This window comes from Phenylobacterium sp. (assembly GCF_030651185.1).
GTDB lineage: Bacteria > Pseudomonadota > Alphaproteobacteria > Caulobacterales > Caulobacteraceae > Phenylobacterium.
Window position 1 is genome coordinate 555,602 of record NZ_JAUSCJ010000022.1, and the last position, 53,217, is coordinate 608,818.

The 53,217-nt window shown below is 67.5% G+C and carries 58 protein-coding genes, 1 tRNA gene, 2 pseudogenes and 1 riboswitch (2 of these 62 only partly in view); of the genes and pseudogenes, 28 read left to right on the top strand and 33 right to left on the bottom strand.

What is annotated here, in order from left to right:
* A protein-coding gene (locus Q7J39_RS11660) for a PAS domain-containing sensor histidine kinase (RefSeq protein WP_304824693.1) crosses the window boundary here: on the top strand, positions 1 to 1,481 show its 3' portion. Its footprint begins 64 nt before the window's first position; 1,481 of the gene's 1,545 nt are visible here — the last part of the coding sequence; its start codon lies beyond the left edge, outside the window; the stop codon is at positions 1,479 to 1,481.
* Positions 1,482 to 1,492: 11 nt separating this feature from the next.
* Here Q7J39_RS11660 and Q7J39_RS11665 read toward each other — a convergent pair whose 3' ends face one another.
* Entirely contained in the window at positions 1,493 to 2,287 is a 795-nt protein-coding gene (locus Q7J39_RS11665) for an enoyl-CoA hydratase/isomerase family protein (protein WP_304824696.1), read from the bottom strand.
* 55 nt (positions 2,288 to 2,342) lie between these two features.
* Entirely contained in the window at positions 2,343 to 2,870 is a 528-nt protein-coding gene (locus Q7J39_RS11670) for an isochorismatase family protein (RefSeq protein ID WP_304824699.1), read from the bottom strand.
* On the opposite strand from Q7J39_RS11670, the gene Q7J39_RS11675 reads away from it, so the two are divergent.
* Positions 2,869 to 3,417 carry a GNAT family N-acetyltransferase gene (locus Q7J39_RS11675; protein ID WP_304824702.1) on the top strand — a complete coding sequence of 183 codons (549 nt, stop codon included), beginning with the start codon at positions 2,869 to 2,871 and terminating at the stop codon, positions 3,415 to 3,417. The genes Q7J39_RS11670 and Q7J39_RS11675 overlap by 2 nt on opposite strands.
* Positions 3,418 to 3,473: 56 nt before the next feature.
* Here Q7J39_RS11675 and Q7J39_RS11680 read toward each other — a convergent pair whose 3' ends face one another.
* The 4 genes and pseudogenes from Q7J39_RS11680 to Q7J39_RS11695 form a co-directional block, all read right to left on the bottom strand.
* Positions 3,474 to 4,130, bottom strand: coding sequence for a DUF2971 domain-containing protein (locus Q7J39_RS11680; RefSeq protein ID WP_304824705.1), 657 nt, complete (start codon positions 4,128 to 4,130; stop codon positions 3,474 to 3,476).
* A gap of 102 nt (positions 4,131 to 4,232) precedes the next feature.
* Positions 4,233 to 4,397, bottom strand: a pseudogene (locus Q7J39_RS11685) (OmpA family protein); the annotation flags it as partial.
* Positions 4,398 to 4,829: 432 nt separating this feature from the next.
* A complete protein-coding gene (locus tag Q7J39_RS11690; RefSeq protein ID WP_304824710.1) occupies positions 4,830 to 5,195 on the bottom strand; it encodes an endonuclease domain-containing protein in 366 nt (121 codons plus the stop codon).
* A 44-nt stretch (positions 5,196 to 5,239) separates the two neighbouring features.
* Complete coding sequence (locus tag Q7J39_RS11695; protein ID WP_304824713.1) at positions 5,240 to 6,802, bottom strand: ATP-binding protein; 1,563 nt, start codon at positions 6,800 to 6,802, stop codon at positions 5,240 to 5,242.
* 150 nt (positions 6,803 to 6,952) lie between these two features.
* On the opposite strand from Q7J39_RS11695, the gene bioF reads away from it, so the two are divergent.
* Both bioF and bioD read left to right on the top strand, forming a co-directional pair.
* Complete coding sequence (gene bioF, locus Q7J39_RS11700; protein ID WP_304824716.1) at positions 6,953 to 8,104, top strand: 8-amino-7-oxononanoate synthase; 1,152 nt, start codon at positions 6,953 to 6,955, stop codon at positions 8,102 to 8,104.
* Positions 8,101 to 8,760, top strand: coding sequence for a dethiobiotin synthase (gene bioD, locus Q7J39_RS11705; RefSeq protein WP_304824719.1), 660 nt, complete (start codon positions 8,101 to 8,103; stop codon positions 8,758 to 8,760). The genes bioF and bioD overlap by 4 nt, the downstream gene beginning before the upstream one ends.
* Here bioD and nhaA read toward each other — a convergent pair.
* Positions 8,746 to 9,933 (bottom strand): Na+/H+ antiporter NhaA, encoded by a 1,188-nt coding sequence (nhaA, locus tag Q7J39_RS11710; protein ID WP_304824722.1) that lies wholly within the window; start codon positions 9,931 to 9,933, stop codon positions 8,746 to 8,748. The two genes, bioD and nhaA, sit on opposite strands and share 15 nt — an antisense overlap.
* Before the next feature lie 82 nt (positions 9,934 to 10,015).
* Here nhaA and Q7J39_RS11715 point away from each other — a divergent pair, with 82 nt between their 5' ends.
* The gene (locus Q7J39_RS11715; RefSeq protein ID WP_304824725.1) at positions 10,016 to 11,428 is read left to right on the top strand and encodes a protein adenylyltransferase SelO; all 1,413 of its coding nucleotides are present in this window, start codon (positions 10,016 to 10,018) and stop codon (positions 11,426 to 11,428) included.
* Here the strand turns inward: Q7J39_RS11715 and Q7J39_RS11720 are convergent.
* From Q7J39_RS11720 to Q7J39_RS11730, 3 genes are all read right to left on the bottom strand, one after another.
* Positions 11,425 to 12,303, bottom strand: coding sequence for a DMT family transporter (locus Q7J39_RS11720; protein WP_304824728.1), 879 nt, complete (start codon positions 12,301 to 12,303; stop codon positions 11,425 to 11,427). The two genes, Q7J39_RS11715 and Q7J39_RS11720, sit on opposite strands and share 4 nt — an antisense overlap.
* Positions 12,300 to 13,139, bottom strand: coding sequence for a tRNA glutamyl-Q(34) synthetase GluQRS (gene gluQRS, locus Q7J39_RS11725; RefSeq protein WP_304824731.1), 840 nt, complete (start codon positions 13,137 to 13,139; stop codon positions 12,300 to 12,302). The genes Q7J39_RS11720 and gluQRS overlap by 4 nt, the downstream gene beginning before the upstream one ends.
* A 156-nt stretch (positions 13,140 to 13,295) precedes the next feature.
* Positions 13,296 to 13,925 (bottom strand): TetR/AcrR family transcriptional regulator, encoded by a 630-nt coding sequence (locus Q7J39_RS11730; RefSeq protein WP_304824734.1) that lies wholly within the window; start codon positions 13,923 to 13,925, stop codon positions 13,296 to 13,298.
* Positions 13,926 to 14,692: 767 nt separating this feature from the next.
* Between Q7J39_RS11730 and Q7J39_RS11735 the strand changes: the two genes are divergently transcribed.
* Both Q7J39_RS11735 and Q7J39_RS11740 read left to right on the top strand, forming a co-directional pair.
* Positions 14,693 to 15,253: an HNH endonuclease gene (locus tag Q7J39_RS11735; RefSeq protein WP_304824737.1), complete on the top strand. Its 561-nt coding sequence runs from the start codon at positions 14,693 to 14,695 to the stop codon at positions 15,251 to 15,253.
* 94 nt (positions 15,254 to 15,347) lie between these two features.
* Positions 15,348 to 16,043 (top strand): hypothetical protein, encoded by a 696-nt coding sequence (locus tag Q7J39_RS11740; protein WP_304824740.1) that lies wholly within the window; start codon positions 15,348 to 15,350, stop codon positions 16,041 to 16,043.
* Between the two features lie 16 nt (positions 16,044 to 16,059).
* Here Q7J39_RS11740 and Q7J39_RS11745 read toward each other — a convergent pair whose 3' ends face one another.
* A complete protein-coding gene (locus tag Q7J39_RS11745) occupies positions 16,060 to 16,710 on the bottom strand; it encodes a 2-hydroxychromene-2-carboxylate isomerase (RefSeq protein ID WP_304824743.1) in 651 nt (216 codons plus the stop codon).
* A gap of 82 nt (positions 16,711 to 16,792) precedes the next feature.
* Here Q7J39_RS11745 and Q7J39_RS11750 point away from each other — a divergent pair, with 82 nt between their 5' ends.
* A complete protein-coding gene (locus Q7J39_RS11750) occupies positions 16,793 to 17,173 on the top strand; it encodes a hypothetical protein (protein WP_304824746.1) in 381 nt (126 codons plus the stop codon).
* On the opposite strand, the gene Q7J39_RS11755 is transcribed toward Q7J39_RS11750, so the two are convergent.
* The 5 genes from Q7J39_RS11755 to Q7J39_RS11775 are packed head-to-tail and all read right to left on the bottom strand — an operon-like array spanning position 17,170 to position 20,683.
* The gene (locus tag Q7J39_RS11755) at positions 17,170 to 18,363 is read right to left on the bottom strand and encodes an MFS transporter (protein ID WP_304824749.1); all 1,194 of its coding nucleotides are present in this window, start codon (positions 18,361 to 18,363) and stop codon (positions 17,170 to 17,172) included. The two genes, Q7J39_RS11750 and Q7J39_RS11755, sit on opposite strands and share 4 nt — an antisense overlap.
* Positions 18,360 to 19,004: an N-acetyltransferase gene (locus Q7J39_RS11760; protein ID WP_304824752.1), complete on the bottom strand. Its 645-nt coding sequence runs from the start codon at positions 19,002 to 19,004 to the stop codon at positions 18,360 to 18,362. Before Q7J39_RS11760 ends, Q7J39_RS11755 begins: the two co-directional genes overlap by 4 nt.
* Complete coding sequence (locus Q7J39_RS11765) at positions 19,001 to 19,564, bottom strand: demethoxyubiquinone hydroxylase family protein (protein WP_304824754.1); 564 nt, start codon at positions 19,562 to 19,564, stop codon at positions 19,001 to 19,003. The genes Q7J39_RS11760 and Q7J39_RS11765 overlap by 4 nt, the downstream gene beginning before the upstream one ends.
* A complete protein-coding gene (locus Q7J39_RS11770; protein WP_304824757.1) occupies positions 19,561 to 20,076 on the bottom strand; it encodes a disulfide bond formation protein B in 516 nt (171 codons plus the stop codon). Before Q7J39_RS11770 ends, Q7J39_RS11765 begins: the two co-directional genes overlap by 4 nt.
* Positions 20,077 to 20,104: 28 nt before the next feature.
* Positions 20,105 to 20,683: a YqaA family protein gene (locus tag Q7J39_RS11775; protein ID WP_304824760.1), complete on the bottom strand. Its 579-nt coding sequence runs from the start codon at positions 20,681 to 20,683 to the stop codon at positions 20,105 to 20,107.
* A gap of 117 nt (positions 20,684 to 20,800) precedes the next feature.
* Between Q7J39_RS11775 and hppD the strand changes: the two genes are divergently transcribed.
* From hppD to Q7J39_RS11805, 6 genes are all read left to right on the top strand, one after another.
* On the top strand, positions 20,801 to 21,895 hold the full coding sequence (gene hppD / locus Q7J39_RS11780) for a 4-hydroxyphenylpyruvate dioxygenase (RefSeq protein WP_304824763.1): 1,095 nt from the start codon (positions 20,801 to 20,803) through the stop codon (positions 21,893 to 21,895).
* On the top strand, positions 21,896 to 22,876 hold the full coding sequence (locus tag Q7J39_RS11785) for an isoaspartyl peptidase/L-asparaginase family protein (RefSeq protein ID WP_304824766.1): 981 nt from the start codon (positions 21,896 to 21,898) through the stop codon (positions 22,874 to 22,876).
* Complete coding sequence (locus Q7J39_RS11790) at positions 22,876 to 24,006, top strand: homogentisate 1,2-dioxygenase (RefSeq protein WP_304824769.1); 1,131 nt, start codon at positions 22,876 to 22,878, stop codon at positions 24,004 to 24,006. Before Q7J39_RS11785 ends, Q7J39_RS11790 begins: the two co-directional genes overlap by 1 nt.
* Positions 24,007 to 24,072: 66 nt before the next feature.
* Complete coding sequence (locus tag Q7J39_RS11795) at positions 24,073 to 24,381, top strand: hypothetical protein (protein ID WP_304824772.1); 309 nt, start codon at positions 24,073 to 24,075, stop codon at positions 24,379 to 24,381.
* The gene (locus Q7J39_RS11800; protein WP_304824775.1) at positions 24,378 to 25,385 is read left to right on the top strand and encodes a fumarylacetoacetate hydrolase family protein; all 1,008 of its coding nucleotides are present in this window, start codon (positions 24,378 to 24,380) and stop codon (positions 25,383 to 25,385) included. The genes Q7J39_RS11795 and Q7J39_RS11800 overlap by 4 nt, the downstream gene beginning before the upstream one ends.
* Positions 25,382 to 25,939, top strand: a complete 558-nt coding sequence (locus Q7J39_RS11805; protein ID WP_304824778.1) for a MarR family winged helix-turn-helix transcriptional regulator — start codon at positions 25,382 to 25,384, stop codon at positions 25,937 to 25,939. The genes Q7J39_RS11800 and Q7J39_RS11805 overlap by 4 nt, the downstream gene beginning before the upstream one ends.
* Here the strand turns inward: Q7J39_RS11805 and Q7J39_RS11810 are convergent.
* From Q7J39_RS11810 to Q7J39_RS11820, 3 genes are all read right to left on the bottom strand, one after another.
* Entirely contained in the window at positions 25,875 to 26,186 is a 312-nt protein-coding gene (locus tag Q7J39_RS11810) for a hypothetical protein (RefSeq protein WP_304824781.1), read from the bottom strand. The two genes, Q7J39_RS11805 and Q7J39_RS11810, sit on opposite strands and share 65 nt — an antisense overlap.
* 84 nt (positions 26,187 to 26,270) lie before the next feature.
* Complete coding sequence (locus tag Q7J39_RS11815; RefSeq protein ID WP_304824784.1) at positions 26,271 to 28,145, bottom strand: ferrous iron transporter B; 1,875 nt, start codon at positions 28,143 to 28,145, stop codon at positions 26,271 to 26,273.
* On the bottom strand, positions 28,142 to 28,468 hold the full coding sequence (locus Q7J39_RS11820) for a FeoA family protein (protein WP_304824787.1): 327 nt from the start codon (positions 28,466 to 28,468) through the stop codon (positions 28,142 to 28,144). Before Q7J39_RS11820 ends, Q7J39_RS11815 begins: the two co-directional genes overlap by 4 nt.
* Positions 28,469 to 28,677: 209 nt before the next feature.
* Here Q7J39_RS11820 and Q7J39_RS11825 point away from each other — a divergent pair.
* Positions 28,678 to 28,761 (top strand) — tRNA-Leu (locus Q7J39_RS11825).
* Positions 28,762 to 28,818: 57 nt separating this feature from the next.
* Here the strand turns inward: Q7J39_RS11825 and Q7J39_RS11830 are convergent.
* The 5 genes from Q7J39_RS11830 to Q7J39_RS11850 form a co-directional block, all read right to left on the bottom strand.
* Positions 28,819 to 30,522, bottom strand: coding sequence for a response regulator (locus Q7J39_RS11830; protein ID WP_304824790.1), 1,704 nt, complete (start codon positions 30,520 to 30,522; stop codon positions 28,819 to 28,821).
* Positions 30,523 to 30,664: 142 nt separating this feature from the next.
* Positions 30,665 to 30,928, bottom strand: a complete 264-nt coding sequence (locus Q7J39_RS11835) for a hypothetical protein (protein ID WP_304824793.1) — start codon at positions 30,926 to 30,928, stop codon at positions 30,665 to 30,667.
* A gap of 37 nt (positions 30,929 to 30,965) precedes the next feature.
* Positions 30,966 to 31,988: a sterol desaturase family protein gene (locus Q7J39_RS11840; protein WP_304824797.1), complete on the bottom strand. Its 1,023-nt coding sequence runs from the start codon at positions 31,986 to 31,988 to the stop codon at positions 30,966 to 30,968.
* A 108-nt stretch (positions 31,989 to 32,096) separates the two neighbouring features.
* Positions 32,097 to 32,483 (bottom strand): DUF3597 domain-containing protein, encoded by a 387-nt coding sequence (locus Q7J39_RS11845; RefSeq protein ID WP_304824799.1) that lies wholly within the window; start codon positions 32,481 to 32,483, stop codon positions 32,097 to 32,099.
* A gap of 113 nt (positions 32,484 to 32,596) precedes the next feature.
* Positions 32,597 to 34,858, bottom strand: coding sequence for a TonB-dependent receptor (locus tag Q7J39_RS11850; protein WP_304824802.1), 2,262 nt, complete (start codon positions 34,856 to 34,858; stop codon positions 32,597 to 32,599).
* A 246-nt stretch (positions 34,859 to 35,104) separates the two neighbouring features.
* Between Q7J39_RS11850 and Q7J39_RS11855 the strand changes: the two genes are divergently transcribed.
* Together Q7J39_RS11855 and Q7J39_RS11860 are read left to right on the top strand one after the other, a co-directional pair.
* Positions 35,105 to 37,108, top strand: coding sequence for an alpha-glucosidase (locus tag Q7J39_RS11855; protein WP_304824805.1), 2,004 nt, complete (start codon positions 35,105 to 35,107; stop codon positions 37,106 to 37,108).
* Positions 37,109 to 37,122: 14 nt separating this feature from the next.
* Positions 37,123 to 38,016 carry an alpha/beta hydrolase gene (locus Q7J39_RS11860; RefSeq protein WP_304824808.1) on the top strand — a complete coding sequence of 298 codons (894 nt, stop codon included), beginning with the start codon at positions 37,123 to 37,125 and terminating at the stop codon, positions 38,014 to 38,016.
* Between the two features lie 3 nt (positions 38,017 to 38,019).
* On the opposite strand, the gene Q7J39_RS11865 is transcribed toward Q7J39_RS11860, so the two are convergent.
* Positions 38,020 to 39,756, bottom strand: a complete 1,737-nt coding sequence (locus Q7J39_RS11865; protein WP_304824811.1) for an amidohydrolase family protein — start codon at positions 39,754 to 39,756, stop codon at positions 38,020 to 38,022.
* A 109-nt stretch (positions 39,757 to 39,865) separates the two neighbouring features.
* Positions 39,866 to 40,264: an SRPBCC family protein gene (locus Q7J39_RS11870; protein ID WP_304824814.1), complete on the bottom strand. Its 399-nt coding sequence runs from the start codon at positions 40,262 to 40,264 to the stop codon at positions 39,866 to 39,868.
* A gap of 155 nt (positions 40,265 to 40,419) precedes the next feature.
* Between Q7J39_RS11870 and Q7J39_RS11875 the strand changes: the two genes are divergently transcribed.
* On the top strand, positions 40,420 to 40,782 hold the full coding sequence (locus Q7J39_RS11875; protein WP_304824819.1) for a hypothetical protein: 363 nt from the start codon (positions 40,420 to 40,422) through the stop codon (positions 40,780 to 40,782).
* A gap of 4 nt (positions 40,783 to 40,786) precedes the next feature.
* Here Q7J39_RS11875 and Q7J39_RS11880 read toward each other — a convergent pair whose 3' ends face one another.
* Entirely contained in the window at positions 40,787 to 41,437 is a 651-nt protein-coding gene (locus Q7J39_RS11880) for a hemolysin III family protein (RefSeq protein ID WP_304824823.1), read from the bottom strand.
* A gap of 153 nt (positions 41,438 to 41,590) precedes the next feature.
* Between Q7J39_RS11880 and Q7J39_RS11885 the strand changes: the two genes are divergently transcribed.
* The 6 genes and pseudogenes from Q7J39_RS11885 (at position 41,591) to Q7J39_RS11910 (ending at position 45,701) form a co-directional block, all read left to right on the top strand.
* The gene (locus tag Q7J39_RS11885; RefSeq protein WP_304824826.1) at positions 41,591 to 42,589 is read left to right on the top strand and encodes a hypothetical protein; all 999 of its coding nucleotides are present in this window, start codon (positions 41,591 to 41,593) and stop codon (positions 42,587 to 42,589) included.
* Between the two features lie 18 nt (positions 42,590 to 42,607).
* A complete protein-coding gene (locus Q7J39_RS11890; RefSeq protein ID WP_304824829.1) occupies positions 42,608 to 43,510 on the top strand; it encodes a DMT family transporter in 903 nt (300 codons plus the stop codon).
* 146 nt (positions 43,511 to 43,656) lie between these two features.
* Positions 43,657 to 44,211, top strand: a complete 555-nt coding sequence (locus Q7J39_RS11895) for a hypothetical protein (RefSeq protein ID WP_304824832.1) — start codon at positions 43,657 to 43,659, stop codon at positions 44,209 to 44,211.
* 35 nt (positions 44,212 to 44,246) lie between these two features.
* A complete protein-coding gene (locus Q7J39_RS11900; protein WP_304824835.1) occupies positions 44,247 to 44,594 on the top strand; it encodes a hypothetical protein in 348 nt (115 codons plus the stop codon).
* Positions 44,595 to 44,629: 35 nt separating this feature from the next.
* Positions 44,630 to 44,773: pseudogene (locus tag Q7J39_RS11905) on the top strand (hypothetical protein); the annotation flags it as partial.
* A 76-nt stretch (positions 44,774 to 44,849) separates the two neighbouring features.
* Positions 44,850 to 45,701, top strand: a complete 852-nt coding sequence (locus Q7J39_RS11910; protein ID WP_304824839.1) for a neutral zinc metallopeptidase — start codon at positions 44,850 to 44,852, stop codon at positions 45,699 to 45,701.
* Here the strand turns inward: Q7J39_RS11910 and Q7J39_RS11915 are convergent.
* From Q7J39_RS11915 to Q7J39_RS11925, 3 genes are read right to left on the bottom strand one after another with little or no spacing between them, the layout of a single operon-like run.
* The gene (locus Q7J39_RS11915; RefSeq protein WP_304824842.1) at positions 45,690 to 46,385 is read right to left on the bottom strand and encodes an aspartate/glutamate racemase family protein; all 696 of its coding nucleotides are present in this window, start codon (positions 46,383 to 46,385) and stop codon (positions 45,690 to 45,692) included. The genes Q7J39_RS11910 and Q7J39_RS11915 overlap by 12 nt on opposite strands.
* On the bottom strand, positions 46,382 to 47,386 hold the full coding sequence (locus Q7J39_RS11920) for a D-cysteine desulfhydrase (RefSeq protein ID WP_304824845.1): 1,005 nt from the start codon (positions 47,384 to 47,386) through the stop codon (positions 46,382 to 46,384). Before Q7J39_RS11920 ends, Q7J39_RS11915 begins: the two co-directional genes overlap by 4 nt.
* 53 nt (positions 47,387 to 47,439) lie before the next feature.
* Positions 47,440 to 47,829 carry a DUF6491 family protein gene (locus Q7J39_RS11925; protein ID WP_304824848.1) on the bottom strand — a complete coding sequence of 130 codons (390 nt, stop codon included), beginning with the start codon at positions 47,827 to 47,829 and terminating at the stop codon, positions 47,440 to 47,442.
* Between the two features lie 76 nt (positions 47,830 to 47,905).
* A riboswitch (TPP riboswitch) is annotated at positions 47,906 to 47,996 on the top strand.
* 71 nt (positions 47,997 to 48,067) lie between these two features.
* Here Q7J39_RS11925 and thiC point away from each other — a divergent pair.
* Positions 48,068 to 49,891 (top strand): phosphomethylpyrimidine synthase ThiC, encoded by a 1,824-nt coding sequence (gene thiC / locus Q7J39_RS11930; RefSeq protein WP_304824851.1) that lies wholly within the window; start codon positions 48,068 to 48,070, stop codon positions 49,889 to 49,891.
* A 29-nt stretch (positions 49,892 to 49,920) separates the two neighbouring features.
* Positions 49,921 to 50,646, top strand: a complete 726-nt coding sequence (locus Q7J39_RS11935) for a pentapeptide repeat-containing protein (RefSeq protein ID WP_304824854.1) — start codon at positions 49,921 to 49,923, stop codon at positions 50,644 to 50,646.
* Here the strand turns inward: Q7J39_RS11935 and Q7J39_RS11940 are convergent.
* The 3 genes from Q7J39_RS11940 to Q7J39_RS11950 all read right to left on the bottom strand — a co-directional run bounded on the left by Q7J39_RS11940 (position 50,634) and on the right by Q7J39_RS11950 (position 51,959).
* Positions 50,634 to 50,867 (bottom strand): hypothetical protein, encoded by a 234-nt coding sequence (locus tag Q7J39_RS11940; RefSeq protein ID WP_304824857.1) that lies wholly within the window; start codon positions 50,865 to 50,867, stop codon positions 50,634 to 50,636. The two genes, Q7J39_RS11935 and Q7J39_RS11940, sit on opposite strands and share 13 nt — an antisense overlap.
* A 130-nt stretch (positions 50,868 to 50,997) precedes the next feature.
* The gene (locus Q7J39_RS11945; RefSeq protein WP_304824860.1) at positions 50,998 to 51,213 is read right to left on the bottom strand and encodes a hypothetical protein; all 216 of its coding nucleotides are present in this window, start codon (positions 51,211 to 51,213) and stop codon (positions 50,998 to 51,000) included.
* A gap of 281 nt (positions 51,214 to 51,494) precedes the next feature.
* Positions 51,495 to 51,959 (bottom strand): PAS domain-containing protein, encoded by a 465-nt coding sequence (locus tag Q7J39_RS11950; protein ID WP_304824861.1) that lies wholly within the window; start codon positions 51,957 to 51,959, stop codon positions 51,495 to 51,497.
* A gap of 252 nt (positions 51,960 to 52,211) precedes the next feature.
* Here Q7J39_RS11950 and Q7J39_RS11955 point away from each other — a divergent pair, with 252 nt between their 5' ends.
* Both Q7J39_RS11955 and Q7J39_RS11960 read left to right on the top strand, forming a co-directional pair.
* Entirely contained in the window at positions 52,212 to 52,457 is a 246-nt protein-coding gene (locus Q7J39_RS11955; RefSeq protein WP_304824863.1) for a PAS domain-containing protein, read from the top strand.
* A 156-nt stretch (positions 52,458 to 52,613) separates the two neighbouring features.
* On the top strand, positions 52,614 to 53,217 hold the 5' end (the start) of the coding sequence (locus Q7J39_RS11960) for an AMP-binding protein (RefSeq protein WP_304824866.1). 653 nt of this gene lie beyond the right edge of the window; the window shows 604 of its 1,257 coding nt (coding positions 1-604); it begins with the start codon at positions 52,614 to 52,616; its stop codon lies off the right edge, out of view.

Genomic DNA, 53,217 nt, shown 5'->3' on the forward strand with positions numbered 1-53,217 from the left:
CCGACTACGCCATCTACATGCTGGACGCCCAGGGTCGGGTGACCAGCTGGAATCCCGGCGCGCAGCGCTTCAAGGGCTATGTCGCCGCCGAGATCATCGGCCAGCACTTCTCTCGCTTCTATACCGAGGAGGACCGCGCCGCCGGCCTGCCCGACCGCGCCCTGGCCAGGGCCGTCGGAGAGGGGCGCTACGAGCAGGAGGGCTGGCGGGTCCGCAAGGACGGGACCCGGATGTGGGCCCACGTGATCATCGACCCGATCCGCGACGACGCGGGCCAGGTGATCGGTTTCGCCAAGATCACCCGCGACATCACCGAGCGCCGGGCGTCGCAGGAGGCGCTGGAGACCGCCCGCGAGGCCCTGCTGCAGTCCCAGAAGCTGGAGGCCATCGGCCAGCTGACCGGCGGCGTCGCCCACGACTTCAACAACCTGCTGATGGCGGTGCTGGGCAGTCTGGAACTGGTCCGCAAGCGCCTGCCGCACGATCCCCGCATCACCCCGCTGATCGACAACGCCATGCAGGGCGCCCAGCGCGGCGCGGCCCTGACCCAGCGCATGCTGGCCTTCGCCCGCAAGCAGGCGCTGAAGCTCGATCCGGTCGATCTGGCGGCCCTGGTGCGCGGCATGACCGGTCTGCTGCAGCGGTCCCTGGGTCCGGCCATGCGGATCGAAACCCGTTTCCCCCGCGGTCTGGCCCTGGTGCTCACCGACCCCAACCAGCTTGAGAACGCCCTGCTGAACCTGGCGGTCAACGCCCGCGACGCCATGCCGGATGGCGGAGCCATCCGCATCGAGGGGCTGCCCCAGACCCTGGCGGCCAATTCCGACGTCGGGCTTCCGGCCGGGGACTATGTGCGCCTCACCGTCTCCGACACGGGCCACGGCATGGATCCCGAGATCCTGGCCCGCGCCGCCGAGCCGTTCTTCACCACCAAGGGGATCGGCAAGGGGACGGGGCTTGGCCTCTCCATGATCCACGGCCTGGCCGAACAGTCCGGAGGCCGGATGGTGCTGCGCAGCCAGGTGGGGGAGGGGACCACCGTCGAACTCTGGCTGCCCCAGGTGGCGGACGGCGAAGAGCGCCAGGTCTTCGTCGGAACCGGCGCGGCCCAGGAGATCCACCCGATCGGACCCCTGACCGTCCTGGCCGTGGATGACGATAGCCTGGTGCTGCTGAACACCGTCGCCATGCTGGAGGACCTCGGCCATGTGGTTTTCCCGGCGATCTCGGCCCGTGACGCCCTCGCCGCCCTCAAGCGTGAGGCGATTGACCTGGTGATCACCGACTACGCCATGCCCCAGGTCACCGGCCTGCAACTGGCCGACGAGATCCGCGCCAGCCATCCGGGCGTCGCGGTGATCCTGGCCACCGGCTATGCCGAACTGCCGGTGGGCTCCGATCCCAACCTGCCGAGGCTGGCCAAGCCCTTCCTGCAGGAGGACCTCGCCCGCGCCCTGCAGGAGGTGACGGCGCGCGGCTGACCGCGCCGCGTCTAGCGCCCGGTGAACACCGGCTTGCGCTTTTCCAGGAAGGCCGCGCGGGCCTCCTTGCCGTCCTGGCTGGAAAAGGCCCGGCCGATGTTGGAGACCTCGTAGCGAAGCTGCTGCTCCATGTCGTGGCTCTCGGAGGACTTCACCATGCCGCGCTTCAAGAGCCGCAGGGTGATGGGAGACCACTCGCACAGCGAGGCGCAGTACTCCGCCAGCCGGGCGTCGAAGCCGGCGGGATCCACCACCTCGCCGGCCATCCCCCAGTCCAGGGCCTCGGCCCCGGTGACGGTGCGGTTCTCCATCATGAAGCGCATGGCCTTCTCATAGCCCATCACCTGCGGCAGGGTGATGGTCAGGCCCGCGTCCGGCGAGCCGCCGATCCGCGTGTAGCCGGCCATCAGCCGGGCGTTGGAGCTGATCAGCCGGACGTCGGTGGCCATGGCCAGGCCCAGGCCCGCGCCCACCGCCACCCCGTTGATCCCGCCCACCACCGGCTTGTCGCAGCGCTTGCGGATCGACAGAAGGAACTGGCCGACCCAGCTGATGTCGTCCAACTGGGCGGTCATCGCCGGATGCGGGGAATAGGGCGGCGCGCCCGACAGGTCCAGCCCCGCGCAGAAGGCGTCGCCGGTCCCGGTGATGGCCACGACCCAGACATTGTCGTCCTTGGCCGCCTCGTCGACGGCGGCCACCACGCCCCAGGCCAGCTCCTGGCTCAGCGCGTTCTTCTTCTCCGGCCGGTTCAGCGCGATCGTCCGCACATGCCCGTCGTCGGAAACCTTCACCAGCGCGCCCATGCCGCCCTCCCTGATCTCTGTTGTTGGGGGCAGGCTAGCACTGATTGCGGCAGGGTCAGCCCCCCGTCAGCTCGGCGGTGGAAACCACCCGCGCGCCGGCCTCGGCGAAGGCGCCGTTGTGCCGGGCGATGATCTGCGGCGCGGTCTCGCCGGCCCAGTCCCAGGTGCCGTGCGCGTCAGCCACCACGGTGACCTTCAGCCCCGCCGCCAGCGCGCCCTTCACGGTGGCGGCCACGCACTGGTCGGTCTGGGCGCCCAGCAGCACCACTTCGCCCGCGCCCTGGGCGTCGATCCAGGCGCCCAGCTGGGGATTGCTGAAGGCGTCGCCGACGCTCTTGCTGAAGGTGGGTTCGTCCTCGGCCTGGCCCAGGGCCGGCCACACCGGCCAGCCGGGCTTGCCGGGCGCCAGACCGTCACCCGGCTTGCCGTCGTGCCGCACGAAGGCCACCGGATGGCCTGCCGCCCGCGCCCAGGCCATCACCGCCCGCGTCCGCGCCACCAGGGTGTCGGCGTCATGCAGCGGCGGCTCGTTCACCCCGTCGAACATGCCGGTCTGAAGGTCGATGATGAGGATCGGGGTCATGGCCAGACCATATCGCGGCGCCCCCGGTGATCAAGCGCCACCGTCGCGTGACACCGCCCCCGGCGCCATGCACCTTCGCCTCATGACGCCCACCCTCGCCTCCGAAGATCCCCGCGCCCCGGACGTCGCGGAGATGCTCGCTGAACTCGCGGCCTATCTGGAAGACCTCTATCCCGAGGACGAGGACGACCCGCCGGCCCCCTGGACCACAGACAGCCTGGCGGCCTTCGGCGCCTTCCTTGTCGCCCGCATCGACGGCGTCCCCGCGGCCTGCGGCGGCCTGGCCCCCATGGAGGATCCGCAGACCCTGGAGATTGTCCGCATGTACGTCCGCCCCGCCCACCGCGGCCTGGGCCTCGCCGGCCAGATACTGGCGGCCCTGGAGACGGAGGCGCGCGCAAGAGGCGCCACGACGCTCCTGCTCCGCTGCGGCCCGCGGCAGCCCGCGGCGCTCAAGCTTTACGCCCGCACCGGCTACACCCAGCGCGCGGCCTTCGCGCAGCACCGGGAGCACGAGACGAACGTGTTTCTGGAGAAGGGGCTGTAGGTGGAGAAGCGAGCAACGAGAACACGGCCCGCGAGAGTGTGTGGCATACGGCTCGGCTAATCCCAGAGATCTGCCTTTCTCTGCCGGATGACATTGAACGACCTAAAGGCCAGTCTTGCCTTTTCCGTCGCCACCTCACCAGCGAGGTCTCCAAGGGCATCAGCCAAGGCGGCTCTCTTGATGGTGCATTGAGCGCCAATAATTACTTCGGTCAGCCTCATCTCGTCGTCGAATGGATGAAAATAAAGCGCCCCTTCGGTCTGTGCGACCTCAAGGTCCATGAACATCCTGATCTCGCGCTCGTAACGCCAGTGCGAATACTTCGTGGATAGCAGCTTGAGGACCGCGCCCTCTCCCATCTCAGCGCGATTGAGTGCTGGGGTGATGAGGTCTGGATGCAACTTCGCCTGGTAGGTAACTGGCATCAGAAATTTTTCGGGTATGTCGAACCCTAAGCACAACCCTGTGTGATGGTGGGCGTAGTGGCTCCACTGGACTGGATTTCGCCAGCTGGTGCTAAAGCAAAGCAGTCCGACCTTGCTCGCGATGTCCCTCCTCCATTCGCCAATTGCCCAACGCTTGTGAGCGGTACTAAGGACCATCGCCCTAAGTTCGAAGGGATCGTTGAGATCCTCAATGGTCGCGATCTTGAGCCGGCGTCGCTGTATGTTTTGAAGCCCATATCCAGCATTGACGAAGTGATAGACACGCATCGTCGCGACTCGCTCCCACCAAGCGACTGTGCATCCGATGGGACGAAGTGACGACCTCCCCCCACACGGCGGCCCGCACCCTGGCCGCCGCGCCGTCGCCCGCTAGCTGAGGTCCACGATGGCCACGCGGCGGTTCTGCGCCCGGCCTTCGGGGGTGGTGTTGTCGGCCACTGGGGTGGCTTCGCCGTCGGAGATGGTGGCCATGCGGTTCAGGGCGACGCCCTGCTGGCTCATGTAGCGCCGCACCGCCTCGGCCCGGGCTTGGCCCTGGGATCCGGGACCTGGCGCTGGACCGATTTGCTGGCCGCGCATCGGTGACAACACCGCTCACCCCGGCGACGGCCGGGACCCAGAGTCATCATGGACCTTCGATCAGAACCCCGTTCGTGTCGTTCGTGAGGTTCGTGGTTCCATTCTTCCAGCGGCGACGCCGCGGAGGCCCATGAGATTGACCACGAACCTCACGAACGACACGAACGGTGGATCAGACCTGAGCACCTGAGGTGAGTTCAGGTCCCGGTCGATCAAGTGAAATCCTTCTCCCCTTGCGGGAGAAGGTGGCCTTGCGGAGCAGGGTCGGATGAGGGGTCGATAGACCTATCGGGCTAGGACGTTTCAAAGTGAACGGAGAGGGGAGCGCGACCCCTCATCCGACCGGTCGCTGACCGGCCACCTTCTCCCGCAAGGGGAGAAGGGTATCTAGGATTCAGCCAACGGACCCGACAGGTTGGGCGGTTCGCCCAGAGCCCTGCGGATATCATCCATCGCAAGCTCCGGGTGCTCGTTGATGCGCGTGTTGTCCAATCGCAGCACGCGAAACCCCTGACGCCCCAGCCAGTCATCGCGGGCGATGTCGCGGATCGCGTCATGCAAAGGCCCGTCAGCCTCGACAATGAGCCGCCGTTCAAGGCAGACGAAATCGACGACATAGGGCCCGACCGCGACCTGTCGGCGGAACTTCTGGCCGTCCAGGCGGCGGCCTCGCAGCAGGTCCCACAGCCTGACTTCAGTGTAGAGCGCTCTTGCCCGCAGCGCCCGAGCGCGGGTGGGTTTGGAGGCTGGCATTGGACCAGCTTGCCGCAGGAGCTCACCCGCATGCAACGCCCCCGCTACCCCACCGCCTCCGCCCCGACCCGCTCGAACACCGCCTCGATGCCGTCCATCAGCAGGTGGGCGGTGATGGGTTTGGCGATGTGGTGGTCGGCGCCGGCGGCCATGGCGTCGCGGCGGTGCTGGGTCATGGCGTTGGCGCTCAGCATGATCACCGGGGTCCGCGGCCCCCCGCGCCGCCGCTCCTCGTCGCGCAGGGCCATGGTGGCGGTCAGGCCGTCCATCACCGGCATCTGCATGTCCATCAGCACCAGGTCGAAGACATCGACCTTGAAGGCGGCCAGGGCCTGGGCCCCGTCCTCCGCCACGGTGATCTGCGCCCCCAGCGGCGCGAGGATCAGCTGCACGACCTTCTGGTTGATGGGGTGGTCCTCGGCCAGCAGCACCCGCAGGGCGTCGACCCGGGCCAGGGGCGTCTCGGCGGTATCGTTGGCGGGCCGCGCGTCATAGTCGGCCAGGTCGCGGACCCGGGGCAGGGGGAAGGTCGCGCGGAACAGGCTGCCGCGCCCCGGTTCCGAGCTGGCGGAAATCTCGCCCCCCATGATCTCGACGATGGCCTTGCAGATCGACAGGCCCAGGCCCGTGCCGCCGAACCGCCGGGTGATGGTGGCGTCGGCCTGACTGAAGCGCTGGAAGAGGTTGGCGGCCGCCTGGGCGTCGAAGCCTACCCCGGTGTCGCGCACCTCGCAGGTGATCAGGGCCGGGGCGTCGCCCTCCTGAGTCAGGCTGACCCGCAACCGCACCCCGCCCTGGTCGGTGAACTTCACGGCGTTGGAGAGCAGGTTGCCCACCACCTGCTTCAGGCGTGTGGCGTCCCCCAGGAACTCGCCCCGCGCCGCCTCGTCGAAGTCGGCGTCGAAGGTCAGGCCCTTCTCATCGGCCTTCAGCCGGTTGATGTGCAGCACGCCTTCCAGCGCGTCGGCCAGGTCGAAGGGGGCGGCCTCGATCTCCAGTCGGCCGGCCTCGATCTTCGACAGGTCCAGGATGTCGGAGACCAGCCGCTCCAGGGTCAGGCCCGAGGTCTCGATCAGCCCCACCATCTCCCGCTGGCCGGGGGAGAGCTCCGATTGGGCCAGGGCGGCGGCCACCCCGATCACCCCGTTCAGCGGCGTGCGGATCTCGTGGCTCATATTGGCCAGGAAGTCGGTCTTGGCCTGGTTGGCGGCCTCGGCGGCGGCATGGGCCGCCTTCATCTCGGCTTCGGCGGTCAGCCGGTCGGTGACGTCGCGGGCCACGGCGAACACCTGGTCCCCCGACAGCCGCGCCCGCCACTCCAGCTGCCGATAGCGGCCGTCCTTGTGGCGGTAGCGGTTCACGAAGCCGACGATCGAGCCGTCCGCATTGATGGCCTGCATCAGGTCGGCCGTGGCCGCAACGTCGTCCGGGTGGATCAAGGGCAGCAGCGGCTTGCCCACCAGCTCCTCGGCGCTCCAGCCCAGCACCGCGGTCCAGGACGGGCTGACCCGCACGAAGCGGCCGGCCATGTCGCGGATGCACAGCATGTCCAGCGACACATCGAAGAAGGTCGAGAGATCGTCGGCCAGCCGGGGGACAGATGACATGGGCGGGGGACTCCGGGCGGAATACTATGCCACGACCCAATATGGGGCGACGCCGTCAATCACGAGTAAATTTTGGCGTCTGATATGTCACTATCTTGTGGGCCGATCACGCCTTCCCCGCGCCCGCCGCCCGGTGCATATCGGCGCCCCATGACCGACAGCCTCACCGCCTTCGCCGCCGAGAAGCTCGATCAGCTGGAGGGCCGCAGCCTGCGCCGGCGGCTGGTCCCCACCGACCGGATCGACGGGCTCTGGGTGGAGCGGGGCGGGCGGCGGCTACTGTCGTTTTCCTGCAACGACTATCTGAACCTGTCGCACCACCCGGCGGTGAAGGCCGCCGCCGTCGCGGCGGTCGAGCGCTACGGCGCGGGCGCCGGGGCTTCGCGGCTGGTGACCGGCGACCATCCGATCTTCGCCGAGCTCGAGGCCCGGCTGGCGGCCCTGAAGGGCAAGGCGGCCGCCTGCGTCTTCGGCTCCGGCTACCTGGCCAATACCGGCATCATCCCCACCGTCATGGGGCCAGGCGACCTGATCCTGGCCGATGAGTTGGCCCACGCCTGCATCTGGTCGGGCGCCCAGCTGTCCGGCGCCACGGTGCTGGCCTTCCGCCACAACGACATGGCCGACCTGGCGGCCCAGCTCGGCGCCCATCGCGGCGCCGCGGCCCGCTGCCTGATCGCCACCGACGGGGTGTTCTCCATGGACGGCGACCTGGCCCCGCTGGATCAGATCAGCGACCTGGCCCGCGCGCACGACGCCTGGCTGCTGGTGGACGACGCCCACGGCCTGGGCGTGGTGGGGGAGGGCGGCGCAGGCTCGGGCTCGGTCTATCCCACCGCCCACATCGATCTGGCCATGGGCACCTTCTCCAAGGCGCTGGGCGGCTACGGCGCCTATGTCTGCGCGAGCGCCCCGGTCATCGACCTGATCAAGACCCGCGCCCGGACCTTCGTCTATACGACCGGCCTGCCGCCCGCCAACGCCGCCGCCGCCCTGGCCGCCCTCGACGTGATCGCCGCCGACCCGTCGTTGGTCGGCCGTCCGCTGGCCAACGCGCGGCGCTTCACCCGCGCCCTGAACCTACCGGAGGCCACCTCCGCCGTGGTTCCCATCCTCATGGGCGAGGCCGACCGCGCGCTGGCTGCCGCCCAATCGCTTGAATCGCAAGGCTTCCTCGCCGTCGCTATCCGCCCCCCAACCGTCCCGGCCGGGACCGCCCGCCTGCGCCTGGCCTTCACCGCCGGCCACACCGCGCGGGACATCGACGGTCTGGTGTCGGCCATTGTTGGTCTGGCCGCATGAGGGCCGTCTTCATCGCCGGATCCCATACGGATGTGGGAAAAACCTGGGCCGCCTGCGCGATCCTGAAGGCCGCGCGCGTCAAGGGTTGGTCTGTCGAGGCCTTCAAGCCCGTCGTATCGGGTTATCTTCCATCCGTGGCCGTCACCAGTGATCCCGGACGCCTGCTGGCGGCCCTCGGTCGGGACCTGACCGACCAGGCCCTGGAGGCCATGTCCCCGCTGCGCTTCGAGGCCGCCCTGTCGCCCCCCATGGCCGCCCGGCTGGAGGGGGTGACCCTGACCCTGGCCGACCTCCTGGCCGTCTGCCGCCCGGTGTTGGAGCGGCAGACCGCCGACCTGCTTCTGGTGGAGGGCGCCGGCGGCGTGATGAGCCCGATGGCCGAGGACGCCACGGGCCTGGACCTGCAGCTGGCGCTTGGCCTGCCGACGATCCTGGTGGGCGGCGCCTATCTCGGCGGGGTCAGCCATACGCTTACGGCCCTGGAGGTCCTGCGGTCACGAGGCCTTGCGGTGCTTGGGATTGTGGTCAGCCAGAGCGCCGATCCCGACGCGCCGGACTTCCCCCAGACGGTGGCCGCCATCGCCCGGTTCGCGGGCGAGGTCCCGGTCTTGGCCGCCCCCCGCGACGACGAAACCTGGGCCTCAGCCTTGCTCTAGATTGCGCCGCGCCTGGGACCAGACCAGCAACCCCATGCCCAGGACCATGGACATCAGCGACCCCACGATCACCCCGAGCCGGACCTCGGTCTGGGCCGCCACGTCCCCGGGGCTGAAGGCCAGGGCGCCGATGAACAGGCTCATGGTGAAGCCCACCCCGCACAGCACCGCCACCCCATAGAGCTCGATCCACTTGGCCCCCGTTGGCCGCCGCGCCAGCTTCAGCCCCATGGCCAGGGCCGCGGCCCCGAACACGCCCACCTGCTTGCCCACGAACAGCCCCAGCGCCACCCCCAGGGCCACCGGGCTGAACAGCTCCTTCAGCGATAGCCCGCTGAAGCTGAACCCCGCCGCCGTGAAGGCGAACAGCGGCAGGATCAGGAAGGCCACATAGCCGTGCAGGCTGCCCATGAAGTAGTGCAGCACCCCGCCTTGGCCGGCGCGGCGCGGCTCGATCGGCACGGTCATGGCCGCGGCCACCCCGGCCAGCGAGGTGTTGATCCCGCTCTTCAGGGTGAAGGCCCAGATCAGCACGAAACAGCAGGCGTAGAAGAAGTAGGGCGCGGTCCTCCAGCGCCCCAGCAGGAACATCAGGGCCAGGGTCGATATCGCTCCCCCGAGCGCCAGCAGGTTGACCTTGGCGGTGAACAGCAGGGCGATCAGCAGCACGGCCGCCAGGTCGTCGGCGATGGCCAGGGTCAGCAGGAAAACCCGCAGCGAGGGCGGCAATCTCTTGCCCACGATGGCCAGCGCCGCCAGGGCGAAGGCGATGTCGGTCGCCGTCGTCGTGGGCCACCCCTGCGGTGATCCGCCGGCTCCCAGGTTCAGCGCCAGATAGACCCCCGCGGGGACCGCCAGCCCGCCGATCGCCGCCAGGACCGGCAGGGCCAGCCGCCGGGGATTGGACAGTTCGCCCCGCAGGATCTCGAACTTGATCTCCATCCCCACGACGAAGAAGAAGATGGCCATCAGGCCTTCCTTCACCCAGTCCGTCACCGAGCGGGTTTCGTCGAAGGCGCCCACCTGGATGGTGAACTCGTGGGAGATGAAGCCGAAATAGTGCTGTGACCACGGGGAGTTGGCCAGGAGCACCGCCGCCAGGGCGGCGACCGCCAGGATCATGCCCGAGGCGGCTTCGGTCTTCAGGAAATCGAGGGTGATGCGACGCGCCATGGTCGAGCGGTAGCATGGCTGGCGTGACCAGCGCATCACAACCACGCTTGCCGCCGACGGTTTTCGGCTCCATCTGGCGGTCATGCCCGTCTCGTCCGCCTACCGCCCAGACCCACGCCTGCCCGAGCTCGGCCCTGAGTTCGCCGACCCTGTCGCGGCGGCTGATTTTCCCCAGACCCTTCTCCGGTTCCGCAACGACCGGGCCGCCGCCACGGTCGGCCTGGACACCCTGAGCGACGCCGAGTGGGTGGCCCACTTCGGCCGCTTTCAACCGCTGCCCGGCAACCTCGAAACGCCACTGGCGCAGCGCTATCACGGCCACCAGTTCCGGGTTTACAACCCCGACCTCGGTGACGGTCGCGGCTTCACCTTCGCCCAACTCAGGGAGGTCGGGACCGACCGCCTGCTGGACCTGGGGACCAAGGGCTCGGGGACCACGCCCTGGTCGCGGGCCGGCGACGGCCGCCTGACCCTGAAGGGGGGCATGCGCGAGGTGCTGGCCACCGCCATGCTGGAGGCCCTGGGCGTCCCCACCTCGAAGTCCTTCTCCCTGATCGAGACCGGCGAGGCCCTGGAGCGCGGCGACGAGCCCAGCCCGACGCGGTCTGCGGTCCTGACCCGCCTGTCCCATAGCCACATCCGCTTTGGGACCTTCCAGCGACAGGCCTTCCTGGAACAACCGCGCGAGATCGTCCGCCTCGTCGACTACGTCATCGAGACCTACTACCCCGAGCTGGACAAGGCCCCCGACCGCACCTCGGCCCTGCTGACCGCGGTGGTGGAGCGGGCCGGGACACTGGCGGCTTCCTGGATGGCGGCGGGCTTTGTCCACGGGGTGCTGAACACCGACAACATGAACATCACCGGGGAGAGCTTCGACTACGGCCCCTACCGGTTCCTGCCGCACAACGACCCCAACTTCGTCGCCGCCTACTTCGACAGCCAAGGCCTCTACAGCTTCGGCCGCCAGCCTGAGGCGGTGTTCTGGAACCTGCAGAATCTGGGCGGCTGCCTCTCCATGGTGGGCGATCAGCAGCCCTTGGTGGACGCCCTGAACGGCTTTGCCGACGCCTATCGCGGCGGGTTGGCGGCGGCCATGTTGCGCCGCCTCGGCCTCAAGAGCCGGGGCCGGGAGTTGGACGCCGGCCTCGTCAACGCGGCCTTCACGGCGTTGGCGGCCGGGGGTGAGGGGCTGCGCTGGGAACCCTTCTTCTTTGACTGGTTCTGCGGCGACGTGGGCCGCGCAATGGCCAGCCCACGCGGCGACATCTACGGGGGCCAGCCCTTCGCCGACTTCCGCCGTCGGGTGGCCGAGACTGAGCCCGAGCGGCCCGGCCGTCTGCTCGATCCCTACTTCGCCAAGGCCGAACCGGAAGAACTGCTGATCGACGAGATCGAGGCCATCTGGGGTGGCATCGCCGACGACGACGACTGGACCGATTTCCACGCCAAGCTGGCGCGGATCGAGGCCGCCCGGAGGGCCTGGGATCTCTAGGCGGGCTTTGGCCGGCTGGCCCACTGGGCGAGCACGACCCCGGCCAGGGCCACCGCCGCGCCGACGGCGGGCCAGGTTCCCAGCAGTTCGTTGAACAGCATCCAGCCCAGGACGGCGGCCACCACGGGCTGAACCAAGACCACAACGGAAGCGGTGGCGGCCGGCAGGCGCCCCAGCGCCCAGGCGATGGAGCCCTGACCCGCGACGTGCATCAAGCCGAGGCCCGCGCAGGCGGCCCAGCCGCCCATCCCGGCGGGAATGACCTGCTCGCCCAAGCCCAGGGCCGCCAGCAGCATCAGCGGCGCCCCCACCAGGGTCGACCAGAACATGATCCGGGTCGCCGACATCGACTGCCGGGCGCTGGAAACCAAGAGGAAATAGATCGAGTACCAAACGGCGGTCGCCGCTGAGAGGGCGTCCCCCAAGGGCGGGTTCACCCCGGTCGAGCCCGCGCCCTTCGTTAAGGCCATGGTCCAGGCGCCAGCCACCGCGAAGGCCACGGCCAGGAGGAACAGGCGTCTGGGCCGCTGCTTGAGGAAGATCCAGGCGAAGGCCGTCACCAGCACCGGGGTCAGGTTGGACAGCACTGTCGCCTTGGCCACAGAGGTGTAGGCGATGCCATAGTGCCAGAAGCCGAGATCCAGGGCGAAGGCGACGCCGGCCAGGACAGCCGCCCGGGGCGCCTTGCCGATGCCGCCGCCGGCTTTCTGAGCCATGACCGCCAGCAGCGGCAGGGCGAAGACCAGACGCCAGAAGCCCGCCGCCGCTGGCCCCGTCTCCGACAGCCGAACCAGCACCGGGCCGACCCCGATGACGCAGGCGCCCATCAGCAGCATGGCCAGCGCCTTGGCCCGATCCTCTGGCTGGTCGGTCAAAATCCCATCTCCGCGCGGAGCTGCTGTGGCGTCACCTCGGCGGCCCTCAGGTCGGCGAGGGTCTGGGCGTGGTCGCGCTTGGCGTAGCGTTTGCCGTCCGGGCCGGTCAGCAGCCGATGATGGCGATAGACCGGTGTGGGAAGGCCGAGCAAGGCCTGCAGCAGGCGCTGGACGTGGGTGGCCTCGAACAGGTCCTGGCCACGGATCACGTGGGTCACCCCCTGCAGGGCGTCGTCCAGGGTGACGGCCAGGTGATAGGCGACGCCGACATCCCGCCTGGCCAGCACCACGTCGCCGCCCAGTTCCGGCCGGGCGGTGATGGCGCCGCGCTCGCCGTTCGGGCCTGAGCCCTCCTCGACAAAGGTCAGCGGACCGGCCTGGGCCAAGGCCGCCTCCAGGGACAGCCGCCAGGCGAAGGCCTCACCGGCCGCCAACCGCCGCGCCTCTTCGTCGGCGGGGAGCGGCGCGCCGCGCCAGGTCTCCATGGCGCCGTGGGGCGCGCTGGCGATGGCCTCGGCGATCTGGCGGCGGGTCCGGAAGCAGCGGTAGAGCAGGCCTCGGGCGGCCAGGGTCTCGATGGCCGCCTGGTATTCTGCGAGGTGCTCGGATTGCCGCCGCACCGGCTGCTCCCAGGTCAGGCCCAGCCAGGCCAGGTCCTTGAAGATTGCGGCCTCGAACGCCGGCCGGCAGCGGGTGGCGTCGATGTCCTCGATGCGCAGCAGGAAGGCGCCGTTCGCCGCGCGGGCGGCGTCATGAGCGGTGAGCGCAGAGAAGGCGTGTCCCCGGTGCAGCAGCCCGGTGGGGGAGGGGGCGAAGCGGGTGGTGAAGGCGGTCACGGGACAGGTCTAGAGCCCTATGATCGCCACTTCCACCTCCGCTCACCCCGGCGAAGGCCGGGGCCCAGGTCGCAGAGCGCGGCCTGGGTCGGGAATCCGGAACGCGGCGGATGTATCTGGGTCCCGGCCTTCGCCGGGACGAGCGGATTTGGGATGTTACTTGCCGTGGTCGTCGGCGAAAATCTTCATGTGCTCGAAGACGCCGCGCAGGAAGGCTTCCTCGCTGCCCAGCGCGGTCTTCAGCGTGTCGAACTGCTTGAAGGAGGCCATCTCGGCCAGGCCGTGGGCGGCGCACCAGGCGGCGGTGGTGGCGAGTTCCAGAGCGATCTCGTCGGCGGGGTCGGCGCCGGCTTCCACCAGGGTGTCGCGCACCTGACAATAGGCGCTGTCGTCCTCCATGTGGACGTGCGAGGGCAATTCCTCCTTGTTGCGCGAGCCATCGTACATGATGCGATAGAGGCTGGGGTTTTGGCGGGCGAAGACCACGTAGGCCACCCCGAGCGCGGTCAGCTTGTCCTTGACCGAATGCGCCGACTTGCGGGCCGCCGACAGCGAGTCGTTCAGCATGTCCCAGCCCTCGGTGGCCACGGCCTCCAGAAGCTCACCCTTGTCCTTGAAGTGATGATAGGGCGCGGCCGGACTGACGCCGGCCTCCCGCGCCACGGCCCGGAGCGACAGGGCCGATGGCCCCTCGGATTCCAACAGACGCCGGGCCGCGTCGATCAGGGCGCGGCTGAGGTCGCCGTGGTGATAGGGCCGGGGCTCGGCGGCTGCAGTTTCTCTCATCGCACTCACTGTAAAAGTATATCTGGACGGCGTAAAGATCATCTTGACGGCGTTCAGATCGCTGTTATCTTAGCATTGTTCAAATAACAAACGCCCCGCCTCCCCGCGGGTTCAAACTTACAAGGTGTGTGTCATGTCTCTCGCAAGCTTCGAACGCTTCTTCGACCGTATCGCCCCCGCCATCCTGCTGGTCCTGGGCCTCACCGTCGCCGCCGCCACCGCAGTGGTCGGCGCCTAGAAGACAAAGTCGATCCCTGATCGCAAGGGCCCCTCCGGGGGCCCTTTTTTATTGCGCCCTACGGCCGGCCTTACCTATGCGAAAATGCATAGCGTACACTGTAAAATGTATCTATACATTGTTCAGATGATTGCTATCTTAGCGTTGTTCACATGAACAACCCGGCCGGGGGGCTCCGGCAGATAGGAACCAAGACCATGTTTGCCGACCACGCCTTCGCCCGATTCTTCGACACCACCGTCGTCGTCGCCTTCGTCGCCCTCAGCGTGATGCTGGCCGGCGCCACCGCCATCGTCGGCGCCTAATGCTCTCCAGCGTCACCCCGCTCGTCTGACTCTTGGGTCCGAGCGGGGTGCAGGCCGCGCCGTCATGGCGATGTCTCAGAATCTCTCCTATAGTTCTCTTGCGTCGGGAATCTGGGGCCTGAAGGCTCCAACCGGTTCGCCGATAGCGCGGTTGAGAGTGAGGGCTTCGTCTTCAGTTTCCACGCGTACCCATCTGGCGCTGTAGCGCACCGGGACGACCGGCGATGAAGGTGTTGACCCACCCCCCATCCGGCTGGCCCTGCCTTGTGCTCAACGCGGACTTCAGGCCGCTCAGCTACTATCCCCTGTCGCTGTGGCCCTGGCAGGATGTGATCAAGGCGGTCTTCCTCGACCGGGTCGACGTGGTCTCGACCTACGATCAGGAAATTCACTCCCCGTCCTTCGCCATGAAGCTGCCCAGCGTCGTGTCGCTGAAGCAGTACGTGACACAGGACCGGCCGCCGGCCTTCACGCGGTTCAACCTGTTCCTGCGCGACGCCTTCACCTGCCAGTACTGCCACTCGGGCTCTGACCTGACCTTCGACCACGTGGTGCCGCGTTCGCGTGGGGGGCGCACGACGTGGGAGAACATCGTCACCGCCTGCGCCCGCTGCAACCTCACCAAGGGCGGCCGCACGCCGCAGGAGGCGCATATGTTCCCGCGCCACAAGGCGCGGCGCCCCAGCGCCCACGAACTGCAGGAACGCGGTCGCAAGTTCCCGCCGCACCACCTGCACCAGAGCTGGCTCGACTACCTCTATTGGGACATCGAGCTCGAGGCGTGAGGTCTCGCGAGACCAGCTTGGCGTTTCGCTGGCCGTCGCTAAAAGGATAGCGCCTGTTCGGGGGCGTCCCCCCAGCGTCGTCCTGGAGCTTGCGTTGTCCCTTCCGCCCACGCTGGACATCTATATCGGCTACGACGTGGCCGAGCGCGTCGCCTATCATGTGCTTAGCCAGAGCCTGATCGATCACGCGTCGCGTCCGCTCCGGATCACCCCCATCGTGCTGTCCACCCTGTCCGGGCTGCACAGCCGGCAGCGGGTGTCGCAGCAGTCGACGGAGTTCTCCTTCAGCCGGTTCCTGACCCCTTACCTCTCCGGGGGCCAGGGGTGGTCGCTGTTCATGGACTGCGACATGCTGGTCCGCGCCGACATCGCCGAACTGTTCGCCCTGGCTGATGAGCGCTTCGCCGTGATGGTGGCCCAGCACGACTACACCCCCCGCGACAGCGTGAAGTTTCTCGGCGCCCAGCAACTGCCCTATCCCAAGAAGAACTGGTCCAGCGTTGTCCTGTTCAACAATGCGCGCTGCCGGGCCCTGACCCCGGACTATGTCGACACCGCCAGCGGCCTGGACCTGCATCAGTTCCGGTGGCTGCGCAGCGATGAGGAGATCGGCGGCCTGCCGCTGGAGTGGAACTGGCTGGTGGGGGAGTACCCACCCAATCCCGCGGCGAAGATCGCGCACTTCACGCGCGGCGGCCCCTATTTCGCCGACTATGCCGACTGCGACTATGCCGACGAATGGCGCGCCGCCCGGGAGCGCACCCTCGGGGTCGCCAGCTCCGGGGCCTGAGCCGCGCCGACCGCGACTAGCGCGCTGTCAGCCCTTGCTGTTCCAGCCGCCATTTGAACTGGTCGAAGCGATCCTGGCCGAAGAACGGCTCTCCGTTGAAGGCGATCATCGGGACGCCGTAGTGGCCGGCGGCCCGCTGGGCGACCTGGGAGGCCTCGATCACCGCGTCGAGGCGTTCTGACTCGGCGTCCACCTTGGCCGCGAAGGCGGCGGGATCCAGGCCCGCCCGCGCCGTGGCCTGAGCGATGTGATCCCCCAGGTGCCAGTCATCCACCGTGCCGCCCCAGATGGTCTTGCTGACCTCGTCTAGGAACGCCAGGCCCTTGCCCTGCTCGGCGGCCAGCGCCCCCATCTGGGTCAGGCGGTAGATGTGCGGCTGTTCCTTCGGATAGGTCCGGGTGGCCATGTCCATGTAGACCGGGTCGGGCCGGGGCCAGCGGAAGGGCAGGCCCAGAAACTGCGCCTCGCGGTGGATGTCGGCGAAGAAGTAGCTGAACCAGAGCGGGTCGCGGGTGTCGAAGAACTCCGGCGTGCGCACCGCCAGGGGATAGACTGGCCGCACGTTGCAGACCACGTCGTACTCCCGCTCCAGCGCCGTCAGCCGGTGCATGATCATGTAGGAATAGGGCGAGCGGAAGGACCAGTAGAGGTCGTAGGTGAGGGTCATGGGTCTTGCCGCCTGCCGGTTTCGCTCTTTGCGTAAATAGTGGCATGTATCGCGCCACAATCAAGCGATCTGGAACTCTATCATGCTCCGTCTCCTGCCCCGCCTGCTCGTCGGCGCCCTCGGCGTGCTCGCCCTGATCGGCGCCCTGAGGATCTGGGTCGACCCGGCGGTTCCCGCCGCGACGCTCGGCCTGTCGCCCATCGGCGGCCTGGGCCTGGCCACCTTGCGGGCCGATGTCGGCGGCTTCTTCGGCGGCATGGGGGGCTTTGCCCTGGCCGCGGCGATCCGCAATGACCGGCGGCTGGTGACCGTCCCCCTGGTGCTGGTCAGCCTGGCTCTGACGGGCCGGCTGATCACGGCGGGGATGGAGGGGCTGGCGCCCGAGATGGTGCTGCCGATGACCGTGGAGGCGGTTCTCGCCGTCCTGCTGGCCCTCGGCCGCCGGACGCTTGGGACGCGCTAGCTCATCTCCTCCGGCGGCTTCACCGTCCGGAACATCAAGAGCAGCAGCAGGTCGTAGCCGATCTTCAGGCCGCCGCCGATCAGCAGGGGCCAGGCGAAGGGGCTCAGCGTCAGCAACAGGCCGGCGATCGACGGGCTGAGCGCCGAGGCCAGGCTGCGGGGCACATTGGTCAGGCTGGCGGCCGCCGCGCGCTCGGGCGGGGTGACGATGGCCATCACGTAGGAGGACCGCGCCGGCACATCCATGGCCGAGAGGGTGGAACGCACCAGAAGCAGCCCCATGGCCACCGTCAGGTTGGGCGCGAAGGCCACCAGCATCAGGCAGAGGTTAGCCGGGATGTGGGTGAAGACCATGGTGTTCACCAGGCCGATCTTCCGCGCCAACCGCCCGGAGGCGAGCTGCGAGAAGGCGGTGAGGACCCCCATCCAGAAGAACAGGGCCGACGCGGCGGTCAGCGACAGGCCGTAGTGCTGGAAGAGGTAGAGGGCCAGTAGCGACTGGACCAGGAATCCGCCGCCGAAGCTGTCGATGCTGAACAGACCTGCCAGCAGGAAGACCCGATTGCGGGAGGGGCCTAGGGGTTGGCGGGCCTTCTCTGCGTCGCTCTCCACCGCCGGCAGCCCTCGGTAAAGGACCATCACCACCAGGCCGAGGACAGCGTACAGCCCGAACATGCCGCGGGCGATGTCGAGATGGGTCCAGGCGAAATGGCGGCCCAGCTGTTCGGCCAGGCCCACGGCCAGCGCCCCGCCCGCCACCATCAGCGAGCCGGTCAGGCTGTAACGGGCGAACAGGCTGGTGCGCTCGGCGTCCGGCGCGCTGTGCGCCAGCATCGACTGCTCCAGGGGGAGGAAGGGGCTGACGTCGCCGCCGGAGGGGTTGAGGGTGCCGACGCAGCCGACGATCACCAGGGGCCAAAACCCCGCCAACCCCGCGAAGGCCAGGCCGGTCAGGCACATCAGGGCCGAGGCGCCGATCAGCAGGCGCCGCGTGCTGACCCGGTGCGCCACGGCGCCGACCGCGAGGGTAAGAGCGGCCGAGCCCAGCAGGGTAGCGGTGGTGAGCATCCCTACCTGCAGCGGGGAGAATCCCAGGGCCGTCAGATAGACCGGCAATAGCAGTGCGACGAAGCCATCTCCGAAGGCGCGGAGGCCCCGGGTGAGCAGCAGTGTGCGGGCCGGGCCGGTCACACGGCCTGGGGTTCGCGCCACATGGCCCAGGCGGGCGGGGCGTCGGCGCGGGCGCGGAACTCAGTCATCACCTCGAAGCCGTAGCGGCGGTAGAGCGGCACATTGGCCTCGTTGGAGGATTCCAGATAGGCGGGCAGGCCCGCGGCGTCGACCTTGGCCAGACCGGCCTTCAGCATCCGCGAACCGACCCCCAGTCCTTGGGCCTCCGGCCGCACGCCGAGGAACCACAGGTAGGCATGGGGCCGCTCCATGGGATGCAGTTCGTCCATGATCTTGCGCATGGCCGACAGGCGCCCGATCCGGCCCAGGCCGGTGGCATGCAGGATGGTGGGCAGGACGCGCAGTTCCTGCATCAAGCTGTTGGGGCCGAGCGCTTCTGAGGGAATCCAGATGGAGACCGCGCCACCGCCGGTGGGACGGGTCACCTCGCCGGTCGGCAGGGCGATCTCCTTGAGCAGCATCTTCATGAAGCGCAGGCGGGCGGCCTCGCGCTGGGCGTCGTCGCGCAGGAACCAGCAGAACTGAGGATCGGTGCGGAAGGCGGCGTTGAGATCGTCAGCGGCGGCGTCGATATCGGCGGGACCCGCGGCGACGGGCGCCTCGGCGCCACGGCGCAGGGCTTCGATCTCCGCGTCGGTCATAGCTTCTCGCTGATCTTGATGGCGGCCTTGCAACCCGCGTGGATGACGGCGGCCAGGATCGGATAGCCGAACGCGTCACGGGCGCCCGCCTCGACGGCGTGGTCGCGGTGCGCCAGTTCCTCGTCCCGGAACTTGGAGAGTTCGGCGGCCAGTTCGGGCTCGCGGTCGGTGAGCTCGGCGACCTGGCCGGCATAGTGCTGCTCGATCACGTCCTCGACCGCTTCGGTGCAGGCGTGGGCCGCCTTCTCGCCCATGAGGGCCGTGCCGGCGCCCAGGGCGAAGGCCGCCAGCCGCCAGACCGGGGTCATGGCGGTGGGGCGCACCCGGTGGTCGGTGAGTAGGGCGTCGAAGCGGGCCAGGTGGACGGCTTCATGGCCCTCCATCTCCGCCAGCTGGCCGGTGATGCGCTCATGGCCCTTGGAGGCGCCGAGCACCGCGCGCTGGCCGCGATAGATCTGCACCGCCGCCATCTCGCCGGCATGATCCACCCGCAGGATTTCGGCCAGGCGCGCGGCGGTGGCGCCCTGTCCGGGGCGGTGGGGAACGGGTTTGTCGCTCATGGCCGGCGCCGGTCGCGTAGCGCCGCCCAGGCGCTGTAGATCGTCAGCTTCAGCGATATCAGCGCGTTCCAACCGGCCATGGACAGGCCCAGGAACACCCAGGCGGCCTCGTCGCAGGCCGGTGGCCGGATCTTGGCGCCGCCCAGCAGGTCGGTCATGGCCTCAGTGCTGACCCCCGCCCCCGTGGACGCGCAGGTCGTGGGGCCAGGCCACCACTTCCACTCCGCCCCGGCGTGATAGACGGCGACGGCGACGCCGACCGCAAAGACCAGGGCCAGGGCTGCGTTGAACAGCCCGCGCCAGCGGGCCCCGCGTGGCAGCTTGCAGACGACGATGGCGATCAGGGCGAGGCTTCCCGCGACCCAATAGACCTCGCGGGCCCGCAGGCAGAGCGTGCAGGGGGCGTAGCCGCCGAAGGTTTCGAAGGCGTGGGCGATCGCCAGCATCAGGGCGGACGAGCCCAGAGCCCAGAAGGCCCAACGGTCGAGAACGGCGCGGATCAGCTGCATCATGGCGCGCGATATGAGCGCAAAAACCGGCTCAGCCCAAGACTTTCAGCGCAACAATGCCACCGACCAGAACGGTCAGGCCGATCACGGTGTACAGGGTCAGCCGCTTTTCGACCTCCTCGCGGACCGCCGGGCCGAAGTATTTCAGCAGGGTGGCGGTGAGGAAGAACCGCGCCCCGCGGGTCACCACCGAGGCCCAGAGGAAGGTCACGAAGGAGAACTCGGCCAGCCCCGAGGCGATGGTAACCAGCTTGTAGGGGATCGGGGTCAGACCCTTGATCAGGATCACCCACAGGCCCCACTCGTCGAACCAGGCCTTGAAGGCGGTGTCACCCTCCGGGTGGCCCATCAGGGCCAGCAGCCAGTGGCCAAGGTCGCCCAGATGGTAGCCGATGAAATAGCCGAGACAGCCGCCCAGCACCGAGGAGATCGTGCAGAGTCCCGCATAGAAGAAGGCCCGCTCCGGCCGCGCCAGCACCATGGGCGCCAACATCACGTCGGGAGGGATCGGGAAGAACGAACTCTCGGCGAAGGAGACGCCGCACAGCATCACGGGCGCGTGGCGCGACCCGGCCAGGTTCATGACCCAGTCGTACATTTTGCGAAGCATGGCGATCCGAGGAGGCTGTTCACTCGTTTGCTACCAGCGCCCGTCGCCCTTGTCTCCTGGGCTCGGATCAGGCATTTGGTTTCATATGATACTATATCTCCTGGAAGGAGTGCGCAGATGAACGCCCAGGCCCCCTCCCGTGACCTGTTCGACAATCCGTTGGCCACCGACGGCTTCGAATTCGTTGAGTTCACCGCCCCCGACCCCGACCTCCTCAAGGGTCTGTTTGAGAAGATGGGCTTCACGGCGGTCTCCAGGCACCGCTCGAAGAATGTCATCCGCATGCGCCAGGGCGACATCAACTTCCTGCTGAACATGGAGCCCAGCGGCCAGCCCGCCGACTTCCGCCAGATCCACGGCCCCTCGGCCAACGCCATGGCCTTCCGGGTCAAGGACGCCGCCAAGGCGATGGCCCTGGCGCTTGAGCGCGGCGCCAAGCAGGTTCTGGGCCCGGTCGGCCCCATGGAGCTGAACATCCCGGCCATCGAGGGGATCGGCGGCTCGAACCTCTATCTGGTGGACCGCTATGGGGCCCAGGAGATCTACGACGTCGACTTCGTCCCGATCGCCGGCGCAGCCGAGGCGGAAGTCCGGAACGGTGTCGGCCTGACCTATCTGGATCACCTGACCCACAATGTGTTCCGCGGGAACATGGCCAAGTGGGCCGACTTCTATGAGCGCATCTTCAACTTCCGGGAGATCCGCTACTTCGACATCGAGGGCGCCCAGACCGGCCTCATCTCCAAGGCCATGACCAGTCCCTGCGGCAAGATCCGCATCCCGCTGAACGAGAGCCAGGACGACCACTCGCAGATCGAGGAGTTCCTGAAGGACTATCACGGGGAGGGCATCCAGCACGTGGCGCTGGGGACCGGCGACATCTACCACGCGGTGGAAGCCATGCGGGACCGCGAGGTCCGCTTCCAGTCGGTGCCGGAGACCTATTACGAGCAACTCCCGGATCGCGTGAAGGGGCACGAGGAGAACCTGCAGCGCCTGCGCGCCGACCAGATCCTGATGGACGGGGCGCCCACCGAGGGTCAGGGTCTGCTGTTGCAGATCTTCACCGAGAACATGATCGGCCCGATTTTCTTCGAACTGATCCAGCGCAAGGGCAACGAGGGATTCGGCGAGGGCAACTTCAAGGCGCTGTTTGAGTCCATCGAACTGGACCAGGTGCGCCGCGGGGTGCTGCCGGCCAAGGAGGGCTGATTGCCGCCGAAATGGGCCATTGTCGTGCATGGCGGGGCGGGCGTGATCGAACGCGCCCACCTCAAGCCTGAGCAGGAGGCCGCCTATCGCGCCGCCCTGGCGCGGGTGACCCAGGCCGGCGCCGAGGTGCTGAAGGCCGGCGGCCGGGCCCTCGACGCCTGTGAAACCGCCGTCCGCCTGCTGGAGGACGATCCCCTGTTCAACGCCGGCCGGGGCGCGGTCTTCACCGCGGAGGGCCGCAACGAGCTGGACGCCGCCATCATGGAGGGCCGGACGCTTGCCGCCGGCGCAGTTGCGGGCGTCACCCGCGCGCGCCATCCCATCAGCCTGGCTCGCGCGGTCATGGAGCGGTCGGGCCACGTCATGCTGATCGGCAAGGGCGCCGACGACTTCGCCGCCGACCAGGGTGAGGAACTGGTGGAGCCGTTCCATTTCCACACCGCCCGGCGCTGGCGCAGCCTGACCAACTTCCTGAAGGCCGAGCACCTGCCGATCCCGCCCGAGCCCCTCGGCGCCGACCGGCCCGACCCGGCCCAGGGGCTGGCCCACGACGAGGGCAAGCACGGCACGGTGGGGGCGGTGGCCCTGGACATCCACGGCGATGTGGCCGCCGCCACCTCCACCGGCGGTACGACCGGCAAGCGCTGGGGCCGGGTGGGGGACTCACCGCTGATCGGGGCCGGGACCTATGCCTCCAACGCCGGCTGCGCGGTTTCGGCCACCGGGACTGGCGAGTACTTCATCCGCCTGACGGTGGCGCGCGACATCTCGGCCCTGGTGGAGCTGAAGGGCCTTTCGTTGCAGGCCGCGGTCGATGAGGTGGTGCAACGTCGGTTGACCGCGCTCGGCGGCGACGGCGGCGTGATCGCCGTCGCGCCCAATGGCGACGTGGCCTGGAGCTTCAACACTTCGGGTATGTACCGGTCTATGTCGGTCGAAAGTCGGCCAATGTCGGTCGGCATCTACAAGGACGAGGCGTGATGGCTCGCAACTGGATCCCAATCCGTGGCGCACAAGGGGTTCACTCCCGCCAGGCCCACGCCGACATGCCCCCCGGCACCTACGAGCGGGAGGTCTCCAAGGAGGGGTTCTTCGGTCCCGCGGCCTTCCTGCACCATCCACGGCCACCAACATCTTGGACCAGTTTCGAGGGCCCGCTGCGCCCCCGCGCCTTCGACCTCGCCCGCCTGAACGAGGCGCCCGGCTCCCCCTGGAGCGCGCCCATCGTCCTGCACAACGCCGCCGTGGAGATGCGCTTCTGGAAGCTGGCGGCGCCTATGCCGGCCCTCGCTCGCAACGCCGACGGCGACCAGCTGCTGTTCGTCCATGAAGGGCAGGGGGACCTGTTCTGCGACTATGGCCACATCGCCTATGAGTCCGGCGACTACCTCTACCTGCCGCGCGGGACCATGTGGCGGCTGGCGCCCACGGCGCCCACGGCGGTGCTGATGATCCAGGCCACCAACACCCATTTCTCCCTGCCCGATAAGGGAATGCTGGGCGGCCACGCCCTGTTCGACCCGGCCATGCTGGATACTCCCGCCATGGACGAAGCCTTTCGGGACCATCAGGCGGAGCCTGGTGAATACCGCGTGGAGATCAAGAAGCGCGGCCAGGTCTCGGTGGTGACCTATCCCTACAATCCGATCGACGCGGTGGGCTGGCACGGCGACCTGGCGCCCGTCCGCCTCAACGTGAAGGACCTGCGGCCGGTGGTCAGCCACCGCTATCACCTGCCCCCCAGCGTCCACACCACCTTCGTCTCCGACCGCTTCGTGGTCTGCACCTTCGCCCCGCGCCCCTTCGAGACCGACCCGGGGGCGTTGAAGGTGCCGTTCTTCCACAACAATGACGACTACGAGGAGGTGCTGTTCTACCACGCCGGCGACTTCTTCAGCCGCGACGGCATCGACGCCGGCATGATGACCTTCCATCCGTCCGGCTTCACCCACGGCCCGCACCCCAAGGCGCTGAAGAACATGCTCAGCCAGCCGAAGCCGGCCACCGATGAATATGCCGTGATGATCGACACCCGCGACCCGTTGGAGGTTGGCGAGGCCGCCGCAACGGTTGAGAATGCCGCCTATGTCGACAGCTGGAAGACCGCCTAGGTGAACGTCCCCCTCGACCGTAACAAGCGCTCGCTCGCCGCCGTCCCCATGGACGTGCGTATCTGAATGCCCAGCGTCGACCGCCAGCAGGATTTGGCGGACGCCGCCGAGGAAGAACTGGCAAGGGCCTGTGAGCTGGGTTGGCGGGACCTGTCCCAGGTCACCCCTTGGGGCGACACCTACGAAGGCTTCACGCCGGCCGGCCGCTCCGCGCAGTTTGAACGAAACTACCTCTGGGTCGACCAGCCCAAGGGTGACGTCTGCGTCGAGGTCGTCGTCTACCAGCCGCAAGCCTATGAGCGTGGAGTGCGCCTGACCCGCGTCATTCCGCGCCGCGATTCAACGAAAACAGAAATGATGGGAGACCAGGAATGAAGCTCGCTTCACTGAAGTGGGGGCGCGACGGGCGCCTTGTTGTGGTCTCCACCGACCTCGCCTGGTGCGTGGAGGCGACCAATATCGCGCCGACCCTGCAGGCGGCCCTCGACGACTGGGAGCGGTGCGAGCCGCTGCTGAAGGGCCTGGCCGAGAGCCTGGACCACGGCTCGATCCCCCGGGTGCGCTTCCACGAGCACGACGCCGAGAGCCCCCTGCCGCGGGCCTATCAGTGGGCGGACGGCTCGGCCTATGTGAACCACGTGGAACTGGTTCGGAAGGCCCGCGGCGCCGAGATGCCCGCCAGCTTCTGGACAGACCCGTTGATGTACCAGGGCGGCTCCGACGGCTTCCTTGCGCCGCGCGATCCAATCCCGCTGGCCGACGAGGCCTGGGGCTGCGACATGGAGGGCGAGATCGCGGTGATCACCGGCGATGTGCCGCAGGGCGCGAGCCGCGAGGAGGCCCTGGCCGCCATCCGTCTGGTGATGCTGGCCAATGATGTCTCTCTGCGGAACCTGATCCCCGACGAACTGGCCAAGAACTTCGGCTTCTTCCAGTCCAAGCCCGCCTCGTCCTTCTCGCCCGTGGCTGTGACGCCCGACAGCCTGGGCGACGCCTGGGCCGACGGCCGACTGACGGGCGCGCTCGAAGTGGAGCTGAACGGCAAGCCCCTGGGGGAGGCTGACGCCGGCGTCGACATGACTTTCGACTTCGGGACCCTGATCGCCCACGCCGCCAAGACCCGGGCGCTGGGCGCGGGGACCATCGTCGGCTCTGGCACGGTCTCGAATCGTGGCCCGGACGGCGGTCCAGGGAAATCTGTGGCCGAAGGTGGTGTCGGCTATTCCTGCCTCGCAGAGTTGCGGACCATCGAAACCCTGGCGCATGGCGCGCCAAAGACGCCTTTCCTCAGGGTCGGAGATCGCGTGCGGGTTGAAATGCGCGACGCGCGCCGCCACTCCATCTTCGGCGCCATCGAACAGGAGGTCGCGGCCAGATGACCGTTCAGTCCCAGCCCACCGATACCGCGGCCGCGACGGGGCTGAAGCTGGACGCCTATCTGCCCTACCGGTTGTCGGTGGCCTCCAACGCGGTCTCGGGCCTGATCGCCCGGGCCTATGAGGACCGGTTCGGCCTGACCATTCCGCAGTGGCGGCTGATCTGCGTGCTGGCGGAGGAGTTGGATCTGACTCAGGGCGCCATTGTCTCGCGCACCGGCATGGACAAGGTGACGGTGAGCCGGGCGGCCCAGGGGCTGTTCAAACGCCGCCTGCTGGGGCGCTCCGATCACCACGCCGATGGGCGGTCCCACGTCCTGGCCCTGACCCTGGAGGGGTTGCGCCTGCACGCGGAGATCGCGCCGCTGGCGCTGGCCTACGAGGCGGCGCTGATCGCCGGGCTGTCGCCAGACGAGGTGGCGTTGGTCAAACGGTTGCTCAATCGCCTTCAGGCAGCGGCCAACGCCTTGGCGGGCGACGCCGGGCCGGCGCTTAGTGCGCCGTCTCCGGCATCCGGACGCCCCAACGGTGGGAGCCCTCGCCGAACCGCAGGGTGAAGCCGAAGGTCTCGCGCTTCTCCGCGTCGTTCCACGCCGCCTCGAAACTGGTGATGACCGTCGTCTCCAGTTCCTCGGGGATGTTGCGGACATCGACCCCGGAGTCCCGGGCCATCTGCATGATGACCTCCCGGCGATGCGCCTCACCGCCGAAGAGCAGCAGGGTTTGACGGATGCGCTCGGCCACGGCCTCGGCGCTGGTCTTGGGGCGCGGCTTGCGCCGCCGTTCGGTTTGGATCTTTTCCATGATCACGCCTCCCACCAGCGGAGGTTGCGCGCAGGCCGTTTATCGCCCCGTTAAAGCTCACGCTTAACTTGTGTTTGGAACGTTCTACCCGCCGCCGAGCGCCACGGTGACCTGATAGACGATCAGGGCGGCGATATAGGCCAGAGCGAACATGTAGACGAACATCACAGTGGGCCACAGCCAGCTGTTGGTCTCACGCTTCACCACCCCCAGCGTCGCCACGCACTGCGGGGCGAAGACGTACCAGGCGAGGAACGACAGGCCCGAGGCCAGGGACCACTGCTCGGCCAGCCGGGCCGACAGGCCGCCGCTGGCCTGCTCGGCGTCGCCCACCGCATAGACGGTGCCCAGGGCGGCGACCGCGACCTCGCGCGCCGCCATGCCCGGAACCAGGGCCACCGACATCTGCCAGTTGAATCCGATGGGGGCGAGGACCGGCTGGATGAAGTGGCCGATCATGCCGGCGAAGCTGTAGTCGATCGCCGGCCCGGCGGCGCCGGCCGGCGCATAGGGGAAGGTCGACAGGAACCAGACCAGCACCATCAGCGGCAGGATGATGCGGCCTGCCCGGGTCATGAAGATCTGGCCCCGCAGCAGCAGGTTGCGGGCGACATTGGTGGGGTCAGGCTTCTTGTAGGTGGGGAGCTCCATCATGAAGGGCTCGCTCATGCCCCGCCAGAGGAAGCGCCGCACCACGAAGGACACGCCCAGGGCCGAGAGGATGCCCGCCGCATAGAGGCCGAACATCACCAGGCCCTGAAGGCTGAACACTCCGCCCACCACCTTGGCCGGAACTACGGCGCCGATGATCAGGGTGTAGACCGGAATTCGCGCTGAGCAGGTCATCAGCGGCGCCACCATTATGGTGGTCAGGCGGTCGCGCTTGGAGTCGATCACGCGCGTCGACATGACTCCGGGAATGGCGCAGGCGAAGGAAGAGAGCAGGGGAATGAAGGCCCGCCCGTGGAGGCCCGCCCCGCCCATGATCTTGTCCATCAGGAAGGCCGCCCGGGCCATGTAGCCGGAGTCCTCCAGCATGATGATGAACAGGAACAGGATCAGAATTTGCGGCAGGAAGACCAGCACGCTGCCGACCCCGGCGATGACGCCGTCGATGATCAGGCTGCGGACCAGGCCGTCCGGTATGACGAGGGCCGTCAGGCCACCCAGGCCGGTCATCGCCCCGTCGATGAGGTCCATCAGCGGCGTGGCCCAGGTGAACACCGCCTGGAACATCAGCAGCAGGATGCCCATCAGAATGGCCAGGCCCCAGACAGGGTGAAGCAGAACCGAGTCGACCTTGCCGGTCAGGGTGTCTGGATGTTCGGGCGGCCGCACATGGGCCTTCATCAGGCGCTGGGCCTCGCGGTGCGCGTCACGAATTTCGCCGGCGTCTGGTTCACGCCACTCCTGAGCGCCCGCGGAGGCGGCCTCAAGGGTGGTGGCGTCGATCTGCGCCACCAGTTCCTCAATGCCCCGCTTGCGGGTGGCGACCGTGGTCACGATGGGCGCGCCGATGTCGCGGGCCAGGCCCTCGAGGTCGATGCGCAGGCCCTGCCGCTGGGCGATGTCGAACATGTTGAGCGCCAGCACCAGGGGGCGGCCCACCTGCTTCAGCTCCAGGATGAGGCGCAGGACAAGCCGCAGATTGGTAGCGTCGGCCACGCAGACGATGACGTCGGGCGGCGTTTCGCCGGCCAGTTGGCCCAGCACCGCGTCCCGGGTGACCACCTCATCGGGGCTGCGGGCGCGCAGGGAGTAGGTGCCGGGCAGGTCGAGCACGTGGATGGTGCGACCCGACGCGGTAGTGACGGTCCCTTCCTTCCGTTCGACGGTGACGCCGGCATAGTTGGCCACCTTCTGGCGACCGCCGGTCAGGGCGTTGAACAGGGCGGTCTTGCCGGAATTCGGGTTGCCGACCAGGGCGACCCGGGACGGCGACAGAGCGACGTCGGTCATGGACGGTCCAGCAGGATGATCACTTCGCCAGCGTCGCGACGGCGCAGGGCGATGCGCATATCGTCCAGGCGCACGGCGATGGGATCATGGCCGATCGCGCCCTCATGGATGACTTCGAGCCGCGCGCCCTCGACGAAGCCGAACTCCAGCAGGCGGCGTTGAAGCTCCTCGATATCGACGCCGTGATCCTTGCCGTCGTCCTCGGCGCGTACGTCAATGATGACGCCACGATCGCCCACCGAGGCGTCGCTCAGCCGAACCGTGATCCCGACTTCGGGGATCGCTTCGGCGATCTCCACCCGGTCCATCGACAGATTGTTCATAGGGACGCCCTCACTCTTTGCGAGTGATTATCATTCAGATGATGCCGCGTCGAGAGTGTGGCCGTGCTTGCGGCGAAGGGTCTCGCCGGAACCGGCCAGCAGGCCGCCCCTGCCGCCCTGAACCGGGGCGTGGACGAGGCCGCCGCGCAATAGGCCCAATCGCCGCTTGCGGCGTCGCACCTCGACGCTACATTGCCCGCCGCTCTGAGGCCCCAGTGGCGAAATGGTAGACGCGGCAGACTCAAAATCTGTTGCCGAGAGGCGTGTTGGTTCGAGTCCGACCTGGGGCACCAGATCGATCAGCGGTGGTCGCACAGGCTGAGGGAAAATCCCGATCCAGGGGCGGGACGTCAATCCTGACCCAGATCTCCCGCCGTTCTGGCGAGCAGGTCGAAGAGCTCGGCCAGGTCAATCGGCTTGCGCAGGACGCCGTCGGCGCCGTCGGCGAGGTAGTTGGCGACGTCCTCATCAAAGACGTTGGCGGTCAGCATCCAGATTGGAATGCGGACACCTTCGGGCTCTGCGCGCCGAATTTCACGAACGGCTTCCCGGCCGCCCAGCACCGGCATGTTGACGTCCATCAGGATGAGATCGAACGGCTGGGATCGCCACGCGTCCAGGGCCTGTGCGCCGTCTTCGGCGAAAACCAGCGACACCCGCGTTGACCCCAGCAGGGCGGCGAGCACGTTGCGGTTGGCGGGGTTGTCCTCGGCGGCCAGGATACGGATCACCTCGGCCAGGGGTGGTGCGCCGACCGGTCCGACGGGAGTCTGGGCCGCCACGGCGGCGTCGAAGGCGAACCAGAAGACCGCGCCCTCGACAGGGTCGTTGCCCTCGCCGAGGTCGGCGACGCCCACTTCCCCAGCCATCAGAGCCAGGTTCCGGGCGCAGACGGCCAATCCGACCCCGCTCGTCCCCCGCACTCGCCCCCGCCCGGTCTGATCGAAGGCCTCGAAAATCCGCGGGCGATCCTCCGGAGGCACGCGGGGGCCGACGTCGGCGACTTCGATCAGGACGCTGAGGGTGTCTCCCTTCGGCGCGCCCGCGAGGCGGACCTCAACGCGGCCGTTCGACGGGGTGGCGTCCATCGCGTTTGAGATCAAGGCCACCAGCGCCTGCTCGACCCTGGCGGCATCGGCCATGACGGAGAACGAGAGCGTGGGGTCCGCGTCAGTAAAGGTGAAGGACAGGCCCAGGTCTCGAGCGTGTGGGGCCCAGACCCGCATCTCCGACCGGATCACGTCGCGCAGATCTACCGCCGTCAGGTTCAACTGATCGCCACGGCCCTCAAGGTGGCTCAGGTTCAGCACACCGTCCAGCAGCCTTGTCAGTTGCTGGCCGCCCTCCACAATACCGCGGGCCAGGTTGGCCTGGCTTGGTGACAGGGTCTCGCTTCGCAGCGCCTGAGCGAAGCCCAGCACGGCGTTCAAGGGCGTGCGGATCTCGTGGCTGGCGACGGCCAGCAGGTCGGTCTTGGCCTGGCTCGCCGCCCGCGCGGCTTCGGTGGCCTGGGCCAGGGCGGCGTTCTGTCGTGTCAGATCGCGCATGGCCTGAGTCAGGCTGCGGTCGGTCGCCTGCTGACGGGAGGTCACCAAGAGGACCGCGGCGACGAACAGCAGCATCGCTAGGGCATAGTGGTTGACCGCGAGCGGGTCGGACCAGTCGATGGCGATCCAGATCATGGTTCCCACGGGAGGCGCGACACCGAGGGCGTAGCTGAAGCGGCTCATATGGAGCCGAAGGGCCGCGAAGAGCAGGACGCAGATCGCCAGCAAAGCTGCTTCGACCCGCATGATCGGATCATCGTAAAGGCGGATTTGCACGGCGAGCCAACAGGCGTTGGTCACCAGCAGGAACATCAGGACGTCGGACTGCCAGCGAAGACGCTCGGACGCCTTGACCGGGTCGGGATGGCGCGATGCGACCTTGGTTGCGGCGAAGAGCGCCAGGTAAAGCGCGAACTCCAGGCCGCCCAGGGCCGCCATGTGCCACGGCGTGAAGTTCACCAGGAGGGCGACGAAACAGGCGACGAGGGCTAGGCGGGACAGCGCCACGCCGCGGGAGTATCGAATGAAACCTTCGGGTTGGGAGACATTCGTCTTCGGGTCCAACATTCGATCGCCGTCAAGGTCTTCTGCAAGGGGGCTTTGCGCGCCCCACAAGGCATAGGTCAGCGATTCGAGCCTGCGCGCTCGCCTATGGCGCGATCTGGCGTGCCATCTTCGCGACAACAGCCGTGTCTATGCCGCATAGGTCGAAATTTCGATCAGCCACAATCTGGAATAATGGGTGGAGTAACTTCACGCTGTTGATCTTCAACGGAGAAATATACTTATGTGTATTGGTGTTGTTCTTTTTGACGTTTTGACGCTGCGCCTGGATCAGCGCCGAGGTTGACGCTTGGCGCCGCGAGAAAGGCGAGGCCCCCATTTCAGGCGGCTCTGCCAGTAAACTCTCCATGCGGGCCTATTGCTCGCCAAACGTGTTGTTCGAGAGCCTAGTCCTTGCGGCGGACCACGAAGCCCGACCAGAAGTGCCAGTAGTCACGCAGCAGGTCGGGGACGATCCAGAACCCATGCCGGTAGGGCTGGGCCACGCCGATCACCAGGGCGGGGTCAGCGGTCCCGCGCCAGGTCCCGAACAGGCGGTCCCAGATGGGCGCCATGGCGAAGTGGCCCGTCGGCTCGGTCATGTCCAGCTTGTGGTGCAGGCGATGGTGTAGGGGCGACTGGATCACCCAGCGGCCGACCCAGCCCCAGTCCGAGGTGAGCTGCGAGTGGATCAGGAAGCCCACCGTGGTCACCAGCACGCTGACGAAGATCATCACCGCCGGCGTCGCGCCCAGGATTCCCAGCGGCAGGTTGATCACGAAGAAGGCGCTGAAGGCGGCCGGATGCTGGCGCGCGGAGGTGACGACACAGAAGTCCTGCGCCGAGTGATGATAGCGGTGAAGCGGCCAGAAGAACCGGCTGTGGTCCAGGCGATGGGTCCAGTAGTCAAAGAAGGTGTAGACGTAGAAATAGATCACCAGCTGGGCGGCGAAGGGCAGGCTGGTCAGGTCGACCGCAAAGCCCGTCCGCGTTTGAATCCAGTCGCGGATCGCCAGGCCTGAGATCATCGACAGGCCCAGCATCATGGCCTTGCCGACCAGATCAAGAACATGACCCTGACCCAGGACCAGGACCGCGAGGTCGGTGCGCATGGACATTGTGGGGCCGAAGATCAGCGCGCGCGTGGAGCTGCGCCGCCAACCGACAACGAGACACTCGATCCACAGCGCGGTGGGCAGGATCACTGCCACCAGGCCGATTCCGGTGACGATGCGATTGTGAAGGTCGGCCACGGTCTTGGACCTGCCGAAGGCCTGCAGGGTCATCTGATCGGGCAACAGGTTGACCACCGCCCACCAGGCGCCGGCCAGCAAGCCGGCATAGGCCAGAAGACCCACGACGATGGCGGCGCGGCCCAGGATGGACCGACGGTCGTCCTCCAGCGTCATCGAGGTCTCGGCTAGCACCATCAGTCATAGCTCCACGGGGCAGGGGACCCAGTAGAGCGACTTGGCGTTGAATGGCCGTTAACGGGGCCCGAAAGGGACGCCGGCGCGCCCCTTCGGTTCTCCGCCCCGTCAGTCCCTGAGGCTGGCGGGGACCTTGCCGCCGTTCTCGGCGAGCTTCGTCCAGACCGCCTTCTGCAGGGCGATGTTCTGCTCGGCGCTGCCATGGGCGCCGGCGTTGACGCCGAGTTCCATGGCCAGCTCTTTGCGAGCCTCAAGGCTGGAATCCAGGTCGAGCATCTTCAGCAGGTCGACGATGGAGGTGCGCCAGTTGCCGCCGCCGTCCTTCTGAGTCGCCAGGTCGGACAGCACCGCCTCGACGTCGACGGGGGCGGGCGCCGGCGCGGCTGCGGCAGGCGCGGCGGGGGCCGCGGGCGTAGCGGCCTTCGGCGCGGGGACCGGGACGGCCGCGGTCTTGTGATTGAAAATCTTGTCGAAGATCTTGCCGAAAATACTCATGAGCGCCTCGCTGGAATGTGAGGACAGAAGGCTCGGGAGTCCGGCTGGGTTCCGCGCTTGCGGAACAAAGCGCCTGGGCCGCCCGCGCTGCGGACGGCCCAGGGCTGTCGGTCTTAGCCGCCGAAGTTGGCGCGGATCGTGACGCCGTAGTAGCGCTCGGAGTCACGCGGCACCTGCTGGCGGATGTAGGTGCTGGTGATGCGGGCGGTCGTGTAGAACTCGTCGGTGATGTTCTTGACGACGAAGGTCACCCGGTAGCGGTCGTCGCGGTCAACCAGCGCGACGCTGGCGTCCCATAGGCCGTAGCCTTCCAGGGCCGGGCCGATCACCGGGTTGTTGGCGTTCGGGCGGCCGGCGTCCTGGTGCACGAAGGACGTGTTCAGGTTGATGTCGAAGGGCAGGGACGGGGTTTCCACCCGGTAGTCGGCGGCCAGACTCCACTTCCCCTTGGGCGCGCCGAGCGGCTGGCCATTGACCGCCGAGCACGAGGCCGGCGAACCGGGCGGGCAGTAGAACTGTTCGATCTTGGCGTCGGTGTAGCTGGCGCCGCCCGACAGGGTCAGGTTGGCGATCGGCCGCGCCGTGAAGTCGGCCTCGAGGCCCTTGGTGGAGACCTCGCCCGCGTTCACCAGGCGGCTGACGATGGTGCCGGCCACGGTGTCGAAGTTGGTGGTCTGGAAGCCCGAATATTCCGTTTTGAAGGCGGCCAGATTGAGGATCAGGCGGCGGTCGAACAGCGCGGTCTTCAAGCCGATTTCGTAGGCGTCCGAGGTCTCCGGCTGCAGCGGGATGGTGTCGAAGCCCTGCATGTTGAAGAACACGTTGATCGCGGGCCCCTTGTAGCCGCGGGCGTAGTTCACATAGGCCGAGATGTCGTCGTTGATCTGGTACTGCAGGCCGAGCCGGCCCGAGGTGCCCCGCGTCGTGGTGGAGCCCGTCGCCGCGAAGTTCGGGCGGACACCGGCGGTGGCCGTGGCGAAGGCCGAGACCCGGGCGAAGTTGAAGTTGATCTCGTCACGCGACTGCCGCAGGCCGACGATGCCGGTCAGCCTGTCGTTGAAGTGCAGGTTGGCCTGACCGAAGATCGCGGAGTTCTGCAGGCCGGTGGTGAAGTTCGCCGTGCCGTTCGAGGTCACCGCGTAGGTGGACGAACCCGGGGCGCAGGCGCCGCCGGCCAGGGTCGTGGCGGTGCAGCCGACGTTGAAGCGGTTGAAGTAGTTGTCCTGGTCGGTCTTGTAGTAATAGGCGCCGACCACGTAATCGACCACGCCGCCGATCGGCGAAGCCAGGCGGACTTCCTGGGTGAACTGGTTGAAGTCCAGCAGGCCGGTGTCGCGCGAGGACGAGGTGCCGACGCGTTTGCCCTGCACTGCGGTGTAGTCACCGTCGCGGTACTCGGTGTTGCCCCAGCCGCGCCAGGCGGTGATGGAGGTCAGGGTATATTCGCCCAGGCGATAGTCGATCTGGCCCGAATATCCCCAGCTGCTGTCCTTGGTGACCGGATCCACGTCATTGTTGATGTCGCGGTTGGTGGGCCCCACCACCAGCGGGGCTTCCTGGCCGATGATGGCGTCGCCCGGAGTCGCGTAGCCGATGACGTCGGCGGAGGCGTTGTCCACCGCGTTGGTCCAGTCGGCAATCAGGTTGACCGTCAGGTTTTCGGTGGGGGTCCATTCCAACTTGCCGCGCACGCCGGCGCGTTCATAGCCGTTCACGGTCTCGCCGTTGAAGACGTTCTTGGCGTTGCCGTCGTACTGGCCGTACACGCCGGTCACGCCGAACAGCAGGGTGTCGCTGATCGGACCGCTGTAGCCCGCGCGGACGCGATATTCGTTGCCGTCGAAGTATGAGGCTTCCACGAAGCTCTTCGGTATCGCCGAGGGCTTGCGGGTGATGATCGAGACCACGCCGGCCGAGGCGTTCTTGCCGAACAGCGTGCCTTGCGGGCCGCGCAGGACTTCGACGCGTTCCACATCGAAGAGGTCGAAGAAGGCCTGGCCCGAGCGGGCGAAGACCACGCCGTCGATCACCGTCGAAACGGCGGGTTCCGAACCCGAGGAGAAGGAGGTGGTGCCGATCCCGCGGATGTTAAGCGACGAGTTGACGTTGGTGGTGCCCTTCCGGAAGGTCAGGGACGGGACCTGTTCCACCAGTTGCTCGGTGCTGAAGGTCTGACGGGCTTCAAGCTGGTCGCCGCTGATCACGCTCACGGCCACCGGAACCTTCTGCAGGCTCTCAGAACGGCGCTGGGCGGTGACAACGACCTCGGCGACCTGGCCGTCATCGGCCTGGGCGAAGGCGAAAGCCGGAACGGCGGCGGACGCCATCAAGGCGGCCAAGGCTATGCCGTAGCGTCGTTGAATTGAAATGCTCATGGTGAAATCCCCCGATTCAGTGGTGCGCAATTCGCCCCGTCGGCCGTTTCCCGGCCAGTGGCCGCATACCTGCACAACAGACTGGCAAAGCCAACAAACTTATATGACTATATGATATATTGCTTGACGGGGCTGGCCTAGAGAACACAGCCCGCGCCGACGCCGGGTTTCTAGCGGAACCGGGTCTGGCGCCCGCATTAGAATTGTACGCGCGGACCCCCAGGGATTCTGGGTAGAGGAGTTTGCATGCAGGTGAACGAGCAGCCCTCGGGCTTTGAGGTCGTCGAGGCCGGACGGGTGATTCTGCGCCACACGTTCGACGCGCCCTGCGCCTTCGTCGGCCGCGGCGAACCCGAGGTTCAGATGCTGCGGGGAAACTTCAAGATCGGCGACTATGTCACCGAGCGGATGCCTCTGCGCGCTGCCACGATCATCCGGCAGGGCGACGCGGTTTCGATCAATCTGGCGGCCTCGGCGTCCGAGGCCCCGGCCCTGGTGCTGACGATCATTGGCGCCGCGATCGGCCTGGAGGCTGCCGATCCCAGCCTCAACCGCCTGTGGATCCGCACAGTGGCTGAGGCCGGCGAGCATATCTGGGGCGGCGGCGAACAGATGTCCTATTTCGACATGCGCGGCCGGCGCTTCCCGCTGTGGACCTCGGAGCCGGGGGTGGGGCGCGACAAGAGCAGGATGATCACCCTGCAGGCCGACCTCGCCGGCGCTGGGGGCGACTACTTCAACACCAACTATCCGCAGCCGACCTATGTCTCGTCGCGCAGATACGCCCTGCACGTGGACACCACCGCCTACAGCGTCTTCGACTTCCGCCACGACGGCTTCCACGAGATCGAAGTCTGGGAGATCCCCGCCAAGATCGAGGTCTGGGCGCGCGACACCTTCGTGGAGATCGTGGGCGTCCTCTCCGAGCGCTTCGGCCGCCAGCCGCAGCTTCCGGCCTGGGTGCTGGAGGGCGCCATCGTGGGCCTCAAACAAGGGGCCGAGAGCTTCGACCGGCTGCAGAACTTCCTCGACGCTGACGTCGCGGTCGCCGGCCTCTGGTGCGAGGACTGGGTCGGGCTGCGCGTCACCTCCTTCGGAAAGCGCCTGTTCTGGGACTGGAAGTGGAACCCCAAGCGCTATCCCAACCTCGACACCCAGATCGGCGAGCTGCGGGCCAAGGGCATCCGCTTCCTGGGCTATGTGAACCCGTACCTGGCGGTGGACGGCAGCCTCTATGAGGTGGCCAGGGCAAAGGGCTATCTGGCGCTCACCCTGGACGGCGCGGGCCCCTACATCGTCGACTTCGGCGAGTTCGACTGCGGCGTGGTGGACTTCACGATTCCGGAGGCCTGCGCGTGGTTCGAAGACGAGATCATCGGCCGCCAGATGCTGGACTTCGGCCTCTCCGGCTGGATGGCCGACTTCGGTGAATACCTGCCCACCGACGTGAAGCTGGCCAACGGCGTCGACGGCATGCTGATGCACAACGCTTGGCCGACCCTGTGGGCGGAGGTCAACGCCCGAGCCGTGGCAAAGCGCGGCCTGACCGGCGAGGCGCTGTTCTTCCTGCGGGCGGGCTTCACGGGGGTGCAGGCCCATTGCCCGCTGCTGTGGGCCGGAGACCAGTCGGTGGATTTCAGCCGCCATGACGGGATCGGCACCGTCATCTGCGGGGCGCTGTCCTCAGGCCTGCTGGGCAACGCCTACCACCACAGCGACATCGGCGGGTACACCAGCCTGTTCGGCAACGTTCGTACTCCCGAACTGCTGATGCGCTGGTCGGAGATGGCGGCCTTCACGCCGGTGATGCGATCCCACGAAGGCAACCGGCCCGACGAAAACCTGCAGTTGGACGGTGACCCGCAGGTCCTGTCGCACTTCGCGCGTATGACGAAGGTCTACCGCCATCTCGCCCCCTACGTGGCGCGGCTGTCGGCCGACGCCGCAGCGACGGGGCTGCCGCTGCAACGGCCCATGTTCCTGCACTTCCAGGATGACCCGAGTACCTATGCCGACCAGACTCAGTACCTCTACGGTGCCGATCTGTTGGTCGCGCCGGTGATCGAAGAAGGAGCCCTGGAGCGGACGGTCTACCTCCCGGCGGGCGCCGCCTGGGTGAACGCCTGGACGGGCGAGGCGCAGGTCGGCGGCGCGGAGATCGTGGCGCCGGCGGCCCTCGGCTATCCGCCGGTCTTCTATCGCCAGGGCTCGGCCGACGCCGCCCTGTTCGCCGGCCTCGCACAGATCTAGTTCGGAGTAGCCTGATGACCGATACCGACCGCCGAGGCCTGCTGGCCGCCGGCATCCTCACCTCCGCGCTGGCAGGCGTGGGCGGCAAGGCCGTCGCGAAAGCCAGTCCGGCGGAGATGATCGAGCTCTGGCCAGATGGGGCGCCCGGCGGCTCCAAGGTGACCGTCACCGAGAAGGCTGTTGATGTGGTCGACAAGGGCTCCACCGGCCGCGACATTTCCGGGATCACCAAGCCGCGCTTCAGTCTGCACCGACCGAAGAAGGCCACCGACACCGCGATCCTGGTGCTGGCTGGCGGCGCCTTCAATCGCGTGGTGTTCGACAAGGAGGGCGAGGAGGTCTGCGCCTGGCTGGCCGACAACGGGATCGCCGCGGGCGCCCTGCTGTACCGCCTGCCGGGCGACGGCTGGGATGCGGGGCAGGACGCCCCCGTCCAGGACGCCAAACGCGCCCTGCGGCTGCTGGTCCAGGCGACCGGCGCCAAGCGCGTCGGGATCATGGGCTTCTCGGCCGGCGGCACGATCGCCGGAGCCGTGGTCGCCCGAGGGGCGGAGGCGCTCTATCCGCCGGTGGACGCCGCCGACAAGCTGGATGCGACCCCGAGCTTCATGTGCCTGGGCTATCCCTATCTGAACGTGCCGAGGGGGCAGCGTGAGAACATGTTCCCAGGTTTCACGAAGGACACTCCGCCGACCTTCTTCTTCCATGCCGCCGATGACGCCCGGGTGACGATGGTCAACTCGATCCAGCCGTTCCAGGAGCTGCGCGCCCTCGGCGTCCCCGCCGCGCTGCACGTCTTTGAGAGCGGCGCCCACGGCTTCGGCCTGCGGGCGCCTGAGGGTTCATCGGCCGCTTGCTGGCCCGACCTGTTCCTCGCCTGGGCGAAGGCTGGCGGGCATCTGGGCTAGAGGCTACTCCGCGGCCTGAGCCATCGGCGCGTACTGAGGCCCGCGGATCAGCTTGCCGGGCATTTCGCCGGTGGCCTCGCCATTCTCGAAGGTGACAACGCCGTCGACAATCGTGGCGACATAGCCCTGGGCCCGCTGGATCAGGCGGCGGCCCTCGGCCGGCAGGTCGAAGGCCATCTCCGGCGCCAAGATCGCCAGCTTCTCGAAGTCGATCAGGTTGAGGTCGGCCTTCATGCCGGGCGCCAGTGTCCCGCGATCGTGCAGACCGTAAAGTCGGGCGGTGTCTCGGGTCTGCATGGAGACCACCTTCTCCAGGCTCAGGCGCTCGCCGCGCGAACGGTCGCGGACCCAGTGGGTCAGCATGTAGGTGGGGAAGCTGGCGTCGCAGATCACCCCGCAATGCGCGCCGCCGTCCGACAGGCTGAGCACAGTGTTCGGGTGGTTCATCATCTCGTGGATGTGGTCGAAGTTGAACTCCGCGTAGTTCAACAGCGGCAGGTAGATGTAGCCGCGGCCGTCCTTCTCCATGAGCATGTCATAGACGATGGCGTCGGGGGCCTGGCCGGTGGCCTTCGCCAGGGCGGCGATGGAGTCCTCGGCGCGGGGCTCGTAGTCCAGGCCGCTCTCGTGCTCCAGACGGAACATCCGGTCGAAGCCCTGGGTGAGGATCATGCCGATGGCGCCCATCTGGCGTGAGGGCTCGGCGAGGATCTTGGCCCGAACCTCGGGGTCGCGTAGGTGGACGATCCGCTCGGCGAAGGGCAGGGCGGCGAGCCGGCGATAGGTGTCGCGGCCGATGAAGGGATGCACCGTACTTTGCCAACCCAGCACCATGCCGGTGGGGCGGCAGGCAATCTGGGCCGTGATCTGGGCGCCTTCGGCGCGGGCCTCCTCGGTCAGCTGCAGCAGGCGGCGCCAGCCATCGGCCTTCGCCGGGGATTGCAGCAGGCCATAAGTAACCGGCACGCCGGTCTCGACCGACAACGACCGCATCCAGTTGAACTCGTCTTCGGCGGGGGCCATGTCGGACGCCATCTCGAAGACCCCATGGCCAGCCAGACCCATGGCCCTGCCGATGCCCAGCAGTTCGTCCTCGGCGGCGAAGGTGCCGGGGACGGGTTCGCCATCCTTGGCCAGGTGCAGCATGGTGCGCGAGGTGGAGAACCCAAGCGCGCCAGCGGCCACGCCCTCACCGACGATGCGCGACATCTCGGCGATGTCTTCGGCCGTGGCGGGCTCGTTGCGCGCGCCGCGCTCGCCCATGACATAGGCCCGCACCGCGCCGTGCGGCACCTGGGTCGCCACGTCGATCACCCGGGGCTGTCCCTCCAGGCTGTCGAGATATTGTGGGAAGGTTTCCCAGGTCCATTTGATGCCCTCGGAGAGGGCCGCGCCGGGGATATCCTCGACACCTTCCATAAGCTCGATCAGCCAGGCGTGACGATCAGGACGGACCGGCGCGAATCCGACGCCGCAGTTGCCCATCACCGCCGTGGTCACCCCGTGCCAGCTTGAGGGCGCTAGGTAGGGGTCCCAGGTGACCTGGCCGTCATAGTGGGTGTGGATGTCGACCCAGCCCGGGGTGACGATCAGGCCGCCGGCGTCGATCTCGCGACGTCCGCCTTGCGTGATCTTTCCAATGGCGGTGATCTTGCCGTTGTCGATGGCGATGTCGGCCAAGAAGGCCGGGGTCTCGGCGCCGTCCACCACGCGCCCGTTTCGGATCACCAGATCATGCATCGTCCGCCCTCGGTCGAGGTTCCACGCAGACGTCATTCCGACCGCGCCTGCGGACCCAACTCCAGAGAGCATGAACCCAAGTTGCACGGCCGGAAAGTATGACCCCACGTCAGGCGGCCGCCTCCATTGTGGCCTTCAGGACCTGGGCGCCCTGGGCCATCATCGGCCCCATGGTGTCGGCCGCCGCATGGGGCAGCACGTCGGCGATCCAGACAAAGCGGCAGCGGCCCTCGCCAGCGGCGAACACCTGGTTTGAGGCGCTATGCTGGGTGAGCCGGCCGCTGGAGACGCTGTAGGCGAAGCGGCGTTCGGCATGATCGATGGTGATGATCGTTTCCTCCGCCGTCATTCCGTTGCCGAAGGTGACGGTGCGGACGTCGTCCTTCAGCACTGTATCGATGACGAAGCCCGGAACCAGCCGGGTGTGCAGGGCGCCGACGTCGGCGATGGCGGCCCAGACCTTGTCGGCCGGGGCGTCGATGATGACTTCCTTATGGATGGTGGCCATGTCGTCTCTCGTTCCTGTGTTGAAAACAGGCGGACCATGGTTGGCGGAGCGGGGTTCGTCTGGCCGATTTCGGACACGGTCACCTCGCCATGGAACCGACCTCTTGGCAGGGGATTTTCAAGCCGCCGCGCTTTCGCTGGCCGACGGACGCGACCATGATCCCATCGACCCTGCTCTTGACCTTCAGCCTGGCGGTTGCGCCCATGGCGGCGGTCGCCGCCGAGGCCACGCCGGTGACACGCGCCTTCGGCAACACCGTGGTCTCCACCTATCCGGACGGCCGCACCGCCTTGCTGTGGCTGAACAAGGACGGGACCTATACGGCCAAGGGCCGCCGGCGTACGGCCTCCAACGGGTCGTGGAGCCTAAACTCCGACAAGGTGTGCCTGAAGCAGGCCAAGCCCGTCGCCGTGCCCTTCCGCTACTGCACGGAGCTGCCCTCGGGCCAGAGCTGGAGGGCCAAGGCGGTGACCGGCGAGCCCATCACCGTAAAGATCGTGAAGGGCGTGGCCTCCTGAATGCTCAGTGCTGGGCCAGGACCACGCCCATCAGCACCGCGACGTACTGCAGAGCCGCCCCGCCCACCACATGACCGTGCCAGATGGCCCGGCGGAACCGCAGCTTCTCCAGCAGGTAAAAGACCGCGCCGGTGGAGTAGATCGCCCCGCCGAGGGCCAGCAGCAGAAGGGCGACCCAGGAGAGGCCGTCCACCATCGGTTTGATGGCCACCAGCACCAGCCAACCCAGCGCCAGGTAGAGCCCGACCCAGAAGCGGCGACCCAGCCCCGGCAGGAACAGCTTGCCGAAGATTCCCAGCGTCGCCAGCGACCAGACCGCCGTGGTCATGGCGACCGACCAGGCGCCGGTCAGGTTCTGGGTGGTGAAGGGGGTGTAGGACCCCGCGATCATCAGGAAGATGCCCGCATGGTCGAAGCGCCGCAGCAGGGGCCGCCAGGTCGGCTTGGCGAAGTTGTAGGCCAGCGACAAGCCCAGCATCGCCACCATGGCCACGCTGTAGACCGACACCGCGGCGACCTGGCCCAGGGTTCCGATCTTCACGGACAACCCCAGCAGGATGCCCCCACCGACCAGGGCCAGGGTCAGGCCGGCGATATGCACAACCAGATCTGCGCATTTGGCGGCGGGCGTAGGATAGTGGCGAGGCGGAAACATGAACCCACCATATCTGTGGCCTGTGTCGCGTCCATGACCAATCTTGCCCCGTATGACCTGCGACAAGATCGCTCGGATGGCCATGGTTTCTCTGCGCCGTCGAGAATCCCAATAGCCTGGGTCTACGAACCCGATACGCCGATCAGGACCTAGATGTCAGACCCGGTCGCTCCGACATTTCCCCCCGATGTCCGTCGTCATGTCGTCCGCCTCGCCGGCGACTTCTTCCTGAACGGCGCCGAGGCCATCACCAAGGCGATCGATACCGACCTGGTCACCGGCATGATCTTCCTGGCTATCGTGCGCGCCAATGTCCGCCACCTGCTGGAGGAGCCCGGGCTGGCGCTGGGCTACTTCGAGCCCGGCGACATGCCGTCCGAGGCTTTCCGCAGGCCGGTGAGCGTCTACGCGATCGCTCGCGAACTTCGGCTGCCCTACGAGACCGCGCGCCGTCATGTCCGCAAGCTGCTGGCCAAGGGGCTGTGCGAGCGGGGAGGTGACGGCGGGGTGGTGTTCCCGCCCGAGGTCAACGACCGGCCGGAGGTGCGCCAGGCCGTGGCCACAAACTTCCATGCCACGGTCCGCTATGTTCAGGCCCTGGCCGATGCCGGGCTGGTGGCGACCTGCGGACCGGCGACCGATGCGACGGTCAGGGACGTCTACATGCCGCGAGAGGTGGCGCGGCTGACGAGTGACTACTTCCTCAGCACCGTCGAACTGCTCACAACCAACCTGAACCTCGAACTGGTGGAGGGACTGATGTTCCTGGCCATCACCCGGGCCAACACCCTTCATGTGACCCTCGACCCGGCGCTGGCGGCGACCTACAGCGGCGTCGATGAAATTCCCCCCGACGCCCTGCGCCGCAGCATCAGCGTCTACGCGCTCGCCCGAGACCTCCGGCTGCCCTACGAAACCGCCCGGCGCCACGGCGGCAAGCTGCTGGACATGGGGTTTTGCGAGCGGGCGTCCGACCGCGGTCTGGTGGTGCCGGCCCACGTTCACGCGCGCGAGGACTTCAAGGCCGGTGTTGAGACCTACGGCCGCATCACCCAGGCCTTCGTGAACGCCCTGGCCAGCGCGGGGCTGGCCCCGTCCCAGGCAGGGGGAGCGCGCAGTGTGGCGACGCCGACTATGGCGCGCGCGCGCTGAAAGCCCTATGGCCGGTTCATGACCGGCGCACCCGCCCCCATCCACATGACCGCCCAGAACAACGGCATGGGGATCGCCCTGCGGGTGGCGGCCATGGTCTGCATGGCGGGCCTGGCGGCTCTGGTGAAATGGTGCTCCAGCCGTGGCGTGCCAGTGCTGGAGATCATCTTCTTCCGCAACGCCTTCGCCTTCGTGCCGGTGCTGATCTACATCTCCCGGACCAGCGGCTTCTCGGTGCTCAAGACCAAGCGCCCCCTGGGCCACCTGATGCGCTCGACGGTGGGCCTGACCGGCATGGTCTGCGGGTTCACGGCCGTGAGCCTGCTGCCGCTCACCGAGTCCACGGCGCTGTCCTTCTCCGCCCCGCTGTTCATGACTGCGCTCTCGGCCCTGATCCTGAAGGAGACGGTAGGCGCCCATCGCTGGGGGGCGGTGCTCGTGGGCCTGGTGGGCGTGCTGATCATGATCCATCCCGACCCCGGCCACATGGCGGTGAAGGGCACGGTCTTCGCGCTGGTGGCCGCCGTTGGGTCCGCAGGCGCCATGATCGCCATCCGCGAGATCGGCCGCACCGAACCCGGCGCAACCATCGTCTTCTACTTCACGCTGGCGGGTATGCTTCTGGGCTTGGCCAGCCTGCCCTTCGGCTGGGTGATTCCCGACATGACGACCCTTGGCCTCCTGATCCTCGCGGGCCTGATCGGCGGGGTGGGCCAGCTCTTCCTCACCGAGGCCATCCGCCGGGCGCCGGTCGCCGTGGTGGCGCCCTTCGACTACACCCAGCTGGTCTGGGCCAGCCTCATCGGCTGCCTGGTCTGGGATGAGACGCCGCGCCTGGCGACCCTGATCGGCGCGCTCGTGGTGGCCGGCAGCAGCATCTACATCCTGCTTCGCGAGACCCGCCGCTTCCGCGCATCCTGATGGTTCGCCAAGGGCAGGACCGCGCCGAATTTGCAGAAACCCTGCGTTGACAGACCGCCGGTACGGGAAGATTTTGACACCCTAGTCAGGTTCCTTTCAGGGCCTTCGGCGCTAAGGACCGGCTCCAGGTCAGATGGAGGCCAGGCATGATCAGGATAGTATCGATGGCGAGCGCCCTGGCGCTGGCCCTGTGCGCGGGCTCGGCCCAGGCGGCGGTGACCGTGATCGGCGGCGGCATGGCCCAGGCCTGCTCCCAGGCGGCGGTCGGCGGCGAGAGCGATCTCAAGTTCCAGCAGCTCTGCACCGACGCCCTGGATGGGGAATTCATGAACGCCCGTGACCGGGCCGGCACCCTGGTGAACCGCGGGGTCCTCAAGCTGCGTCGGGGCACCTATCCGGAAGCGACGCGGGACTTCGACCAAGCCGTGAAGATCCAGCCTGACATGGGCGAAGCCTATGTGAACCGGGGGGCCGCTTCCATCGGCCAGCGCCGCTATGCCGACAGCCTGCCAGACATCAACAAGGGCCTGGAACTGGGCGTTCAGGAACCGGCCAAGGCCTACTACAACCGGGCTCTGGCCTATGAGGGCCTGGAAGACGCCAAGTCAGCCTATTTCGACTACCAGAAAGCCGTCGAGATTCAGCCGGAATGGGCGGCGCCCCGGGAGCAGCTGGTTCGGTTCAGCGTTTCGCGCCGCTAGGACCCGAACCTGGTTTCGCGCGTTCCGGAACTGACATGCGCGCCTTGCTCACAGCCTTGATCATGATCGCCGCCTGCGCCGGACCCGCCCTGGCGCAGGACCCAATCTTCGACGCCCGCAATGCCGCGATGTGGCAGGAGCAGCAGGCCGCTGACCAGCTGACGCGCCAGCGATCGGTGGCCTTGGAAAACCAGGTCGGAGCCCTCGAAGGGCAGACGCAGACCGAGAGTCGGCTGCGTGACCTTGAGGTCCAGCGGACCGCATCGCGCCTCGCCGCGTCTGACACCAGGGCCGGGCCCATGGTGGCAATGCCCTCCAATATCGATGCCTGGATGGCTCAATCCAACGCTCGCGTTCGGGCGGCCGCTGCGAACCGAAGATAGCAGCTTCGCAATTGCGGCTTGCCCGTGCTGCGAGCGCCGACGCCCTGACCGCGGCGGGTAAGCCGGTGGAACTCGTGACCCTCGCCGCCGAGGATCACTTGCTGTCGCGCGGGGCGACCCGCACCCAGATGCTGCAGGCCACGGTCACGTTCCTCGAAAAGGCCAATCCGCGGAACTAAGCTGACAGCGGCGCTGTTCCGCCGCATCCTCGTCGGGTCTGGCGCGTTGAGGCCGCCAGGGTTGGAGGAGATGGCCATGCGTTGGAACGGTGGACGCCGCGGCGGCAATATCGAGGACCGGCGCGGGCTGGGCCCCGTCGCTGGGGGCGTGGGCATTGGCGGCCTGGTCTTGGCGGCTATCGGCTACTTTGTCTTTGGCATCGATCCCTCCACCACGCTCAGCGCCGTGGACGCTGTCGGCGGTGGCGGCCAGGCCCAGCAGGAAGGGGCGCGCGGCACGCCCGCCGACCGCGAAGCTCAGTTCGTCGATGTCATCGAGACCTCCACCAGCGACGTCTGGGGCCAGGTCTTCAAAGCCTCCAACCGCAGCTACGATCCGCCGGCCGGGGTGGTGATCTATGATCGCGCCACCGGCACCGGCTGCGGCATGGGCCAGTCAGCGATGGGGCCTTTCTATTGCCCGCAGGACCGCAAGATCTATCTCGACCTCTCCTTCTGGGAGGAGCTCTCGGGCCGCTTCGGCGCCCAGGGCGAGGCGGCGCGGGCCTATGTCATCGCCCACGAGGTCGCTCACCACGTGCAGAACCTCACCGGCCAGATGGACAAGGCCAAGCAGTTCGGCGCCAAGGGCGTGGACTCCGGATCGGTGCGCCTGGAACTGCAGGCCGACTGCTATGCAGGCGTCTGGGCCGCGCGGGCCTCGGAGGCCTCCGGCGGCCAGGTGGCCCTCGATCCCAAGGACATCGAGGACGGCCTGAAGGCCGCCGCGGCGGTGGGCGACGACGCGCTTCAGAAGCAGTCCCAGGGCCGCGTCATGCCCGACGCCTTCACGCACGGCACCAGTGAGCAGCGCATGCGCTGGTTCCGCGCCGGGGTGCAGAACGGCGATCCCGCCGCCTGCGATACGTTCGGCGCTTCAAGACTCTAGAACAGGTACGGGTTCAAATCCGAGGCAGACGTCGACGCAGCGCTTGGCGAGCAGTTCGCCGGCGTCCAGCAGCGGCTTGCCGACGTCCTTGGGCGACAGCACCAGCGGCACTTCCGTGCAGCCGGCGATGATGGCTTCCGCGCCATCGGCCACGAGGATCTGCGCGAGGTCAGCCATCGCCTGGCGAACGTCCGGGCCGACGTCGCCAGACTTGATCTTGGTGAGCAGGGCCATGAAGCCCTCCTGGGCCTCGGCGGGCAGGGTGACGAGACCCATGCCCTGTGCGGCCAGATACTCGCGATAGAGCCGGATGGCCTGCTTGGTGCCCAACACCCCGGCCCGGCGCGCGCCGGTGTCTCGGGCGGCATGGGAGGCCGTCTGGATCATGTCGATCAGCGGTAGGCCTGAGGCGCGGGTAATCAGGTCGGCATGGGCGTGGGCGGTATTGCAGGCGATGGCCAGCACCTCGGCGCCCGCGCCATGCAGCGCACCCGCCATTTCAGCAAGGACGGGTCCCGGCTTTGCGAAGGGATCATTGCGGTCGGGGACCTGGGGGTTGATGTCGACGATCACCCGGATGTGGTCCTTCTCCTGCTTCACCGGGGTGAAGGCCTGGAGCTTGGTGAGGAAGTCGAGTGTGGCGGCGGGGCCCATGCCGCCGAGGACGCCGAGGACGAGGCTCATGCCAGGGTTCCTTCCAATTCGGAGGCGTAGCCGAACAGGCCTTGGGCGCCGCCGGTGTGTAGGAACACCACGGTCTCGTCCCGGAAGGCGCCGGCCTTGCTGAGCGCGATCAGGCCCTTCATCGCCTTGCCGGTATAGACCGGATCCAGCAGCAGGGCCTCGGTGCGGGCCACCAGTTTCAAACCCTCGATCACCGCCTGGTCGATCAGGCCGTAGCCCGCCCCGACATAGTCGCAGTCGGCCACGGTCATCTCTCGGCTGACCCGCTCGGCGTAGCCCAGCAGGCCGGCGGTTTCGACGGCCAGCTTGTGGACATTGGCTTCCTGGATGTCCTTCGGCGCGCGCACGCCGATGCCCAGGACCGGGATGTCGGCGCCGATGACGGCGAGGCCCGCCACCAGGCCGGCATGGGTGCCCGCGCTGCCGGTGGCGGTGATGATGCGGTCGATGACGATGCCCTGATCGTCGGCCTGGCGCACCAGTTCGATGGCGCAGTCCACATAGCCGAGCGCCCCGATGGCGTTGGAGCCGCCGCCGGGGATGATGTAGGGGACGCCGCCCCTGGCGCGGACCTCCTCGGCGACCTTGGCCAGTTCGGCGTTCATGTCGGTCCCGGCCGCCACATTGCGCAGCTTAGCCCCCAGCAGGCGGTCCAGCAGAACGTTGCCGGAGGTGTTGTAGTCAACGGCTTTCGAGCCGGTGCGCTCCTCCAGAATGATCTCGCAGGCCAGGCCGAAGCGGGCGGCGGCCGCGGCGGTCTGGCGCACGTGGTTGGATTGCACCGCGCCCTGGGTCACCAGCGTGTCGCAGCCCTGGTCGAGGGCGTCGCCCAGCAGGAATTCCAGCTTGCGGGTCTTGTTGCCGCCGCCGGCCAGACCTGTGCAATCGTCACGCTTCACCCACAGCTCGGGGCCGCCCAGCTCACCGCTCAGCCGCGACATCGGCTCCAGAGGCGTCGGCAGATGCGCGAACCGCGCGCGGGGGAAACGGGCCAGATGCATGGGGAACTCCTAAGCTCCCTGACTAGCACGGCCGGCTCCGCTGTCGCGAGATGCTACGGCTTGAGTTTGGGCGGCAGGCTGACGATCTGCGGCGGGGTCAGCTTGGTGATCGACTTCACGATACAGGGGGACAGGCCGATGGTCCCGGCGACCTTCAGGTCCAGGTCGATGGGACGGCAGACCAGGTCTGTGCCGCCCGTCGTCTCGATCACAAGGGGGTCGCCCATGTTGGCGCCGGCCAGACAGGCGCCATGCATGTCGATCCGGAAGACCTCCTTGTTCCGCACCCCCACATAGAGGGTCCTCGGATCGGCGACCCGATGACCGTCCATCTGGCTGACGCGGAAGCATTGGCGGCCGGCCGCGGGCTCCTGGGCAAGGGCCTGGGAGGCGCCGGCGGTGAGCGCCGTGGCGGCGAGAACGAGGGGGAGAAGGCGGTTCATCGGGGCTGGTCCTTGCTGGCGACCTAGATCAACGCGCACGATGGCATTTGTCGGGCGCTCGCGGTAGCGTGGCGGCTTCTCCGGGGAGTCGCCGCAGCGGCTGAGAGGCGGGTTTGTCCCCGCGACCCGCCGAACCTGATCCGGGTCATGCCGGCGAAGGGAGGGAACGCGGGCGCCGCTCCGCACGACCACTCTGCGCGACACGTCCGGGTCTCCTTATCAAGGCAGGAGCCCGCACATGAACTTCCAAACCCCCGTCCCCAGCAACGGCGCCATCCCCACCGGGGAGCGTCCCGGCTCCCGCAAGGTCTATCAGCCCGGCCTGCTGTGGCCCGACATCCGGGTGCCGTTCCGCGAGGTCGCGGTGCATCCCAGCGCCAACGAACCGCCGGTGACGATCTATGATCCGTCGGGCCCCTACACCGACCCCACGGCGACCATCGACATCGAGCAGGGCCTGGCGCGGACTCGCGAGCCCTGGGTGGTCTCGCGCGGCGACGTCGAGGTGGTGACCAACCCGCGCGCCGTGAAACCGGAGGACAACGGCGGGGCCAGCGGCAAGCATCTGGCGCCGGAGTTCACCGCCCCGCGCCGGGTCTACCGCGCCAAGGGCTCAGGATGCGTCACCCAGATGGACTACGCCCGCCGGGGGATCATCACCCCGGAGATGGAATACGTGTCCATCCGCGAGAACCTGCGCCGGCAGGAGGGCGACGGTTTCATCCGCGACGGCGAGGACTTCGGGGCCGAGATTCCCGATTTCTGCACGCCGGAATTCGTGCGCTCCGAGGTGGCCCGAGGGCGGGCGATCATCCCGGCCAACATCAACCACACCGAGCTGGAGCCGATGGCCATCGGCCGCAATTTCCTGGTGAAGATCAACGCCAACATCGGCAATTCCGCGGTGCTCTCCACCGTGGCCGACGAGGTGGACAAGATGGTCTGGGCCATCCGCTGGGGCGCCGACACGGTCAGGGACCTGTCCACCGGCCGCAACCTCCACAACCTCCGCGACTGGATCATCAGGAACAGCCCCGTCCCCATCGGGACGGTGCCGATCTACCAGGCCCTGGAGAAGGTGGACGGGGTGGCCGAGGACCTGACCTGGGAGGTGTTCCGCGACACCCTGATCGAGCAGGCCGAGCAGGGGGTGGACTACTTCACCATCCACGCCGGGGTGCGGCTGTCCTACGTGCCGCTGACAGCAAAGCGGGTGACGGGGATCGTCAGCCGGGGCGGCTCGATCATGGCCAAGTGGTGCCTGGCCCACCACAAGGAGAACTTCCTCTACGAGCACTTCGAGGACATCTGCCAGATCATGCGGGCCTACGACGTGTCGTTCAGCCTGGGCGACGGCCTGCGCCCGGGCTCCATCGCCGACGCCAATGACGCCGCCCAGTTCGCCGAGCTGGAGACCCTGGGGGAGCTGACCCAGGTGGCCTGGAAGCACGGGGTCCAAACCATGATCGAAGGCCCCGGCCATGTGCCGATGCACAAGATCAAGGCCAACATGGACAAGCAGCTGAAGGTCTGCGGCGAGGCACCGTTCTACACCCTGGGCCCGCTCACCACCGACATCGCGCCGGGCTACGACCACATCACCAGCGGCATCGGGGCGGCCATGATCGGCTGGTTCGGAACCGCCATGCTCTGCTACGTGACGCCCAAGGAGCACCTGGGCCTGCCCGACCGGGAGGACGTCAAGCAGGGGGTGATCACCTACAAGATCGCCGCCCACGCCGCCGACCTGGCCAAGGGCCACCCGACCGCGCGGGCCTGGGACGACGCGCTCAGTCGGGCCCGGTTCGAGTTCCGCTGGGAGGACCAGTTCAACCTGGGCCTCGATCCGGAGACGGCGCGGCAGTACCACGACGAGAGCCTGCCCAAGGAGGCCTTCAAGACCGCCCACTTCTGCTCCATGTGCGGGCCGAAGTTCTGCTCCATGAAGATCAGCCAGGAGATCCGCGAGACGGCGGCCAAGCAGAACGACGTGGCCCAGGGGATGGCGGAGATGAGCGCCAAATTCCGGGCGGCGGGGAGCGAGATTCAGGTCAAGCTCTGAACACATGTTGGTCGTCGCGGATGGAGCAAATGGCGTTTTCAGACGGGGCGACGGACGAAGACCTGTCGTACGTCGACTGGACCGACGCGGACTGCACCGATGCGGTGTTCGTGGGCTGCACGATCGAGGGGGCGCAGTTTTCGGGGACGGTGCTGGAAGGCAGTAAATTCAAGGGTTGCCGCATCCTTGGGTCCCGGTTCGCCAGCGCCAACCTGCGCGAGGCGCACTTCGAGGCCTGCGTGTTCGCGCAAGGCCAACATGGGCCAACATTTGCCCATTGCGGTCTCGACGAGGTGCGCTTCACCCGCTGTGATCTGTCCTTCGCCCGGTTCGAGCGGTCGAGCCTTTACGGGGCGCAGTTCGAGACCTGCAACCTGCGCGGCGCGGCCTTTGTGGGGGCGGACTTCAGCCGGTCGTTCGGGCGCAAGGTGATCCGCACCCAGGTGTCGTTCTCGGGCTGCAGCCTGGAGCTGGCGGATCTCGCCCAGGCGCGGCTGGCGGGCGCGGACCTGACCAATGTGTCGCTGCGGGAGACCGACCTGCGGGAGGCCGACCTGACGGGGGCGGATATGAGGAAGTGCGATCTGTTCCAGGCCCTGACTGGGGGCGCCAAGTTCGCCGACGCTGACCTGCGCGGGGCGGAGGTCAGCGGCCTGAACCTGTCAGCGCTGGCGAACTGCGAAGGGATGAAGGTCGATGTCGGTCAGCAGTACCGGCTGCTGACCGCCTTGGGCCTCGACGTCTACGCGGAGTAGTCGTCGTCCCTCTGGGCTTTGACCTTGACCCGCTCGGGCTTGGGCCAGGACTTGACCATGATCACCAGCATCGAGGACCCGAGGATCGCCGCGAGCCCGGCCATGCCCTGGGCGGTGTCCATGCCGATCGCAGCCTGACGGCCCACCAGGGCGCTGGCCACGATGACGAAGGCCATGGCGGCGCGTTCGGCGGAGATGCGGGCAATGATCGACTTGAGCATGGGTTCTCCTATGCCCTCCATTTGACGTGCGATTTCAGAGTCGTAGGTCAGGGTAAATATCGAATGTGGTCAGGCTGCGGCGAGTGGTCACGCTTCAGGCGGCTGGCGGACCGGTTTGCCGTCTTTGTGGTCAGTCGTCCTGGCGGGCGGGGACCTTGGCCGGCGTCGGCGCGACCCGCACCCAGACGGCCACGGTTACGGAGCCCAGCATCGCCGTCGCCGCGCCCGCCCACTGGACCAGCTCCATCCCCTGGGCGGCGTAGCGGCCGGCCATCAGGCTGACGGCGAACACCAGGACGGCGGAAGCCCATTCGGCTCCGGTGCGCGAAAACAGCGTGTTCAGCATGGGGGTCCTTGCGGCAGGGCCGGATGTCGGTAGAAGCGCACAAGGCCATACCTGCAAGGGATTTGCGATGCGGCATGGCCGCGCAGCAATGATCTCGGCCGTCACCGTCACCGACTACGGCGCGCGGTTGGCGGCGGGGCTCTGGATGCGGCGAAGGTGGCGGCGGAGTAGGGGGTTGGGGGTGGCTCCTCGGTGAGGGGGTTATTGTGCAATTGATATCATGTCACCGAATATAAGAAGTCCCGATCCAAACAAGGCGATCTGGCCCTCCGCCTTGCCCGCTATGCAGATGGCTTTCTCGAGACCTCAACGGCGCGGGTGCGAACTGGAGCCAGGCCGTCTGGCGCAAACCTTGCCGCACGGGGCCGTCCCGGGCCTCGCTCGACCTCTCGTTCGATGGCGATGGCGTTGATCAGGCGTCCTGAATCGTCACTCACCGGGTAGACTTGGATGCGGCAGAGATACGCCTCGCCGCTCTTACGGTAGTTAACAAGAGTCGTCTCGTGTGGCTCCAGAGTTCGAAGAGAACGCGCCAGGGCCTTTCGCGCAGCGAGGCTTGTGCCTGCGCCCTGAAGAATCCGTGGACTCTGGCCAACCATTTCACACGCCGCGTAGCCGGTCATCCGCTCGAACGCCGGGTTCACATAGAGCACGATGGGCCCCGGCGCATTGAGTGCGCCATCGGTCACCACGACCGCATGATCTAGAGACTCCGCCATGAGGCGCACGGCCTGAACCAGCGACACGAAGCTTCTCTCCTCCTGCGTTTCGCCGCGACTGCGCGACACCCCCTCGACGGACCGCGACAAGAAGGCCTTCTGGAAATTAGGAAAGAGTTAACATTCATCCATCGCAGAAGGCCTTATGCCCTGCCGTCTCCTGTCAGCAGGTTCAAATGTCAGGGTCCCAAGCTCTCGAAATCAAGCTATTGTTAATCCTTCTCGACACGTGATGTGGCGCGCAGTGATCGGCGTTGCATGGCATGGGAGATGGGAATTATGGCTGGACTCGAAATCGTCGCGTTTGGGTCAGACGACATAGACAACGTGCTGAAGAACAAGTCGGCATCTGAGATTGATAAGCTTGCCTTTGGCGCGATCCAACTCGATCGGGCCGGGCGGGTGCTTCAGTACAATGCGATGGAAGGTGAGATCACCGGCCGCGATCCCCGCGCCACGCTCGGCAAGAACTTCTTCACCGAGGTCGCGCCCTGCACAAACAGGCCCACGTTCAAGGGCGTTTGATAAGGGAGTCGCCTCGGGCACGTTGAATACGATCTTTGAATATACCTTCGACTACAACATGACGCCGACCAAGGTGCGCGTGCACATGAAGAAGGCGCTGGTCGACGATTCCTACTGGGTCTTCGTCAAGCGGGCCTGAGGCCCGGGATTGTGAACATGCCGGGTCTGGAGACATGGTGGCGCGACCCCGATGCGCTGCACCGCTACGTCGTGGACCTTGTCCATGACGAAGTATCGCGTCTTCGACCCGGTTTCCTCCTGCCCCTTCGGCCCTGGCGCGGAGATCTGAGCCTGGTGGAGTCGCCTGGCCTGGCGTGTGACTCGCTGGAACTGGTCAATTTGGTAAGCGCCGTCGTGGAAGCGGTGCAGATGCACCGGTCGGGAATCGAGGACTATCTCCTGGCGCGCCGCACGCTCGGCGACTGGGTGGCCATTGTTGGCGCCTCGCTAGAGCACTTTTCAGACGAGCTTACCTTCCGAACATCAGGCACGACCGGAGCGCCTAAAGCGCGCCAACACCAGCTGACGACGCTCGTGCAGGAGATCGACGAACTTGCGCCGCTGTTCGGGGAGCGCCACCGCGTTCTCTGCGCTGCGCCGGCTCACCATATTTACGGTTTCCTCTTCTCGATCCTTCTTCCGAGGCGCCTCGGCGCCGAGGCCATCGACATCCGGATACAATCCCCGGCCGGCGTCGGCGCCATGCTCCGTGATGGTGACCTCGTCATCGGCCATCCCGCCTTCTGGACCGCCTTCTCAC

Bases quoted from the DNA above. Each gene is read 5' to 3' on its own strand.
- Q7J39_RS11665 (WP_304824696.1), bottom strand. From the start codon at position 2,287: ATGGGCGCGCTGGTGAAGGTTTCCGACGACGGGCATGTGCGGACGATC.
- Q7J39_RS11675 (WP_304824702.1), top strand. From the start codon at position 2,869: ATGGCCAGACCATATCGCGGCGCCCCCGGTGATCAAGCGCCACCGTCG.
- Q7J39_RS11670 (WP_304824699.1), bottom strand. From the start codon at position 2,870: ATGACCCCGATCCTCATCATCGACCTTCAGACCGGCATGTTCGACGGG.
- Q7J39_RS11680 (WP_304824705.1), bottom strand. From the start codon at position 4,130: ATGCGTGTCTATCACTTCGTCAATGCTGGATATGGGCTTCAAAACATA.
- Q7J39_RS11690 (WP_304824710.1), bottom strand. From the start codon at position 5,195: ATGCCAGCCTCCAAACCCACCCGCGCTCGGGCGCTGCGGGCAAGAGCG.
- Q7J39_RS11695 (WP_304824713.1), bottom strand. From the start codon at position 6,802: ATGTCATCTGTCCCCCGGCTGGCCGACGATCTCTCGACCTTCTTCGAT.
- bioF (WP_304824716.1), top strand. From the start codon at position 6,953: ATGACCGACAGCCTCACCGCCTTCGCCGCCGAGAAGCTCGATCAGCTG.
- bioD (WP_304824719.1), top strand. From the start codon at position 8,101: ATGAGGGCCGTCTTCATCGCCGGATCCCATACGGATGTGGGAAAAACC.
- nhaA (WP_304824722.1), bottom strand. From the start codon at position 9,933: ATGGCGCGTCGCATCACCCTCGATTTCCTGAAGACCGAAGCCGCCTCG.
- Q7J39_RS11715 (WP_304824725.1), top strand. From the start codon at position 10,016: ATGCCCGTCTCGTCCGCCTACCGCCCAGACCCACGCCTGCCCGAGCTC.
- Q7J39_RS11730 (WP_304824734.1), bottom strand. From the start codon at position 13,925: ATGAGAGAAACTGCAGCCGCCGAGCCCCGGCCCTATCACCACGGCGAC.
- Q7J39_RS11735 (WP_304824737.1), top strand. From the start codon at position 14,693: ATGAAGGTGTTGACCCACCCCCCATCCGGCTGGCCCTGCCTTGTGCTC.
- Q7J39_RS11745 (WP_304824743.1), bottom strand. From the start codon at position 16,710: ATGACCCTCACCTACGACCTCTACTGGTCCTTCCGCTCGCCCTATTCC.
- Q7J39_RS11750 (WP_304824746.1), top strand. From the start codon at position 16,793: ATGCTCCGTCTCCTGCCCCGCCTGCTCGTCGGCGCCCTCGGCGTGCTC.
- Q7J39_RS11760 (WP_304824752.1), bottom strand. From the start codon at position 19,004: ATGACCGACGCGGAGATCGAAGCCCTGCGCCGTGGCGCCGAGGCGCCC.
- Q7J39_RS11765 (WP_304824754.1), bottom strand. From the start codon at position 19,564: ATGAGCGACAAACCCGTTCCCCACCGCCCCGGACAGGGCGCCACCGCC.
- Q7J39_RS11770 (WP_304824757.1), bottom strand. From the start codon at position 20,076: ATGATGCAGCTGATCCGCGCCGTTCTCGACCGTTGGGCCTTCTGGGCT.
- Q7J39_RS11775 (WP_304824760.1), bottom strand. From the start codon at position 20,683: ATGCTTCGCAAAATGTACGACTGGGTCATGAACCTGGCCGGGTCGCGC.
- hppD (WP_304824763.1), top strand. From the start codon at position 20,801: ATGAACGCCCAGGCCCCCTCCCGTGACCTGTTCGACAATCCGTTGGCC.
- Q7J39_RS11790 (WP_304824769.1), top strand. From the start codon at position 22,876: ATGGCTCGCAACTGGATCCCAATCCGTGGCGCACAAGGGGTTCACTCC.
- Q7J39_RS11795 (WP_304824772.1), top strand. From the start codon at position 24,073: ATGCCCAGCGTCGACCGCCAGCAGGATTTGGCGGACGCCGCCGAGGAA.
- Q7J39_RS11800 (WP_304824775.1), top strand. From the start codon at position 24,378: ATGAAGCTCGCTTCACTGAAGTGGGGGCGCGACGGGCGCCTTGTTGTG.
- Q7J39_RS11805 (WP_304824778.1), top strand. From the start codon at position 25,382: ATGACCGTTCAGTCCCAGCCCACCGATACCGCGGCCGCGACGGGGCTG.
- Q7J39_RS11810 (WP_304824781.1), bottom strand. From the start codon at position 26,186: ATGGAAAAGATCCAAACCGAACGGCGGCGCAAGCCGCGCCCCAAGACC.
- Q7J39_RS11815 (WP_304824784.1), bottom strand. From the start codon at position 28,145: ATGACCGACGTCGCTCTGTCGCCGTCCCGGGTCGCCCTGGTCGGCAAC.
- Q7J39_RS11820 (WP_304824787.1), bottom strand. From the start codon at position 28,468: ATGAACAATCTGTCGATGGACCGGGTGGAGATCGCCGAAGCGATCCCC.
- Q7J39_RS11835 (WP_304824793.1), bottom strand. From the start codon at position 30,928: ATGGAGAGTTTACTGGCAGAGCCGCCTGAAATGGGGGCCTCGCCTTTC.
- Q7J39_RS11840 (WP_304824797.1), bottom strand. From the start codon at position 31,988: ATGGTGCTAGCCGAGACCTCGATGACGCTGGAGGACGACCGTCGGTCC.
- Q7J39_RS11845 (WP_304824799.1), bottom strand. From the start codon at position 32,483: ATGAGTATTTTCGGCAAGATCTTCGACAAGATTTTCAATCACAAGACC.
- Q7J39_RS11850 (WP_304824802.1), bottom strand. From the start codon at position 34,858: ATGAGCATTTCAATTCAACGACGCTACGGCATAGCCTTGGCCGCCTTG.
- Q7J39_RS11855 (WP_304824805.1), top strand. From the start codon at position 35,105: ATGCAGGTGAACGAGCAGCCCTCGGGCTTTGAGGTCGTCGAGGCCGGA.
- Q7J39_RS11860 (WP_304824808.1), top strand. From the start codon at position 37,123: ATGACCGATACCGACCGCCGAGGCCTGCTGGCCGCCGGCATCCTCACC.
- Q7J39_RS11865 (WP_304824811.1), bottom strand. From the start codon at position 39,756: ATGCATGATCTGGTGATCCGAAACGGGCGCGTGGTGGACGGCGCCGAG.
- Q7J39_RS11870 (WP_304824814.1), bottom strand. From the start codon at position 40,264: ATGGCCACCATCCATAAGGAAGTCATCATCGACGCCCCGGCCGACAAG.
- Q7J39_RS11875 (WP_304824819.1), top strand. From the start codon at position 40,420: ATGATCCCATCGACCCTGCTCTTGACCTTCAGCCTGGCGGTTGCGCCC.
- Q7J39_RS11880 (WP_304824823.1), bottom strand. From the start codon at position 41,437: ATGTTTCCGCCTCGCCACTATCCTACGCCCGCCGCCAAATGCGCAGAT.
- Q7J39_RS11885 (WP_304824826.1), top strand. From the start codon at position 41,591: ATGTCAGACCCGGTCGCTCCGACATTTCCCCCCGATGTCCGTCGTCAT.
- Q7J39_RS11890 (WP_304824829.1), top strand. From the start codon at position 42,608: ATGACCGGCGCACCCGCCCCCATCCACATGACCGCCCAGAACAACGGC.
- Q7J39_RS11895 (WP_304824832.1), top strand. From the start codon at position 43,657: ATGATCAGGATAGTATCGATGGCGAGCGCCCTGGCGCTGGCCCTGTGC.
- Q7J39_RS11900 (WP_304824835.1), top strand. From the start codon at position 44,247: ATGCGCGCCTTGCTCACAGCCTTGATCATGATCGCCGCCTGCGCCGGA.
- Q7J39_RS11910 (WP_304824839.1), top strand. From the start codon at position 44,850: ATGCGTTGGAACGGTGGACGCCGCGGCGGCAATATCGAGGACCGGCGC.
- Q7J39_RS11915 (WP_304824842.1), bottom strand. From the start codon at position 46,385: ATGAGCCTCGTCCTCGGCGTCCTCGGCGGCATGGGCCCCGCCGCCACA.
- Q7J39_RS11920 (WP_304824845.1), bottom strand. From the start codon at position 47,386: ATGCATCTGGCCCGTTTCCCCCGCGCGCGGTTCGCGCATCTGCCGACG.
- Q7J39_RS11925 (WP_304824848.1), bottom strand. From the start codon at position 47,829: ATGAACCGCCTTCTCCCCCTCGTTCTCGCCGCCACGGCGCTCACCGCC.
- thiC (WP_304824851.1), top strand. From the start codon at position 48,068: ATGAACTTCCAAACCCCCGTCCCCAGCAACGGCGCCATCCCCACCGGG.
- Q7J39_RS11935 (WP_304824854.1), top strand. From the start codon at position 49,921: ATGGCGTTTTCAGACGGGGCGACGGACGAAGACCTGTCGTACGTCGAC.
- Q7J39_RS11940 (WP_304824857.1), bottom strand. From the start codon at position 50,867: ATGCTCAAGTCGATCATTGCCCGCATCTCCGCCGAACGCGCCGCCATG.
- Q7J39_RS11945 (WP_304824860.1), bottom strand. From the start codon at position 51,213: ATGCTGAACACGCTGTTTTCGCGCACCGGAGCCGAATGGGCTTCCGCC.
- Q7J39_RS11955 (WP_304824863.1), top strand. From the start codon at position 52,212: ATGGCTGGACTCGAAATCGTCGCGTTTGGGTCAGACGACATAGACAAC.